Here is a 56,814-nt window from a genome sequence, read left to right on the forward strand (position 1 = left end):
CGCGACACGCGGCTACCGGTTGAGTTGAGGAGGCCAAGCCCAAAGGCTGTCACTGCGCGGCTGTAGGTTTGGCTGTGCAGATGTTGCCGCTGATGGGCGCGGATCGCGCGGTAGAAATCAAGGCTCAAATCAGTGCGCTGATAGAGCGGATCATCGCACACTTCGCTTGGGGGCGGGCTATCCGCAATAATTCGATTCAGAGTTGCACGCGCCAAAGTGTCGTTTGCAAAAAACAAATAGCCATCGCCACCTTGAAAGCTGACCTCTGGCTCAAGCTCAATCCCATTGCGGTGGAAGCGACTGCGCGCCCAGGGGCTCATCGGCCAAGTGAGGCGGTCGGCAAAGGAGGACGGATGCGCGCCGCGCCCCATGCTTTCCCCATGTGTGTTGAAGATCAGCGCCGCGACATCGGTCAGCTTGTTGCGCTTCATCGCTTGAGCAAGGCGCCCTTGAAGGCGCTCAATCGCGAGGCTTGCCGGGATTTGCCCGACGAACCGACCAGCGTCGGAGAATCCAGTCTGGATGCACACCCGGCCACGGGTGCGGGCGTACTCTTGGTAGCTTTCTTCCGCGCACAAGGCCTCAAGGAAGCGTCCGCCGTGTTCCAACGCCTCTTCGGTTTCGAACAGAGGCGAGACATCGACTTTGCCATCGATCCCGAACAGCTTGGCGAGGTAAAGCGCGGCCAAGATAGTCGAAGGTTGCTCGCATTCGGCTACCAGCATCCGGATTGGCGTATCGGCATCTATATGCTGAAGGATCTGTGCCATCGCGAGGAACTGCCGTGTTGCGGTGGAGCTTTCGATGGCGAGGCTGGCAAAATTGGTCTGCTTAGGAGTGACATCGGCCAGCATGCCGCGCAATGTCGCCACCGCGCCCTTGCTCGACAGGTCCAACTGTGGGCTTTCATGCAGGTGCACGCGGATGGCATTGTAAAGCTGCTTCGCGTTCACCCGGAAATGGACATGCGCCATGCCAAGACCATCGGCGCGCATGGCGGATGCCACGGTCAGGAGCGCGGCGGCTTTGGCATTTTCCGTCTCACACTCCGCCTCTTCTTCAAGCTGCGCAATCAGCGCGTTGAGCGTTGTCAGCTTTGCAGGATCATCAGCGGTCAGGCGATTGGCAGCCTCCGACAGGGCCTTTGGTTCTGACAAATCGCCAGCGAAATCCCTGGCGCTTGCCGCCGCATGTTCGCTTGCCACCCTGAGCACTTCGATCAGAGCATGGCCTGAGTCAATCTCGGCCAGTTCGTCAGCATAACGCGCCAAGCGCCCGGCCTTTTCACTCAACCGGAATCGGATCGAGGTATACCACGCGATATCGGTACGCCCGTCCATGTCATAGCCGACCCAGGTGGCGAAACGAAACGGCAACGGGCGAAGAATCTTCCACTGCTTGGGCCAGCAACCGCAGGCGTGCTCGTACACCTCGCGCACAATCGCGCTTCGGGCGGTTTGCGCATGGGCAATGGCGGCCATCGCTTCGCCGTGCTCATAATCCAGCGTGACCTGGGGGCGAGCCGCTCCGCTGAGTTCTTTCGCACAATCGATCTTTGCGCCATTGCTCGCAGCATCGGCGACCGCCTGAGTTTGCTTCGGGGTCATCAGGAAGGTCGGGTGAGCGGTGAAAACGGCATGAAGGCTTGGGGTCTCCCAGCGCTTTTGGAAAGTCTCGAACGACTCATCGTCCTCACTTGTTGCTGTCACAGCATCTTGCGGACCAGTTGGCTGGATAAGCGTGCTGAGCCGTGAAGTCCGCGCATTGAGGCTGGCGCATTCGAGCTCTTCGACCAGCGCTTCGAGCCCGTCCAAGTCTAGCGTCCCGCTCTCAAGCCCTCGTGACAGGTCCAAGCCCAGCTGAAACACCGGGTTGAACAGCGGGGTCTCTCGTGTTCGGACATGGAGTTCTTGCAGGCGCTGAGAGAGATGTTCGATGCTGTTGAGCGGAAGGGTCATGCGTGTGCCTTGTCCAAGTGAGACTGCGCAAAGGCAGCCGCCGCGCCCAGCAATCCTGGCTGGGGGTGGGTGATGAGCTTGACCGGAAGCGAGGCCATAAGCGAGGCAAACCGGCCCTTGGCACAAAACCGCGTTTCGAAGCCCGAGGCAAGAAGCGTTTCACGAATTCGGTAACCCAGCCCGCCGGCGATCACGACTCCGCTTGCCCCCTGGACAAGGGCGATATCGCCTGCGACCGACCCAAGCGCGAGGCAGAAACGATCAACAGCAGCTGCAGCCAGTGAGTCTTCACCCGAGACGCCTGCTGTCCAAATCTCGACATCGGATTGCTCTACCATCGCACGACCCTCCATCGCGGCAAGCGCTTGGTAGATGTCGACAATCGCAGGGCCGGAGACCACACGCTCGTTGGAGACGCGGGTGTGGCGCTGGCGAAGGCGAGCAAGGATATCGTCTTCAATTTGATCGAGCGGGGCAAAATCGCCGTGTCCGCCTTCCGTCGCTTGGACATGATAGTGGCCAGCCGAAAGGCGATTGAAATAGGCTACGCCGAGCCCAGTTCCCGGGCCAAGCACGCTGATCGTGCCAGTTTCTGGCAGGGGCTCTTCCGGACCTGCAAGATGCAGGAATTGGTCCGCAGGAGCACGCGCCGCGGCATGGGCGACAGCGGCGAAATCGTTGATCACAACCTGCTGTACGACGCCCAGCTTCTCCGAGATCAGCGGAGGGCGGATGATCCACGGATTGTTGGTGAAGCGGATCAAGTCGGGCTGGATCTGCGCGGCGACGGCCATGGCAAGATTGTCTGGAAGCACACCGCCCTGACGCTCGCGAAAGTCCTCCCATGCGGTCTGGAAGCTCGCATGATCACTAGTGTGCAGCGTCGTGGGCTCGCCCAGAGTGATGGTGCCATCGTCCGCAATACTCGCAATCGCAAAGCGTGCGTGAGTGCCGCCCACATCGACCGCGACGATTTGGGCTTCAGTGCTCATAGGCCAGCGGCCACCAGCATGGCGGATGCGCCTTTTTCGGCCTCATCAGCTTGCAATTGCATCATGCGGAACAGCTCGCGGCCAACGCCCCATTCTTGGGGTGGATTGGGGGAAGGGGTTCGAGCGGAGAGATCAGCATCGGTGCTGAGTGTGCCCGTCGCCGCGCACACTGTCACCACGTCGCCGTCTTGAAGGCGGCTCAGCGGTCCGCCGTCGATTGCCTCAGGTGAGCAATGGATCGCGGCAGGCACTTTACCCGAAGCGCCCGACATGCGCCCATCGGTGACAAGAGCCACTTTGAAGCCCCTGTCCTGCAACACGCCTAAAGACGGGGTCAGTCCGTGAAGTTCTGGCATGCCATTAGAACGTGGCCCTTGGAAACGCACCACGACCACAACATCGCGATCGAGCTCGCCCTTTTGGAAGGCCTCTTTCACCGCTTCTTGGGTTTGGAACACGCGGGCAGGTGCGGTTATGGTGTAGCGCTCTTTAGCCACGGCTGAGGATTTGAAACACGCACGGCCAATGTTGCCAGTGAGCAGCTTCATGCCCCCATCCTCTTGGAACGGCGCAGAGGCAGGGCGCAGCATGGTGTCGTCTTGGCTTTCCGTTACACGGCTCCACTGCAGCGCCTCGTCTTCCCACACGGGCTCTGCGCGGTAGGCGTCAAAGCCATCATCCCAGACGGTGAGAATGTCGCCATGCGCAAGGCCAGCGTCGAGCAATTCGCTGATGACATATCCCATGCCGCCCGCCTCGTGGAACTGGTTCACGTCGCCCGACCCATTGGGATAGACGCGGGCGATGAGCGGTACGGCGCTCGAAAGCTCGGCCATATCGCTCCAGTCGAGCACAATGCCAGCTGCGCGCGCCATAGCAGGCAGATGGATCGCGTGATTGGTCGAACCGCCGGTGGCTAAAAGACCAATTACCGCGTTCACAATCGCCTTTTCATCAACCACTTGTGCAAGAGTGCGCTCCGTCGTGCCGGACAGTTCTGCGAGGCGGTGTACTGCTGCACGGTCCAAGGCTTGGCGTAGCTTCGTACCCGGTTGGACAAAAGCGCTGCCCGGAATGTGTAGGCCCATCATCTCCATCATCATCTGATTGGAGTTGGCGGTGCCGAAAAAGGTGCAGGTGCCTGGCGAATGGTACGAGGCAAGCTCGCTTTCGAGCAGCGCATCGCGGCCCACTTCGCCTGACGCATATTTCTGGCGAGTGGCTTGTTTCTGGCTGTTGGAAATCCCGCTTGGCATGGGGCCAGAGGGGACGAAGACGGCTGGTAGGTGCCCAAACCGCAGTGCGCCCATGAGAAGGCCCGGCACAATCTTGTCGCAGATGCCAAGGCAGGCGACGCCGTCATACATCTGGTGGGAGAGAGCAACGCCGGTCGCCATGGCGATATTGTCGCGAGAGAAGAGCGAGAGTTCCATCCCATCTTCGCCCTGTGTCACCCCGTCGCACATCGCTGGGGTTCCGCCTGCAACTTGGCAAGTCGCACCTTTCTCGCGGGCGTAAATCTTCATCCGGTCGGGATAGCGGCCATAGGGTTGGTGCGCGGAAAGCATGTCATTGTAAGCAGTGACGATGCCAATATTGGGCCCGCGATTGTTCTTGAGCGCGTCTTGATCTTCCAAAGCGCCCGCAAAAGCGTGGGCGAGGACCGAACAGGAGACGGCTGAACGCCCAGGGCGGCGATCCGCCTCGCGCTGCATCAGCTCAAGGTAGGCATCGCGGGAGGGTTTTGAGCGCTCGATAATCCGCTGCGTCACCCGCTCGATGACAGGGTTGAGATTACTCATGCCAGCTCACTCCGTCGCGTTCTGTCAGTGCCACTGCGCCAGACGGCCCCCATGACCCTGCCATATAGGTTTGCGGCTTGATGTCGTTTGCTTCCCACCCCGCGCGGATACCATCGATCCAATTCCACTGAGCCTCGACCTCGTCGCGGCGCACGAACAGCGTTTGATCGCCCTTGATAAGGTCAAGCAGCAGCCGCTCATACGCAATGCGCCGCTGCGCTTCGGCAAAGGCATCGGGCATGGTGATTGCAAGCGGCACTTCGCGAAGGCGCACGCCGTCTTCGTCCAGACCTGGCACCTTGGCCATCAGCGACAAGGTGATGTTCTCATCAGGCTGAATTTCGATCAGCAAACGGTTTGGATGAAGCGCCCCGCCGCCTGTGCCCTCAAAGATTGAGTGCGGCACGCTGCGAAATTGCACGAGGATTTCGGTCACCCGTTCGGGAAGGCGTTTGCCGGTGCGCAGATAAAAGGGCACGCCTTTCCAGCGCCAATTGTCGACATGGGCCTTGATCGCGACAAAGGTCTCGGTGTCGGACGCCTCGCCCAGTTCCTCGTCATATCCGGGCACTGCCGCACCGCTGCTAGCCCCTGCGCGGTATTGGCCGGTGACGGTCTCGCCCGCCGTTGCCTCGCGCAGCGCGCGCAGCACTTTGACCTTTTCATCGCGCACGGCGGTTGCATCGAAAGAGGTCGGCGGCTCCATCGCCACCAGCGCCAGCAATTGCAGCATATGGTTCTGCACCATATCCCTCAAAGCGCCTGCATCGTTGTAAAAGCCAACCCGGCCCTCAAGCCCGACGGTTTCTGCCACAGTGATCTGCACATGCTCAATCACATTGGAGTTCCAGATCGGCTCAAACAGAATGTTGGCAAAGCGTAAGGCGAGGAGGTTTTGCACCGTCTCTTTGCCCAGATAATGGTCGATGCGGAAAATGCGTTCTTCAGGGAAAGCGGCTGCCACTGCGTCATTGATTTCGGCAGAGGACGCGAGATCCGTACCCAGCGGCTTTTCAAGGCACATGCGCACGTTCTCACCGGTCAGACCTGCCTTTTCCAGCCCCGCAATCGTAGGACCAAAGAGGCTTGGCGCGGTGGAGAGGAAAATCGCCAATCCGTCCGATGGGCCGGCATCCGCAATCTTGGCAGCAAGCGCGTCAAACCCGTCCAGAGTGCTCGCATCAAGCGGTTGGTAGCTCAAACGGTTCAGAAACCCCGCCATGCTCCCACGCCGCTCAGCTGGCAAAAACTCCTCCAACGCCGCGCGCGCCATATCGCGAAAGCCCGCATCATCCAGATCACTGCGCGCAGTGCCGATAATCTTGAGCTTTTCAGGCAGCAATCCATCTGCATCGAGCGCACAAAGGGACGGCAGCAGTTTGCGCCGAGACAGGTCGCCCGTCGCGCCAAACAAAAGCAATCGATCGGCGGCAAATTCGGATGCAGCCATAGGTTTGTCTCCTCTATGCGCAGATCCCGCGCGCACTTGTCTCAGCCTGTAGCAGGGCAAGTGAGATGTGGACCATAGTTTGCATAGCTATTCAAATGCGTGTGTAGCTAAATTATGCCCATGCGTGGGCCAAGAGGAAGGGCATTCGCGGTGGACGAAGTGCGCAAGAATGCAAGGATCACCAGTTTTGATGTGGCAGAGCGCGCAGGCGTGAGCCAGTCAACGGTGAGCCGCGCCCTATCGGGCTCCGCCGTTATCAGTGAGGCTACCCGGCAAAAGGTCATGACCGCGGCCCAAGAAATGGGTTATTTCGTCGATGAACGCGCTGCACGTTTGCGGCGCGGGCACACCGGCACATTGGCAGTTGTGGTGATCTGCAAGCCCGGCGAGCGGGCGCGCGATGTGAACCCGTTTTCTTACGCATTGCTGGGTGGGATCTGTGCCGCTGCTGCTGAGAAGGGGCTCGAGGTGCTGGTTTCGCTTCAGGCGGAGGAAGAGAAGCTGTTTGGCCATTATGTTGAACGCGGCCAGGCCGAGGGGCTGATTGTCATCGGCACCACGGCGAACCGGGTGGCTTGGGACTACTTTAGAGGCGTTGGCGAGACCGCAGCTGAAACCGGCGCACCGGTGGCATTTTGGGGCTCGCCTCTGGGTGACCTCGACTGGGTGCTCTCCGACAATGAAACGGGCGCCATGGCGGCGGCTGATCATCTGATTGATCAGGGCGCAAAATCGCTCGTATGCATAGGCTCTCTGGGCAGTCCTCAACGGCAATTTGCCGAACGTGCGCAGACATTTCTTGCGCGCGCCAAAGATCGCGGTGTTGCGGCGCAGCTGATTGAGATTGAACCCGCTGGTGCGCGCCGTGAACAGGGCCGGCTGGCGACAAAGGCATTGCTCAAGGATCTTCCAAACTGTGACGGTGTCTTTGCCGTTTGCGACGCGCTTGCTTTCGGCGTGATCGAAGAGCTGCAAGCCTCTGGCAAGACTATCCCAGGCGATGTGCGGCTGGTGGGCTTTGACGGCATCCCGGCAAGCGAGATGACCTATCCTCCGCTCACCACGATAGAGCCTGATTTGGACCTGGCCGGCCGAATGTTGGTCGAAGCGGTGACGGACGTTCTGGAGGATGGGATGGGACGCCCGAAAGTGCAGCGCGTGCCAGTGAAAATGCGGAAGCGGTCGAGCGCTTGAAGCGCGCCGCAATCGCCTCTGCGCGGGCAACTTTCCTACACTAGGGTCCCAGCGCTAGATGTGCAGAGATGTGGACGATCAACGCCCTTACACAGCCTTAAAACCCCGCCATTTTGCCCAAGAGGTTTTTTGCTCTTGGACAGTGTCTCATGTGTCTCAAACTTTTTCTTCGCAAAGCGAGATCAGTCTGAAATTACCCCGAAAAGATCATGCGCATCGGCGTCTTCGATACTCACGTCCACGATGTCGCCCGATTGGAGCGTTTCGGGGACGTTGCGGAGGTATACTGCGCCGTCAATTTCGGGTGCGTCAGCCTGTGACCGCCCGGTTGCGCCGATGTCGCCGTCTTCGTCCGGTTCGCCGACCTCGTCGATGATGACGGGGAGGGTGCGTCCGACCTTGGCTTCGAGCTTGGCGGAGGAGATGCGTTCGGTGACTTCCATCAGCCGGGCGTATCGCTCTTCCTTGAGCTCTTCGGGAACCGGGTCGGGCAGATCATTGGCGCGCGCACCCTCAACGGGTTCGAAGCGGAAGGCGCCCACGCGGTCCAATTGGGCATCTTCAAGCCATCCGAGGAGGTATCGGAAATCTTCTTCGGTCTCACCGGGGAAGCCAACCACGAAAGAGGAGCGGATCGCGATGTCGGGGCAAATGTCGCGCCACTTCTTAAGGCGCTCGAGCACTTTCGCCTCATTCGCCGGGCGGCGCATGCTCTTGAGCACGGACGGTGCGGCGTGCTGAAACGGAATGTCGAGATAGGGCGTCAGAAGCCCCTCGGCCATCAAAGGAATGACGCGATCGACATGCGGATAAGGATAGACATAGTGGAGGCGAACCCAAGGGGCTTTGTCGTCGGAGGTGCGAAGCTGACCAAGCTCGCGTGCCATATCGGTCATGTGCGCGCGAACCTCGCGGGCGTTTGGTCCTTTTGGCCACTGCCGCATCTCGTGCTTGGTGTCCACGCCGTATGCAGACGTATCCTGAGAGATCACCAGCAGCTCTTTGGTCCCTGCCGCAACCAACTTCTCCGCCTCGCGCAGAACGGCATCGATCCGACGGCTGGCCAGCTTCCCGCGAAGGTCCGGGATAATGCAGAAAGAGCAGGAATGATTGCAGCCCTCAGATATCTTCAGATAGCTATAATGGCGCGGTGTCAGCTTGATGTCGGGCTGCGGGATGAGGTCCACATAGGGGCCTTGGGAGGGCGGGGCGTGCTCGTGAACGGCCTCTACCACCTGCTCATACTGATGCGCGCCTGTTACGGCCAGAACCTGTGGATGCGCGGCACGGATCGCGTCGGCTTCCTCGCCCATACAGCCGGTCACAATGACCCGGCCGTTCTCCGAAATCGCCTCACCAATCGCGGCAAGGCTCTCTTCCTTGGCGCTGTCGAGAAAGCCGCAAGTGTTAACCAGCACCACATCCGCGCCCGCATAATCGGGACTCATCGCATAGCCATCGGCACGGAGCCGTGTGAGAATACGCTCGGAATCGACCAGCGCCTTGGGACAGCCAAGCGAGACCATGCCGACCTTCTTGGCGTCGGCCACTCTGGTCGGGTGTGTGGTTGCTTCAGTACTCATGATGCGCGCGCCCCTACACTGGCACGGACGTTTGCGCTAGGTATTGCGAACAAGGACGGGAGGGATCGTTATGAATGACTTTGCATTATGGCCGGTTTTGGCAGGAGCTGCGGCGTTCTTCGTCGTGGGTGCGATTTGGTACGGCGTGATCTTTGGTAAGGCATGGCAAAAGGCAGCCGGAATGTCGGATGAAGATGTGCAGGGTGGCAATATGCCGCTCATCTTCGGGCTTACATTTCTGTTCGAAGTGTTGATCGCTATGGTCCTGTGGCACTTGGTCGCGCGCACCGGTGCTGCCCCGCATGTGGTGATGATGATGTCGGTTGGATTTGCGCTAGGGATTATGGCCCCCGCAATCGGAATCAACTATCTCTATCAGCGCAAAAGTGGTGCGCTCTTTGCGATTGATGCAGGGCATTTCACCGTCGGCATGGTGGCGATGGGAGGGGTATTCCTGCTGTTCCTTTAAAGAGCTTACTTAGCTTTTTTGCCGTTCCCGTTACCGTTGCCATTCTCCGAGGGAACTATTTCGACGAGGACATCGCCGGGTTGGAGGCTCTGGCATTCTTCTTCCCAAAAGCCGATGGCGCGGCCATTGCGATAGATGCGAAGGCCTTTCCCGCCCGAGCTAAGCTCTTGAATCGAAGAGCCGCATTCTGCTTCGTCAACAACGCGTTCGACCAATTGGACCCGGCCAGAGACGGAGGCAAGATCGGCTAGATAGTCGGCGATATGCGCGCCATTGGCGGAGCCTGCGAGAAGGAGTCCGGTAAAGCGCACCGGGTTGATGACATTGGTCGCGCCAGCCTGACGCGCGAGCAGTTCGTTGTCGTCGGCGCGCACCACAACACTGATCGGGACATTGGGCGCCAAATGCCGAACGGTGAGCACGATGAGGATTGAGGTGTCATCGCGCCCTGCCGAGACAAGGACATTCTTGGCCGTCGCAATACGGACAGCTTTCAATATCTCGTCACGCGTTGCATCGGCGGTCAGAACATTCACGCCGAGCTTCTCGGCCTCGCGGAGCCGCTCCTCGCTTGGATCAACGACAACGATTTTCTCGGCATCGGTGCCGCGCTCGATCAGCTCTTCTACGCTCTGCGAACCCGATACGCCGTAACCAAGGACAACCACATGATCGGAGAGCTTTTCCTGAATGCGAGCCATACGCCATTTCTCCCAGCTGTGTTGGATGAAGAAATTGTAGGTCGTGCCTACGAAAATGAACAGGACGAGGAAGCGGATTGGGGTGACGATTACCGCCTCTTTGAAGCGGGCTGCTTCGGATATTGGAGCGATGTCACCAAACCCCGTCGTCGTGATCGAGATCATGGTGAAGTAAACAACATCAAGGAAGCTGATATGCCCGTCGACATTATCGATGAGCCCCTCGCGGTCGAACCAGTGGATCATCACCACGATCATGATGAGCCCCAACGCCGCGCCGAGCCGTATCGAAACGTCGGCCCAGACTGACAAGCCAACCGAACGGCGCAATGGCCTCATGCGCTTTTGAGCTGGGTGACGTCCCCCTTTTGCCATCGCAGTCCTGTCTTACTCCTCGAAGCGTCCGGCGAGATTGTCGATGGTGGGGTAGTGCGTCAAGTCAAGCTGCAGGGGCGTGACTGTGACAAAGCCATCGGCGATCGCCTCGAGGTCCGTGCCATGGTCGAGCGTGTGCTCAATCGGATGCAGGCCAAACCAGAAGTAGCGAAGGCCCCTGGGGTCGGTCCCTTCAACCACGCTGCCACGCGAATAGTCATGGAAGCCTTGGCGAGTGATGCGGATGCCTCGCGCCTCGGCGGGTGGGAAATTCACGTTGAGAAGAGTGCGGTTACCAAAGGGCGCATCGACAAGGGGGGCAATCACCTTGTTCGCCCACTCCAATGCTGCCGTAAATTCCGCGTCCGTACCGCGGGTTTCTGGTGAGATTACTTGGCTCAAAGCAATCGAGCGAATGCCAGCCAATGCTCCCTCCATGGCTGCCGCAGCGGTCCCAGAGTAGGTGATATCATCGCCAAGGTTTGCCCCGCGGTTGACTCCGGATAGGATCAGATCGGGAGGGCTATCGAGCACTTGGCGAAGACCCATGGAAACAGCGTCCGTCGGTGTGCCGGTGACGGCAAAACGCCGTTCGGAGAACTTTTGTAGTCGCACTGGGCGATTCAGCGTTAGCGAGTGACCGGCCCCTGACTGCTCCTCGGAGGGCGCACACACCCAGACATCGTCCGAAAACTGCGCCGCGATCTGTTCTAGAACCTCAAGGCCGGGGGCATGGATACCGTCATCATTGGTGAGCAGGATGCGCATTTAGGCGATTGGCTCCAACTTTGTCACACCACCCATGTAAGGTGCCAAAGCCTCAGGCACCAGAACGCTTCCATCGGCCTGTTGATAGTTCTCGATAATCGCGACCAGCGTACGACCAACAGCGAGGCCAGAACCATTAAGCAAATGGAAGTACTCGCTCTTCTTCGAACCTTCGGGGCGATAGCGCGCGTTCATCCGGCGCGGTTGATAGGTGCCACCGTCAGAGCAAGAACTGATCTCACGGTAAGCCCCTTGCCCGGGGAGCCAGACCTCCAAGTCGTAGGTTTTCATCATCGTCGCGCCCATATCGCCTGCGCATAGAGCCATCACCCGATAGTGGAGGCCCAACTTTTGCAGTAGCCCTTCCGCCACACCGGTGATGCGCTCGTGCTCTTCAGCTGCTGTCTCTGGAAGCGCGGCGACGATCATCTCGACCTTTTCGAACTGGTGTTGGCGAATGAAGCCGCGCGTGTCGCGCCCGGCTGCGCCTGCCTCAGAACGGAAGCAGGGCGTGAGCGCAGTGAGGCGCATAGGAAAGTCGCTTTCCGCAAACAGCTGCTCGCGGAAAGAATTGCCAAGCACCATTTCTGAGGTGGAGATAAGCAACCGATCATCGGTGGTGCGGAACAGGTCTTCGGCAAACTTGGGGAGTTGCCCCGTGCCGTACCCGGCTTCCTCATTGATCAGGAGCGGGGGATTGCACTCGGTAAAACCATGCTCGCGCGTGTTGGTATCGAGCATAAACTGGCCCAGCGCCCGGTGAAGCCGTGCCATATCGCCGCGGAGAAACGTGAAACGCGCCCCGGAAATCTTCGCGCCCGTCTCAAAATCCATACCCAGTGCGGGAGCGATATCAGCATGCTCTTGCGGATCGAAATCGAAGCTCGGCCTCTCGCCCCATTCGCGAAGATACTGATTGTCATCTTCGCTCTCCCCATCGGGGACAGACGGGTCGAGCAGATTGGGAAGGACCAGCAAAGCCTCTTGCAGCTTTGCGCCCAATTCCCGTTCGCTTTCTTCAAGAGCGGGCATCGACTGCTTAAGTTCGGCAACCTCGGCCTTAAGCGCTTCGGCCTTTTCCTTGTCGCCTTGGCCTATGGCCATACCGATGGCCTTGGACGCTTCATTGCGGCGCGATTGTGCTTCTTGCAGCTTGGTTGTCAGCGCGCGGCGCTCTTCATCGAGCGTGAGGATGCTGTGCGCAACAGGTTCCACCCCGCGCCGTGCGAGGACTGCGTCAAACCCTTCCGGGTCGTCTCTGATCAAGCGGATATCGTGCATGGAGGTGAGCCTATGCCCGCTTCAAGCAGGTATGAAAAGAGCAGATCGGCCTGTGCGACCCGCTCTCTCGCAAGTGCTTAGCTTGCTGCGAGCAGAACGCTGGCAGAAGCCCCCGAAAGTGCGCCCTGATTGGCATCGAGAGACTCTGGGCGTGCGACGCTGGGGTAAGCTTCACTCAGTAGACCAAGCGCGGTCTCAATTGATCCTGCCAGCGTGGTATCTTCGGCACGCACTGCATCTGCTGAGCGTTCAAACGCGCTTTGCGCGGCTTTGTAGAACCCATATCCATCAAGGTAGGGACCGTAATTGGTGCTCTCACTTGCTTGCGCATACATGGCGACGGCGCGCTCGATCTGGTCCGCAACGACGCCGCCAGCGATTTTGCCCGCGCTCGCATCGCTTGTGGGGGCTTTCTCTTCGGCAGCCCGGAGAGCCGCGAAAATAGCATCAGCTTGGCCCGCGATCTCATTTGCGTCAGCACCGTTCAAGGCCGCATCAGAAGCTTGACTGAAGAGGGACTTAAAGTCTTCAACACCGCGTTCGGCGAATACCGGTTCCATTTCCAGCAGCACTTCGGATACCGGGTGAGCGAACATCTCTGCGCCCGCGTCTGTCTTGCCAGCAGCGTAGGCATCGCGCGCTGCGATCACATGAGCTTCGGCAACAGCAAGAGCCGCGCCATAGACGACCGGATCATTGGCAGCAGCTGCGATTTCAACGCCGCCTTCACCGCCTTCGCCGCCTTCTCCCTCGCCGGTTTCACCCGCCGTACCGACAATCGCGCTCTCGCCGGCTTCTTCGCCTTCGACAGCTTCACCGGTGCAGCCAGCCAGAGTGAGTCCAGCCAAAGCTGTCGCCACGCCAAGCTGACCCCAAGTTTTCAGTTCGACTTTCATGCGGGAGTGCTCCAGATTGATTGCGATTTGCGTCAAGCCATAAGCGACGCGTGCCTTTTTGCAAACGATTATCAAGAGGCTTTCATGATCCTCAGCATTGCTGCCATTCCTGAAGCCGAAAAACTCGATGAAGTCCGCGCTGGCTTAGCCAAGCTGAGTTGGCAGGATGGGCGCGCTACTGCTGGAGCAGTCGCGAGCCGGGTGAAGGTCAATGAACAAGCGGTAATGTCCAACCCGGCAGGGCGCACGATTAGCAAACTCCTGCTGCCGCTTGTCATCGACAACCCGATTGTGAAGGCAGCGGCGCGACCTCGGCGCAATTCCGGTCTGCTTGTAAGCAAGACCCAAGACGGCGGCCATTACGGCGCGCATGTCGACAATTCTCTGATGGGGAAGGGCGATGCGCAGATACGTACCGATATCTCCTTCACTCTCTTCCTGAGCGATCCGTCTGACTATGAAGGCGGCGAGCTGGTGGTGCAAACCGCTGGCATGACGCAGACGATCAAGGGGCAGCCGGGCAATCTTGTACTTTATTCCTCAACCAGCATTCACGAGGTAAAGCCGGTGACGAGTGGCACAAGGATCGTGGCTGTCGGCTGGATCGAAAGTCATATCCGCAACGATGCACAGCGCGAACTCTTGTTTGACATGCAAAACACGCGCAGCTCGCTAGGGCAAAAACTTCCTGTGGATGCGCCAGAATTGCTGATGATCGACAAATCGATCGCCAATCTTATGCGGATGTGGGCCGGGTCTTAGAGGGCTGGGGTTTAGCTGCCTTGCTGGATTTTGGCGTGGTCTTGCGTTTCGCTTGAAGCGAAAAGCCGATGATGAGCGCAACACCAACGGCACTTGGTAAAGCCCAAACGAGCGGGTTGAAAACGTGCTCTGGGATGTAGCGGATCAGCCCGACCGACATAAAGGCAGTGTAGGCGGAGATTCCCATACCAATCAGCGCGCGGAAATGCTCGCCGACGTAGGACTGGGGCGTGGGCGCCTCTTTGCGCCAGATATAGAGCTGCTGTATGATCATGGCTGCCAGACCCAATAGCGCAACCGCCATCATCAACAACTCACCAATCCCAAAGCCATAATAGAAGCAATAGGCCGCCGAAATGAGCACGGCTGCAATCAGGAGTTGATAGCGCGGTGCTCTCAGAGCTTCTCGCTTACGCGAATGCTTGACCACCGCAAGTCCATAGTCGGCGAAACCAATGGTCAGCAGGCCCAGATAGAGCATCATCCAACCGAACAGCCCATCGAACAATACCCGGTCGGTGACGGAAGGAATCCGCTCTTCGGGGCCGTAGAGCGAGAACATTGCCATGGCGATGGCTAGGGCACCCGCTGCCATAAAGCCATAACAGCAGATGCGGCCCCAGCGCCTGTGGTTCTTTGCGCCCTTCTTGGTGAGAATCGGCACCCAAAAGGCGATAAGCCCAGTTGTTCCGGCGATCACATGCAAGACAACAATGATCTCAAAAAGATGCATGACTCGTATGTGTACCGAAAATTGGTCGGTTGGAAAACCGCTTCAACTTTGCGGCTCTAGGGATTCAGGCAGCAACTTCGGTGAACGCCTTGCGATGGCTTTCCGATTGCGGCTGGGTCATCAAGCTAGCCGCGATCAGCACCGGCACATGAGCCAGCAGCCCGAGGAAGCCCTCGTGGAGATCAAAGGGGCGCAGGTCATTGCCCAGGTAGCCAGAGAGGAAGAAGAACGCGGCTGTTGCCGATCCCGCTGCAAAACCCGCGATCACTCCTGCTGTTGTCGCTCGGCTCCAATACATGGCCGCCACAATGGGCGGGGCGAGCTGGCAGATGATGCCATAGGCGGTGAGGAGCAGGACCACGAGCGACACGCCTTCTGCGACCGCAAAGGCATAGGCGAGCGCGCCGACCGCGATCACCAGTGCTTGTATCAACCGCCGCCGCGCTACATCAGACATTTCCGTGAACGGCTTGATCCCGTCTTCGACTGTCACCGAGGCGGCAGCGTGCATCAGAGAGTCGCCGGTTGACATCGAGGCTGACAATGCGCCCGCGCAGAAAAGCCCTACCACGATCGCAGGAAGCTCTGCGTTGAGGATCATGAACGGTAGGATGAAGTCCGAAGAAGGCGGAGTCTCAGGGTAGAGAACGCCCGCAAATCCTATCAGGAAGACCGGGATCAGGAACAGTTGGAAGGTCGGAAAAAGCACAACCGTGCGCCGCAGCGTGTCATCAGAGCGCGCCGTGAAGGCCTTCATGAAGAGGTGAGGCCACATCATCAGACCAACGGCTGAGACGATGATGGCGCTCGAATAGCCACCCCATGACCATGGCGCGCCAGAAGCAGTCAAGCCAGGCATTGTCAGCAACTCCGGCCGCTCCGCCATGATCTGTGTGAACATGTCGCCTACCCCGCCATAGAGCGAGATTGGTAGATAGAGTCCCAGGGTCCACGCAATTGTGAGCATGAAGATGCCCTGAAACGTATTGGTCCAGCCAACCGCTGCTACGCCCGAGAACAGGACATAGATCAGAACAATACCGTAAGCGACCAGCGACCCTGCCCAGAGTGGGACGTTCCCTTCCGTTACTGCCTCGATCACAATGCCCGCGCCGCGCATTTGCAGGGTGATGTAGGGAATGAAGGCCAACACTGTCAGCACTGCGATCATCAGTGAAAGCCCACGCGAAGGGAACCGCCCGCAGATCAGCTGTGCTTGCGTCACATAGCCAAACTTTCGGCCAAGCGCGGCCGCCTTTGGGCCGAGGAAGAAATAGGGCGCGATTCCCAGAACACCATAGCTCAGAATGTAGAAAGCCGCCGCCCCGCGGCTGTAGGCCCACCCCGGTCCGCCAAGAAAGGCAAAGGCTGAGAAGATCGAGGCACCCAGAACGAAATACATGACCAAGAGGCCAAAGTCGCGGTCTCCGGCGACATAGCCAGCAACGCTCTTCGAGGCGCGCCGTCCCGACAGCAAGCCTATCGCCAATGTGACCGCGAGATAGGCCGCAATAACGAGCGCAATGATCTGCCAGCGTTCCATTAGGGCGGATCCTCAGGGTCGCTTTTCGCTCGCATAGAGCGCGGCAAGCAGCACTAGCGCAAAGGAGATGAGCACAGCGAGGACAAAGAGATTGAAGGGCAACCCCAACATCAGAGGTTCAACATGATTGAACAGCATCGCCCCTGGCCAGGTGGTTCCAAGAAGGAACAGCACCAAATAGGCTGTGATCATCGTTCTTACGGCGCTTTTGCTCAAGTTGCGTCTCTCCCAAACCCGAGATCAATCTGTGTAGCCAAAGCTCTGAGACCATCAAGCTGATTGTGCGAACAGGAACAGTAACGCGTATTTGATGCAGGGCTGAGACCGCGACGCGCCTTGCATCAATTTCTCTGGCGATCCTTTAATTCGATAGGTCCATAGCTTTTTTGAGAAGAGAAGTCTTCGAATCCGACCTTCGAAGTTTTGGCCGAGTTCATTGATGTGTTTGTCGATCTTGCTTCGTGCCGACGGTTGAGCCAAAGTTACAACTAAGCAGTCAGCGTGGCTATTCGTTATTGCGGACCGTACATTTGGAGAGAGCGCTATGTTTTTGCACGATATTGGGATCATTCCGGGTCGCAATGACAGCGGTGAAGCAGGCAGAGGGCGCTCACAGCTGACAAATCTCAGCCGTAGAGGATTCGTCACAGGCTCGGGCCTGTTCGTGTTGGGGGTTACGCTTGCCGGCTGCTCAACCTATGTTGAACCAGAGGTCGATGCCGATGCCTTCGATCTGCCCGAAGCCGGGCCCAGTCCGCTGACTGAAGTGAAGGGCGGCGATGCCACGCCGACGCTCTGGATTGAGCTTGAGAAAGAAGGCAAGGTCAAGATCACCTGTCACCGCTCTGAGATGGGGCAGCAGGTGTGGACCTCGATGGCGCAAATCGTTGCCGACGAACTCGACGCCAATTGGGACGATGTCGCAATCGTGCAGGCCGAAGGTCACGAGCGTTACGGCGACCAGAACACCGACGGTTCACGCTCCGTACGCTACAATTTCCACCGCTTGCGGGTTGCTGGTGCGGCGATGAAGTACATGCTGATTGAGGCAGCCGCGCTTTATTGGAAGCTTGAACCCTCGCAATGCTCGGCATCCGAAGGCCTGGTTAGTAACGACCAGAATTCGGACACGCTCTCATATGGCAATCTCGCTGAGCTTGCCGGAAAGCTACAGATCCCGGCTGAGGGCGATATCACGCTTAAAGAGCCGGATGAGTGGACCCTCATCAACAAAGAAATCCCGTCGCTCACCATCCCCAAGCTGGTGAAGGGCGAGGGCACTTTCGGGATCGATGTCGATCGCCCGGGCATGGTCTACGCCGTTGTCGCTCGGCCGCCGCAGGTGTTTGGCCGTACCGGCAGCGTCGATGACAGCGCGGCGCTTGAAGTGCCCGGCGTGCTTCAGACTGTGCGACTTCCGGACGCGACACCTCCCGCCGTATTCAACGCTCTCGGGGGCGTTGCTGTTGTTGCCGAAGACACCTGGGCCGCTATCCAAGGGCGCAATGCGCTCGATATCACTTGGCGCGATGGGCCAAATGCGAGTTACAATTCTGAAAGCTATGGCGAAGAGCTCAAGGCGACGGCGCGCAGGTCCGGTGCGGTGCGCCGGTCGCGCGGTGATGTGTCGTCAGCGCTTGGCTCAGCAACGACACGGATTGAGGCTGAATACTACGCGCCGCACCTCGCGCACTCACCGATGGAGCCGCCTGCTGCCACTGCTGAGTGGGACGGGGATACGCTCACTTGTTGGGCGTGTGTCCAAGACCCGCAGGCCACGCGCAACACTTTGGCCGACGTGCTCGGTGTGGACAAAGAGAACATCACCGTCAACGCGACTTGGCTGGGCGGCGCGTTTGGGCGCAAATCCAAACCTGATTTTGTAATCGAAGCCGCTCTGATTGCGCGCGAAGTGGGCAAACCGGTCAAGGTCACTTGGACGCGCGAGGATGAGATCCGTCACGGTTTCTATCACTCGGTGAGCGCGCAATATATGGAGGCCGGGCTCGACGAAGACGGCAATTGCTCGGCCTATCTTCACCGCACTGCCTTTCCGCCGATTGCATCAACATTCGTGCCGGGTCTCGCTACACCAACCGATGGCGAGATGGGCCTGGGCGCGACTGATGTGCCGTTCGCTACGCCCAATCTGCAGGTCGAATCGCGCGATGCCAAAGGGCACTTGCGGATCGGCTGGCTGCGCTCGGTCTCCAACATCTATCACGCCTTTGCGGTTCAAAGCTTTGCGGCCGAAATGGCACATGCAGCTGGGCGAGATCAGAAGGACTATCTGCTCGAGCTTATTGGGCCTGATCGCCAGATCGATCCGGGAAAAGAGGGCGCGATCTATTCGAACTACGATGCTTCGATCGAAGAATACCCGATTGAAACCGCGCGGCTCAAAAACGTGGTGAACCTCGTCGCTGATATGGCTGATTGGGGGCGCAACCTGCCCGAGGGCAGCGGGCTTGGGATTGCGGTTCACCGTTCTTTCCTCTCCTATATCGCCACTGTCATTGAAGTATCAGTCAGCGATGATGGCGCGCTTACGATCCCGGGCATTTGGCTTGCCTGTGATGCCGGCACGGTGATCAATCCGCGGCATGTTCGCGCGCAATTGGAAGGCGGGACAATCTACGGTCTCTCCAACGCGCTCTATGGCGAGATTACCGCTCGCGATGGTGCAGTGGTTCAGGACAACTTCCCAAGCTGGCGCGTGATGCGGATGGAAGAGGCCCCGCGCGCCTTTGAGGTGCAAATCGTGCCGTCAAATGCTCCGCCTGCCGGTGTGGGTGAACCGGGGACGCCGCCTGCGGCGCCAGCGCTCGCCAATGCGATTTTTAATGCAACGGGTCAGCGCATTCGCAATCTGCCGATCATCGGCGCGCAAGGCTCTCGCCTGACGCTCCCACAAGACGACAACGCATAAGGAAGGAGGATCAGGATGGCTGTAACTCTTACAATCAACGGCGAGACCAAGTCGGTTGACGCTGCACCAGGTACTCCTTTGCTGTGGGTCCTGCGCGATCATTTGAAAATGACTGGCACGAAGTTCGGTTGCGGAGTTGCCCAATGCGGCGCTTGCACCGTCCACGTCGATGGTGCGCCCACGCGTTCGTGCATTACGCCGCACGATTCTTTGGATGGCTCTGAAATCAAGACGATCGAAGGCGTCGACGGACGCGCTGCCGACGCAATTCGCGAGGCTTGGGTCGAGAACCAGGTGCCTCAATGCGGCTATTGTCAGGCAGGGCAAATCATGTCGGCATCGGCCCTGCTGGCAGAAAACCCCAGCCCGACCGATGCGGATATCGATAATGCGATGAGCGGAAATCTTTGCCGCTGTGCGACTTATATGAGCATCAGGCGCGCGATTAAGGATGCCGCGACCAAGATCTGAAACCTGCCGCAGGGAGGGGCATACCAAGCGACAGGAAACACTGTGGGTGTGACGACAGGTTTATGCACGCCTCCAAGCATGTGAAGAGCGTAAATTGCGAATGCGTCGGTTCGTCAAGGTAGCCTATGCCATCACTACAACAGTGTAGTTGGCTAGCTGTCTAAAGAATCGATATCTCGCTCATGACGAGCATCCTGTGACCTCCTTCATTGACCCAATTCCATTGGATAGGCTGGAGCTGGTCTTGCTGGCGGTGGGTTGTCTTCCAGCTGCTGCATCACCGTCGAAATCGCGGCTTCCAACTGGGTGTCTCGGCCTTGTTCCAAGGCGATAGGGTCAAGTTCAACCCGGATGTCTGGCACCGTGCCTTCGTTCTCAATGCTCCATCGACCTGAGCGGTCGAAGAACCGGAAGAATGGCACGGTAAGAAAGCCACCATCGATCAAACCTGGATTGGTGCTGATGCCGATCAATCCACCCCAGGTGCGTGTACCGATCAGCGTGCCGATCCCCGCCTCGCGGAAGGCATAAGGCATCCAGTCACCGCCGGATCCTGCGTCCTGATCAATAAGCATGACCTTGGGCCCCCAGATGCCGCCGCCCGGCGTGCTCCAGTCGAGTCCTTCGCGGTCCTTCCAGCCCGAAAGCCATTTGCGGCTTAGAACGTCGATGATGTAGTTTGCTGCCTGACCACCACCGTTGGAGCGCTCATCCAGAATCAACGCCTGCTTGTCAGTTTGCGCAAAATACATGCGATTGAAGAAGGTATAACCTGCGCCTGCCGTGTTAGGCATGTAGACGTAAGCGACCTTACCATCGCTGGCTTGTTCAACACGTTTCCGGTTGGCTTCGATCCAATCCCACAGGCGAAGGCCATTCTCGCTTCCAACTGGTTCAATCACCGACGTGCGGCGGGTTCCGTTTGGCGTACTCGCTACGGTAAGCGATACTTGTGTGCTCGCCGCACCTGAAAGCACAGCATAGATATTGTCTGCCTCGGTCAGTTCCTGCCCGTTCACGGCGATAATGTAGTCGCCTTCGTTGGCGTCCACGCCGGGCGCCGCCAAGGGAGCGGCAAGGAATGGATTCCACTGCTCGCCATCGTAGATCTTGGAAATGCGATAGCGGCCATTCGCAATTGCGATATCCGCGCCGAGAAGGCCAGGCGATGCCGAGGAATTGTCATAAAGCTCCCCACCACCCACACGGTTGTGGCCGACCTGCATTTCGCCGATCATTTCGACCAAAAGCTCGTTCAGATCCTCGCGCCGTCCGACGTGGGCGAGCAAGGGCTCATAACGGACGCGAACAGCTTCCCAATCGAGTCCATGCATATTGGGATCGTAGAAGTATTCTTTCTCCATACGCCAGACATCGTTGAAGATCTGCCGCCATTCCTGCGCAGGGTCGATCCGCATCCGAAGACCCGCAAGACTGACAGGCTTGGCCTCCAGCTTTTCTCCAGCATCGGCGGTTGAGAACGAGCCATCATGGTTGACCAAGAGCAGCTCGTCACCGCTTGCATTGGTTGAGACTTCGGTGAAGCCATCGCCTAGGGATGTGGCCTCGCGCTCTTTAAAGTCAAAACGCATCAGGCGCGCCATAGCTTCTCCCGCACCCGGTCCGGTTGCTGCGCCAGGTTGAGGATTATCGATGTAATAGAGGGCGCCGTCCTTGCCGCTCGCAAGGCTGGTGTAGCTGGCCTCTGTAACGGGCAAAGACACGGTGCGTGCAATCAATCCGTTTGGATCGACATTGACCGTGCCTTCAGAATTGCCGTTATCCTTGTCTTCGGTGTTATCGCTTTTCTCCTCATTGCCATCTTCATTGGCGAGCACAGGTGCAAGTGGCGATTCTCCATCCGCTTCCAGCACCACAGCGTAGAGCCCGGAACGGAACGGCCTATCCTGTGTGGTCATATCCAGCCCCGCATAGATAGCACCTGCATTGGTGGACGCAGCAAAGTAGAGCAGCTTGCCGTCCTTGCTGAACATCGGGAACCCGATTTCGGCATAGTCCCCGGTGACCGGATAGCTCTGTCGCGTCGACAGATCATAAAGATGCAGGCTAGCCACGGTGTTTGCGCCGCGCGTGGTGTAAGCGAGCCAGCGCCCCCTAGGCGATAGCACCGCTTCAAAGTCATCATTGCGTCGGTCGCTGTCGGTGATCTCCCAAGATTGGCCGCTCTCGATGTCGAGAGCGTGGAGTTTCAGCTTGTTGCTTGCATAGATAAGATGCTTGCCATCACCGCCCCAATCCACGAGCTGATAGAACTTATCTCCGAGAGCAATTGCGCGTTCGTCTTCGATTCCGCTCTGGTGCTCGATTATGAGCGATTGAGTGGTTCCGTTGTCAGTGATGTAGGCGAGTTTCGTGCCATCATTTGACCAGACGGCCGTGTAGTCGCGCACGGACGCGCTGTTGGAGATATTGCGAGTTGAGCCTTTGTCGGTTGGGACGGTGAAAACCTCGCCTCGCGCTGTGACTGCAACGCGTTTGCCCGATGGCGACAGTTGCGTGCTGGTCACTTGGTCTTCAACCGATTTCCAACTGGGCTGGCGCTGCGGAAGATCGGCGCGCAAATCGATAGGGAGGGTGTTCACAGCGCCGCTACTCAGGCTGAGCTGTTTGATTTCGCCACCGGCCTCATAGACGATCGTGTCGCCGTGGGCATCAAAGGCGCGAATATCCCATTGCGCCTCGTTTGATATTTTGGTGATCGATCCATCAGTGGGTGTGAACCGGAAGATATTGAGCACTTTGTCGTCGCGGTCGGAGAGGAAGTAAAGCTGCCCGCCAACCCACACTGGATTGAACTCCGTTGTGCGGTCCCCAGGAATGGTCTGTGCCGTTCCTCCCTCAAAATCGATCAGTTGAAGCGAGGGTGTCGCCCCGCCTCGATAACCGCGCCAGCCCGCCGTACCGCCGACCAAGCCATTGTAGCCCATCCAGCCAGGGACCGAGGCAAAGATACGGCCGCTCTCATCATAGGTGCCGTTGGCGATACGAGCTTCGGAAACCTTTTGCGGCAGACCGCCATCGAGTGAGACATGGTATAAATGCGCTGATCGACCATTGCCCCGTTCGCGAGGCGAAGTGATAGCAACCGCACCGCCACCCGGTGCCCAGTCAACCGCCGTGTCAGTAACCGGGTGCCATGTCAGTCGCTTCGCTTCGCCGCCGTTTGCTGAAACAACAAAGACATCGTCATTGCCATCATAGTTCGCAGTGAAGGCGACCATGGACCCGTCAGGAGAGAAGATGGGGTCGCGTTCATTTGCTGCATGCGAGGTGAGCCGTTTTGCATTACTGCCATCACGCTCCGCCACCCAGATGTCGCCCGCATAAGCAAAAGCAATCGCATTGTCGCTGACAGCGGGATCGCGAAGCAATTTGGTCTGGGCATGAGCAGCGGTCGTGAGCGCGCTTCCGAGAAGAAGGGCGGTGGCTAGGTGGCGCAATTTCATGAATCTCTCCTACGGCGTGGGGCGAGGTTGCCAAATCTTGTAATTAAATACCAGCCTTCTGAAAGATCGCGAGCTCGCCACCTTACTCAGATTTGTCCTGCCTCTCTCCAATTGCTCGTCCCATCAGAATCTCGATTCGGGATCGTGGCGAAGGAACCTCGCAGGACTTGGAAAGCCAATTGAGTTACCGGAAGCCGGCTTCACATCGATAATAGCCACTCAGTCGAGAGGCTAAGGAGATTCGGAGTATTTATGGATGCGACAAGCGCGAGAGCGCAGTCCCAGAAACGGCTGGAAGTAGCATCAAGCCAGATCCAATTTGTCTCGACGAAAGATGTCACAGACTATCTTAGTCATCTTAACGCGATGGTGGGCGCGGCAAGGATTGAACTTGCGACCCCACCCGTGTGAAGGGTGTGCTCTACCACTGAGCTACGCGCCCGCCCGTGCCGCGTGAGAAGGCTTAGTGACCTCTCAGGGCAGCGGTGCGGCTCTACTTTGGTGCCCGGATTTGTGCAAGCGACTGATCTCGGCACTGGCCCTTACTTCGAGAGCCAGGCACCCATGATCTGCGCAACGCTCATGCTTTCACGCGTATTCACCGGGCGCGGATTGGAAGGGCATTCAAGGCAATAGGCTTGCACCCCCTCAGTCCCGCTCAGCATTTTTGCATCGCTTACCATTTGGCCCAGCAACACTTCGCGCTGTCGCGCGGCCATGGCGAAGAGATCGCCCCCACGCGCCATCGGAGCAGGAGCCACGGCATTGGTAACGAGTTGGCGGATGAGTGAATCGTAATTGCCCGGCGCACTGCCGAGGAACATTGCGCTCCAATCGTCTTCTTCAAGGCTGGCTTCGGCAGCAACCCATTGCATTGCATCCTCAAGCCCGCCGAATTGGTCTATGAGCCCCAGTTGACGTGCTGTGCCGCCATCCCAGACGCGGCCTTGTGCGATCTGGTCCACCTTGTCGGTGGTCATGCCGCGCGCTTCACCAACAATGGTTAGGAAGTCAGTGTAGGTATCTTCAACCCCAGCTTGAAGGATAGCATCAAGCTCTGGGGAGAAGCCGTCGACGAGATCGGGTTGGCCGGAGAGGGGCGTGGTGCGGAAGCCTCCGGTGCTTACCCCAAGCTCTTCAGCCGTCCCTTCGAAGGTAGGGATTACGGCAAAGACACCGATAGAGCCGGTGATCGTTTCGGGCTGCGCAAAGATACGGTCCGCTTTGGTTGCCACCCAATAGCCACCGCTTGCGGCGACATTGGCGAAGGAAACCGCGACGGGCACGTCTTTGTCGGCGCGGTACCGCTCAACAGCCTGACGAATATCTTCGGAAGCGATGGCTGAACCGCCGGGAGAATCGACCCTGACCACAAGGCCCTTGATGTCGTCATCGCTCAGAGCCTTGTCGAGCAGCCCGACAATGCGCGCGCCGCCCGCTGTGCCAGGGCCAGCGTCGCCATCAACGATGGTGCCCGCAACGGTGACGACGGCGATCTTGTTGCTCGATGAACCCGTACCTGGTCCGACATCAGCAAGGTAAGGGGCGAAGTCGCTCTTGGCATAAGTTCCTGGCTTTTCGTCAAATGCATCTTCTCCCGCAATCTCCGCGACATGCTTGCCGAACTCGACCTTGGTGCCGATTGTATCGACGAGCCCCGCTTCGAGCGCTGCCTCCGCGAGATCGCCGGAGGAGGCTTCGACCCAAGCAACGGGATCGCTAGTGATGCGGTCAAGCTCAAGAGAAGGGCGCGCCTTGCTCACATTGGCCTGCCATTCTTCCCATAAGGCGCCGTAGAGCGCTGCCAGATTCTCGCGACTGGCTTCTGAAGGGCCGTCGAGCAGGTAAGGCTCAACAGCCGATTTGAATGTGCCCACGCGGTAAACGCGGACGTTGACTTTGAGCTTTTCGAGAAGGTCGGCGTAATAGAGGCGTGCGCCACCCGGTCCCGCGATTGTGGCACCGCCCATCGGGTCCACCCAAACCTCGCTCGCGTGGGAAGCAAGGTGCATGTGGTCATCGCCGTAGCCAAGAGCATATGTCAGCACCGGCTTCTCGGCCTTGCGTACACGGTCCATTGCATCGGCGATTGATTGCATGTGAACCTGGCCGCCACCGATAAAGGTGCTCATATCCATCACGACTGCTTTCACGCGATCATCGCTCGCCGCGGCGTCGAGTGCGCGAACCAAATCCCGTGCGCGCAACTCAACGGGCGGAGCAGCGCCACTGACCAATGTCTGGAAAGGGTCAACCTTGCTTTTCTCTTCTACCACGAAGCCGGTCATATCGATGTAGAGCGCGCCTTCACGCACCTGACCGGGGTTTGGCGTTGCGGAGAGGATGCTGAAGAGCGCTACGAAAAACAGCAACATGAAAACAAGGACAAGGCCGTCCTTTATGCCGACGATGACTTTCCACGCTTTACCCAAGAAGCTCATTCTTATTCCTTGTCCATTTTTGGCATGCCGAGTCCTTGGCGGATCTAACGCGTCCGCGACCCCCGCAGTTCCCCTGGAACATAATGACGCAAACGTAAACTTCTAGAGCAAGTGTCCCAGCGAGGTGTTGAGTGTTCGATGCAGCTCGTCGAACTGCATTCTGTGAGCGATTGCGCAATTCGCACTGGACGGTTGGTTTAATCCAACTTAGGGGCATTGGCCATGCATGAACTGCTGTTGGAAATTGAACAGTTTTGCCGCCGTCACGATATATCGGAGACGCGATTTGGCGAATTGGCGTTGAACGACAAGCCTTTTGTCGCGCAGCTAAGATCGGGGCGCGATTTGCGTAGTAGCACCGGCGCTCGGTTGAGGAATTTTATGGCTGAGTACGAGCGCGGGCAACCCGTTAGTGCCGCGATCTCTGATCGCTTCCCTGCCGGACGGCTCGCCTACCCTCACCGCGATTTAACCGGGATTAGCCAGCTTGAGCGGCACGAGATCCTCTACCTATTGGCATCAGCCGAAGAGTGGGTGGAGCTTAACAGGGGACGATCCAAACGCGTTGAACTGCTGAACGGGCTCACCATAATCAACGCCTTCTTTGAGAACTCGACGCGGACGCTTCTAAGCTTTGAGATTGCCGGTAAGCGGTTGGGAGCAGATGTTGTGAATATGCACGCGGCGCAATCGAGCGTGAAGAAAGGTGAGACGCTGATCGACACCGCAATCACTCTCAACGCGATGCGTGCGGATGCGATTGTGATCCGGCACGGGTCTAGCGGAGCGACGCAACTGATAGCCGACAAGGTCGATTGTCCAGTGTTAAACGCGGGCGATGGTCAGCACGAACATCCGACCCAGGCGTTGCTTGATGCGCTTGCGCTGCGGGAGGCTCTGGCAGCTCGAGGTGAGGGTGGTGAGGATTTCACCGGTCGCTCCATCCTGATCTGTGGGGACATTCTGCATAGCCGGGTGGCGCGGTCCAACATCCTGTGCCTTCAGGCGATGGGTGCCAAGGTGCGATTGTGTTCTCCCCCCGCGTTAATGCCACAAGGGGTGGAAATCATGGGGGCTGAGCCTTTTCATGATTTCGACGCCGCGCTTTCAGGAAGCGACGTGGTGATGATGCTTCGTTTGCAGTCGGAGCGCATGTCGGGGCAGTTCATTCCTTCGGCGCGGGAGTACCATCACCTTTATGGTCTTACGAAAGCGCGCCTTGAACGCGCTGCGCCTAACGCGCTTGTTATGCATCCGGGGCCGATGAATCGCGGCGTAGAGATCGACAGTGAAGTGGCAGATATGCTCGACCGCTCGATTATTACCAGTCAGGTTGAGATGGGGGTCGCAATCCGCATGGCGTGCCTTGATGTGCTCACGAGAGCGGGGCGCGGCGTTGAGGGGTGGGCAGCATGAAGCAAGTCCGTCCCCTGACAATCACCGGCGGCAAGATCGTTGCTCCGCACGGCATAGTCGATGGCGCTGTGCGTTGCGTCGACGGGCTGATCGCAGCCGTCGGCGGCGATGTGAACGCATCCGAAGGCGATCAGGTAATCTCTGCCAAAGGCAAGCTCATCGCGCCGGGCATTGTCGATTTTGGCGTTTTTGCCATCGACAAGCCAGCCTTTCATTTTGGCGGGATTACGCGTGCCGCACTGATGCCGGACCAATCCCCGCCACTCGATTATCCAAGTCGTGTCAATTACATCGCCAAAAGCGGCAAGCCGGACTTATGGGTTCACCCATTGGCGGCTGCAACGCGCGGACTTGAAGGGAGCGAGCTTGCCGAAATCGCTCTGATGCGTGATGCCGGGGCACGAGGCGTTGCCACCGGCCGCAACTGGATCGGTGACAGCGGTGTGATGCTTCGGTTGCTCCAATACGCTGCAATGCTCGATTTGGTGGTGGTCACCCATGCAGAGGATGCGGGGCTTACTGGAGAGGCGGCAGCGACGGCTGGAGAATTTGCAACGCGCCTCGGCCTTCCAAGCGCTCCGGCGGAGGCCGAGACGTTGGCTCTGGTGCGCGACATCGCTTTGGCTGAACTGAGCGGGGCGCGAGTCCATTTCCGCCAAGTCACGACGGCGGCTGGCCTTGATCTTGTGCGCGCCGCGAAAGCGCAAGGTATTCAAGTCACTTGTGGGATTACGCCAGCGCATTTCATGTTGTCAGACCTTGCGACAGCTGATTTCCGTACGTTTACCCGACTCTCCCCGCCTTTACGCAGCGAGGCTGACCGGCAGGCAGCCCTGGTTGCAATTGGCGACGGGACGGTTGATGTCATCTCCAGTGGCCATGACCCACGCGGCCCAGAGGACAAGCGCCTGCCCTTTGCCGATGCAGAGCCCGGCATGGCGGGAGCTGAAACCCTGCTTGCCATGGTCATGGGCCTAGTCCGCGATGAGGTGATCGATATGCCTCGCGCGTTCGAATTGCTCGCTGCCAAGCCGGCAGAGCTTCTTGGTATACCGACAGGGACCCTGAAAGTAGGTCACGAAGCCGATATCGCGGTTGTCGATCCAGAGGCCCCTTGGGTAGTGGATCGCCGCAAGATGGCCGCAACTGCCGACAATACACCGTTCGATATGCATGGGGTTCAAGGCCGCGTCCGCGCTCTTGTCAAAGGCGGTGTTGCTGTCACCAGTTAGCGGTGACTACGTCAGGCACAAAAATGCCCTCGGTAAGCGCGATGGCTTGCCGAGGGCAGTCTCACTGAAGCTTTCAAAAGGCGCTTAAGCGGAGGAAGTTTTACCGTGTGCGCGCGGCGACGCGGACATCGCGCTTCACTGCGCCAGCTGGTGGGCTGGATTTCGCATAGGCAAAGCAACCGCCGCCCGATGCTTTCACTGTGCCACAAAGCGAACGCGCTGAACGTGAGCCAAAGCCAGCGGCAGCAACGCGGAAGAAGGTGCGACCGTTTACTTCAGCCTCGGTAATGACAACGTCGTGACCCTTGAGGCTAGGATAGCGGCGCTGGAACTCACCCCACTTTTGTTCAGCCACCTGGCGGCTGTTAAATGCGCCGAGCTGAACGTGGTGAGTGTCTGCGACTGCCCTCGAAGGAGCGCTGCCAGCGTTACGAGTTGGTGCACTTGCACGCTTGGGCGCAGGGCGAGCAGCTACGCTTGGTGCTGGAACGGATACGGGAACGTTTTGAACGACGGCGTTCGAAACGAAGCGCGGAGCCGGAGGTTGTGCAGGCGCTGGCGCTGCAACCGGGCTTGGAGTGGTTGCAGGAACAACCACCTGAGCCAGCGTAGTTGACCGTGCGAGAACAGCGGGTGCTGCGCTTACTGACGCATCTTCAGGCTGGCTATTCGCAAAGGACATGGATTCGCTTTCGCGCGGCTGGGCCGGGCTTGCGCTCGGAGCTTTTTCAACATCCAGCTCTGCAAGTTGTGCTGCCTCAGCCGCCAATGCTGGCTGCGTTGGGAAGTTGGCGAGTGCCAGGTGTTGCGGTTGACCACCATCGCGAACAGGCTTCAGACCGAGCAGGTTTGAAACACGAAGCATGTAATCTTCAGGACGCGCGCTCGCTGCCCAATCGGACAGGCGAGCGTCAAGTTGATCCACTGGAACGTCTTCAGCCGCCATCACACGGGCAGCACGCCAATTGCCGGCAAGCGCATATGCATAAGCAAGGTTCTGACGTGCCTTAGGTGAGGCATTACCTTCGCGAATTGTGTCGATGAGAATTTCGACACCGCGGTCGGCTTCGCCAGCGAGCGCAAGGGCAAGGCCAAGGTCGGCGCGTGACACGCTGCTTTGCCGTGCCTGCAGTGCCTGAACTGCAGCGCGGTTGTCACCGATAGCAACTTTGGTCAGCGCGAAGGTAAGAGCCGTGCGCCCGCGAATATCGCCCAATTCCATTGCTTCACCAAAGGCGGTGGCAGCGGATTCGAAACGGCCCGCTTCAAGATAGGCGGTGCCCAGGGTCGCACGATATTCGGGATCGCGAGGGGAGGCGAGCACGGCTGCCTCTGCATAGGTGATCGCTTTGTCAACCTTGCCCTTTTCCAGAGCGCCTTGCGCTTTGGTGAAGGACACCTGTGCAGGTGGAGCAGACGAAGTACAGCTCGCAAGCGCGAGGCTGGCGACGGCTGCGCTCAGTACAAGGCGGGCTTTTTGATTACTGCGAGCCATTTTCGTTTCCCCTGATTTAATCATCATCTTGATCTTTTTATTTCCACGAAGGGTTAAGATTCAGTTTCGTTTCATGCGCTGAGTAAGAACCTCGAGGTCTTCAATATCCTCAAAAACCGCATCAATCGCCTCGGTCACCAGAGCCTGTGCGCTCATGCCATGCATAGTCGCAGCAAGGCGTAGTTTTAGGTGACGATCCGCATCGAGCCGCAGCGTGAAGGCCGCACGGCGTGCGGCCTTTTCCGATTTCTGTCGAACGGGCTTGGCTTTCTTGGGCGCTTTTTTTCTTGCCTTGGTAGCAACGGGGCTGTCGCCCTCATTTGCCGTTTCACGGGCATCGCCCATGTCGTTCCAACCCAAGTCTTCGAGTTTCTCCGAATCAATCGGAGTGACTCCGGGAATTGGGGCAAGTTGTGGGCGCATGGCAGGCTTCGCTCCACCCTTCCGGGCAAGCAAGGTCGGTCCAAGCGTTGCAAAGCTGGCTTCCGGCATCGCGCTGGGCACCCTTTTAGTGTGCTACTCGGCGGCCAAAGCCGCCTGCTGGGCGCTGAACACCATTGGCTTGCATCTGGGAGCCGGTCCCGGGTGATGCGAAAATGGTGCGGCGGAAATTCTTCTCAAGCCTGTCGGAGATATACTTCCAAAGGGCGGTGATTTCAGCAGCGCTGCGGCCGTCAGGCTCGACCTCCATGACGGTGCGGCCATCGATCATAGAGGCAGCAAAATCAGTGCGGTGGTGAAGCGTGATCGGAGCAACAGTGCCATGCTGCGACAGCGCTACAGCGGCTTCCGAAGTGATCTTCGCCTTGGGCGTTGCGGCGTTCACAACAAACACAAGTGGCTTACCCGCGCGCTCGCACAGATCAACGGTTGCACCAACGGCGCGCAAATCATGCGGGCTTGGGCGGGTTGGGACGACAATCAGCTCAGCCACAGAAATGACTGACTGGATTGCCATGGTGATGGCTGGCGGCGTATCGATTACGGCCAGCTTGAACCCCTGTTGACGCAAAACAGCCAGGTCATTGGCCAGACGCGAAACCGTTGTTTGAGCGAAAGCAGGATACTCTGCCTCGCGTTCGTTCCACCAATCGGCGAGCGACCCTTGCGGATCGATATCGATGAGCACAACTGGGCCAGCGCCAGCGCGCTGCGCCTGTACAGCCAGATGCCCGGACAAGGTTGTTTTACCTGATCCGCCTTTCTGTGATGCCAATGCTAATACACGCAAAACCGGTCCCCCTAGAATGTGACCTGAGAAAACGCTGCTCAATCGCAGCTCCTTGGTTACGGGGATCGCAGACTACCCCTAATTTTGGGTTAACAGGCATCAACCAATCAACGCTGAGCGGCGAATACTCGGGCTTTGCCAAGGCAAGTTTTCGAGAAGCGGCTTGGCCACCAAAACACCGCAAACGAATTGCCCGGCAAGTTCGGTCAACGAATTGCTAACCATTGCAACGCTAGAAAAACCGGGAGGGATCGATTGGTAGTCTGACTACTCTTTCGGTGCGCAGACAAAAGGAGCCCGGACGCTATGGCACAAGGCATTGACTTTAAACCAAGCTTTCTTCGCATGATCGCTGGCATGGGTGCTGCTGTTGCAGCCTCAGCGGCTACACCGCTTGCAGCTGACGTAAAGCAGGGTGTCGACGCATGGAGCACGGGTAATTACACTGCAGCAGTTGCGGAATGGCAGCTACCGGCCAGCAATGGCGATGCAGATGCCTTGTTCAATCTGGCACAGGCCTATCGATTGGGCCGCGGTGTCCCAGCCGATATTAACCGAGCGCGCGAACTCTACTCAGAAGCAGCGCAAAAAGGGCATGTAAAAGCCGCCGACAATTATGGTCTGCTCCTGTTCCAACAGGGTGAGCAAACCAATGCCATGCCGCTTATCAAGGATGCCGCAGAGCGGGGCGACCCGCGCGCGCAATATGTATTGGGCCTTTCACATTTTAACGCCGACTATGCAGAAAAAGACTGGGTGCGCGCCTATGCTCTTTTGACATTGGCAAACAGCGCAGGCCTGCCGCAAGCAGCAACTGCACTTCAGCAGATGGACAAATATGTGCCGGTTGGTCAACGCCAGTCTGCCCAGTCGCTCGCGCGCGAGTTGGAAAGCAAAGCCGCACAGCGTCGAAGCGCTGAGCTCGCGGCGCTTGACCTTGGCACGCCTGCTGAAAGTGCGTCTGAATCGACAACCTCTTTCTCTAAGCAACCACGGCCTGTTTTTGTTGGACGAGCGCCCCGCGCCGAACCCGCATTGGCAACGCCGGAGGCTACTCCAGCCGTATTGAACAACCCGGCACCAGTTCCTGTGCGTGTTGCTCAACCTGTTCGTTCCGCTGCGGCTCCCACAGCAACGCAAACCGGCGATTGGCGAGTGCAATTGGGAGCGTTCGGAGTTGCGAGCAATGCTGACCGCCTGTGGTCCCGCCTAGCCGCCAACCCGGCGCTATCAGGCACCAGCAAAGCGCTTGTTCCCGGCGGCAATGTGGTCCGCCTTCAAGCCGTCGGCTTCTACAGTCGCGCCGAAGCTCAGCGCGCTTGCGACAGTTTGAAGAGCCAGGGGCAGGGGTGCCTGGTCAAACAACCATAGTTTCGTAAGCGGTTCTTCCCCTCTTCCCCTGAACGACGGCGGTGCTAAACATCGTCGCACTCGGGATCAGGGGAAACTGCATGACCACTTCCAATAATGCGGTTCAAGCCGAAGATGGCTTGAACGCTGAAGCTGTTGCCACTGATGGCCCAAGCGATGACGCGAGGCCTGTCGCCACAAGTGATCGGATCGAAACGCTCGACTTCATTCGTGGGATCGCCGTTATGGGAATTCTCTTGGCGAATATCGTCGCCTTTGGTCAGCCCTTTAGCGCGTACATGTATCCCTCGGCTTGGCTGGGCGAGAGCGGCGATCCCGATGGATGGCTTTGGATTGTCCAATTTGTCCTGATCGACGGCAAGATGCGCGCGCTTTTCACCGTCTTGTTTGGCGCTGGGCTCTACCTCTTTATGGAGCGCGCTTGGGCCCGAGGGCAGACGCGGTGGTTACAAGCGTGGCGTTTGGTCGTCCTGCTGGCCTTTGGGTTGTTACATTTCTTTCTGCTTTGGCAGGGGGATATTCTTGCTCTCTACGGAATGTGCGGGCTGCTGGTGGTGCCCATGCTGCGCCTTAGCGTGAAGCGGCAGATGGGTATTGGCGTCACCGGCTATGTGTTTGGGGCGGTACTGTTTCTCGCGGCGATGGCACCACTGAGTTTTGTCGCAGATTCGATGGACGATTCCGAGCCGGGGATCGCGGAATTTCGAGAGGGCCTTGAGCAAGGCAAGGCACAAACCCTCAAAGACGATGCTGAGGTCACAAAGCTCAAGCAAGCGGGCAGCTATGCCGACCTCGTCGTTCACCGGGTTGAAGAGAAGACCTTCCAGCCAGTCATAAACGCGTCGTTCTTTTTTCTCGAAACTGTGCCTCTGATGCTGATCGGTGCAGCGCTCTATCGGCTAGGCTTTTTTAGCGGCGGTGTTGCGCCGAATGATCTCAGGAAATGGGGCTGGATAGCGGTGATCGGCGGGGGGCTTGCATCGCTTGCGATCGCTTTGTGGACCCAAGCGGGTGGCTTTACGTATTATGGTACGCTGGCAGCTTTTATGGGTTGGTCGCCTTTGCCTCGACTTGCCATGGGGCTTGGCATGGCGGCGTTATTGGTCGCTTATTCACCCGCCTGGACAGGCTGGTTAGCATCCCGCGTGCGAGCAGCAGGGCGTACAGCATTCACCAATTATCTCGGCACTTCGATAGTGATGCTGTTTGTGATGCACGGATGGGCTCTGGGACTGTTTGGTGAGCTCAATCGCCCGCAGCTATACTTGGTCACGCTGCTGACTTGCGGCCTGATGCTTGCTTGGTCCAAGCCGTGGCTCGATCGCTATCGCTATGGCCCGCTCGAGTGGTTGTGGCGCTGCCTGACCTATCGGCAAAGTTTCGCGAACAGGCGCTGAGAGGCATGGGCCCGTACTCGGCTCTGGATAGATGCGGCTGCTCTTGTGAAAATTTGCTTGCTATTGCGATTAATTCGCATATCTAAGTGTTGCAAACGCCTCGCAGGAGAGATTCGGAAGCTTATGTACACTTGCATTTGCAATGCCATTCGCGAAACAGACTTACGTGCAGCTGCGCTGGAGTCCGATGGATGCGCTGAGGCGGTTTATGCGACGCTCGGTAAAAAGCCGAATTGCGGGCAATGTCTTGAGAAGGCTCAGAAAACTATCGAAGAAGAGCGCGCTCTGGTCGCGTCTCTCGATCCAAGACGCAAACTTTGCGAGGAAGTCGCATTATAACCCTCTGATACGCAATTGCGAACAGGTCGCAAGCATCTGATTTACAACGAAAAAATTTGCTGGACCCCTTGCCGATGCATGGGGTGTTCCTCTATATATGCGCAATAAGGGCCAGGTATTGATCTGGCTCAAACGCAAAACCCCTACACCTATAGAGGACTTTTACCCATGAAGGGCGATCCCAAAGTCATCGAGTTTCTGAACAAGGCGCTCACCAATGAGCTGACGGCAATCAACCAGTACTGGCTGCACTACCGTGTGCTGGATGATTGGGGTGTTGCGAAACTTGCCGAATATGAGCGCAAGGAATCCATCGAAGAGATGGAGCACGCCGACAAGCTGGCTGAGCGTGTGCTGTTCCTAAACGGCCTTCCTAACTTCCAGGCGATCCACAATCTTCGTGTGGGTGAGACCGTGTTGGAAATTCTCAAGGCCGATATGGCTCTCGAAGAAGATGCTATTCCGCTCCTTCGTGACGCAGTCGAATATTGCGAAAGCGTGCGCGACTATGTCAGCCGCGATCTGTTCGCGATGATCCTCGACAATGAAGAAGAACACGTGGACTTCCTTGAGACCCAGTTCGACATGATCGAGCGCATGGGCCTCGAGAACTACGTCCAGCTCAACAGCAAGGCGGCTGGCGACGAGTAATCGCTCGGAATGGTTCCAGAGTGAGCTGAGGGCGGGGGCGGAGATGCTTTCCGCCCTTTTGCTGTTCTCACCTAAGGATAAAGATCGTTCTTGGGACCATCCGCGGCGAGCAGTGTCTCGCGCAAGAAATAGACAAGGCCTGTGATCAACAGTGCAACGGTCGCCACCCAGAGAACGGCCACAATCGTGCCGATCCTCGTTTCAATATAGGCGGACACGAACAAAAGCGCGATGACCAAGCTGATCACGACAGCAGCAGCCGTCGAAAACTTGATCGCAACTCGCACAAGCCGGCGACGCTTGCGCAGCCATTCAATCTCGCTGGCGTGGGCGACGTCGCACGAAATGTTGTCGCTTTCTGCTAAGCGCTCGATCCGACCCGCAACCCAGATAATGCGCGCCATCATGACATTCATAATGCTGCCAATGCCAACCAATAGGAAAGCCGGCGCAAGGCTGAGTTCGACCGCGCGCAGCACGCGGGGAGTATCGGCTGTCCGTTCAAGGAGTTCGCTGGCGACACCGCTTGAAAGAAGGTCGAAGATCACGACTTGCGGTTCCCCCCAGAGTAATTGCCGCCGCCACCACGGTTGGCGTTGTAGGGGTTTTTCGGGCTCTTCAATGTGACGCGCACGGGCACCGCTTCAAAGCCTAGCTTTGCTCTGATCCCGTTGATCAAATAGCGCTCATAACTCTTAGGCAGGTCATCCAAGCGCGATCCGAACACGACGAAGCGGGGGGGGCGGGTACCGGCTTGCGTGATGTAGCGCAGCTTAATCCGGCGGCCTCCGGGGGCGGGCGGTGGGTTTGCTGCCAACGCATCGTCAAACCAGCGGTTGAGAGCGGCCGTCGGCACGCGCTTTGACCAGCTTTCGCGAAGTGTGAACGCCGCGCCCAACATTGTGTCTAGTCCCTTGCCAGTCTTGGCGCTGACCGAGAACACTGGCAATCCGCGCACCTGCGCCAAACCATCGTGCAAGGCCGCTTTGATCCCGTTGAAGAGCGAGGAGGCGTCTTCTGCAATGTCCCACTTGTTGATCGCGACCATCAGGGCACGACCTTCTTCCAGCGCAAGCGCGGCGATTTTGAGATCCTGGTGCTCAAGCCCCTGTGTCGCATCGAGGAGCAGCACGACCACTTCGGCAAAATCGACCGCTCGCCGCGCGTCAGCGACGGACAGCTTTTCCAGTTTCTCGGTCACATTACGCTTCTTGCGCATTCCGGCGGTGTCGATCAGTCGGATTTCGCGAGTGGTGCCCGAGCGTTTGTCCTCCCACTCCCAATCAATCGCAATCGAATCTCTGGTGATACCGGCCTCAGGACCGGTCAAAAGGCGGTCTTCGCCAAGTAGGCGGTTGATGAGCGTCGATTTGCCCGCATTGGGTCGGCCAACAATCGCAAGCTTCAATGGACCAAGCGGCGCGTCTTCCTCGTCCTCTTCCATCGGCGCATTGGCCGCCGCTTCCGCTGCGTCTGCCTTCTCGCCAATGATTGGCCACAACCCACCAAAAAGGTCTGCGATCCCTTCGCCATGCTCAGCTGACACCGCGACAGGTTCGCCAAAGCCGAGAGAATAGCTTTCCAGAACGCCGCTTTCTCCGGCAGAACCTTCCGCCTTGTTGGCGACCAATACGATCGGCACGTCGTGTTCACGAAGATAGCGGGCGATCTCATTGTCGAGTGGAGTGAGTCCTGCCCGCGCATCGACCACGAACAAGGCGGCATCCGCGCCTTCTAGGCTTGCCTCGGTCTGTTTGCGCATCCGTCCGGGAAGAGTGAGATCATCCTCGTCCTCCCACCCGGCGGTGTCGACGATGGTGAACTGGAGGCCAGCGATCTCGGCATCACCCATGCGGCGGTCGCGCGTGACGCCGGGCTGATCATCGACCAATGCGAGCTTCTTACCCACGAGCCGATTGAACAGCGTGGACTTTCCCACATTGGGGCGACCGATAATGATGACGGTGGGTTTGTCGGGCGTATTCATGAGCGTTGCGTGCCTGCTTTCGAGCGCCAAGTGGCCGCTTGAGCGCGACTTGGCAAGGTTTTCGGGCAAGTGAACGCGCAATTCTGGAGAGAGCCTAAACAGGCTATTAACCCTGATTCGAAGCCGCATATCAAGATTACCGGGCCATTAGGGTTAATCATGACCTATCGTCTCAAATCTTTTTTTGCAGCTGCGCTGGCTATTGTTGCGACTACGGCAGTGCTGGTTCCCAGCCCTGCGATCGCGCAAAACTCCGGCTATCTTCAATGCGTTCCCTATGCGCGCGAGCTTTCGGGCATTCAAATCTATGGCGATGCGCGCACCTGGTGGCATCAGGCCGATGGCAAATATGGCCGTGGGCAACGCCCACAAAAGGGCGCGGTCATGGTGTTCAAGCCACATCGCAATATGCGCCTGGGTCATGTCGCTTATGTCAGTGAAGTGATCGATTCGCGCACGGTGCGGCTGACGCACGCCAATTGGTCGCGGATCAATGGAAGGCGTGGGCAGATTGAACGCAATGTGCCTGCTGTCGATGTCTCTCCCAACAATGACTGGAGCGAAGTGCGCGTTTGGTACCACTCCATCCAGGCACCGGGCGGCACACATTGGCCGCTCCACGGCTTTGTCTACGCTGATTCTACCTCTCGGCCGCAGCAGCCGATACCTCGCGTGCGTGGACCCGTGCGGGTTGAGCCATCAAAGGAGTTTGTGAACGCCTTTGCCGAGTTCAGCCGTTAGGGTAAAAAGGCTTAGCCTTTCTTTGCGACGGGCGGCTCATCGCCAAGATCTTCAAACCAGGCTTCGACCGGGCCATTGAGCTTGATCGTGAGCGGTTGACCTTTGCGATCGACCGTCTTGCCCGCTTGCACTCGCACCCAGCCTTCCGAAATCGAATACTCTTCGATATCGGTGCGGACACGCTCCTTAAACTTGATGCCAACTCCGCGTTGAAGTGCGTCTGCATTGAAAGCAGGACTGCGAGGATTGACCGAGAGGTGATCGGGTGGAACGTCGCCAGATTCTGGTGCGGTGTTTGTTTCTTCGCTCATGGTCACGCGCCTTTAGTCGGCTCTCGCACACGAAACAAGCATGCTTACGCTTGCCCTTTTCAGCGCGGGGCATTAGAGGGCCCGTCTGACGCGCGCGGGGAACCTTTTACGGTTTGCCGCGCGGCTTCGTCTGGGCATGCGGGCGTGGCGAAATTGGTAGACGCGCCAGATTTAGGTTCTGGTATCGCAAGATGTGGGGGTTCGAGTCCCTTCGCCCGCACCAATATTCGCCCTGCTGCAGAGTCTAGACGAACCACGAAATTCTTGCTCGCAAAGGCTAAAAGTAACAATCTCATGGCTATCAAGCAGACCACAAATGAAGGCCTCAAACGCGCCTATCTGATCACTATCACGGCCGCAGAAATTGCTGGCAAGATTGAAGCTGAGATCAAGAAGATCGCGCCACAGGTCAAAATGCCGGGTTTCCGTCCAGGCAAGGTTCCAGCCAATCTCGTGAAGAAGATGCACGGCGAGCAAATCCACGGCCAGACCGTGAACGATATGATTCGCGATGCGGTAGACGGGATGATCCGCGACGAAGAGCTGCGCCCTGCGATGCAGCCTTCGATTGCCCTTGGTGACGGCTATGAAGAAGGCAAAGACGCCGAAATCACGGTTGAGCTTGAAGTGCTCCCAGTGGTTGAAGCGCCTGGCACTGACGATCTTAAGCTTGAAAAGCTGACCGTTCCTGTAAGCGATGAAGCGCTTGAAGAGGCGATTGCCAACATCGCCGGCTCGAACAAGAGCTACAAAGACGCAGCCAAAACCAAGAAGGCCGCTGACGGCAACCAGCTGATCATCGACTTCGTAGGCAAGCTGGATGGCGAAGAGTTCGAAGGCGGCAAAGCCGAAGATGCAGCGCTTGTCATCGGTTCAGGCGCTTTCATCCCTGGTTTCGAAGAGCAGCTTGTTGGCGCGAAGACAGGTGACGAGAAAACCATCAACGTCACTTTCCCCGAGGATTACCAGGCCGAGAACCTCGCCGGAAAAGAAGCAACTTTCGACATTACTGTGAAAGCGGTGAAGGTCGAAACTGAGACCAAGATCGACGACGAGTTCGCCAAGAACCTCGGTCTCGACAGCCTCGAGAAGCTGCAAGAGATCATGAAAGGTCAGCTTGAGCAGCAGACCGCTGGCCTCACCCGCACGCAGATGAAGCGTCAGCTTCTCGATCAACTTGCTGCTGGTCACGATTTCGAAGTTCCTTCGCAAATGGTCGAAGCGGAATTTGAGCAAATCTGGGCTCAGCTTCAGCAGGAAGCTGCTAAGGAAGAAGACCCTGAAGCTGCGGTCAAAGAGATCGAAGCTGAAAAGGACGACTATAAGTCGATCGCTGAGCGCCGCGTGCGTTTGGGCCTCCTCCTTTCCGAAATCGGTCAGGCGAACGGCGTCGAAGTCACTCAACAAGAAATGCAAATGCTGATTCAGCAAGCAGCGCAGCAATATCGCGAAGAAGACCGCGAGCGCTTTATGCAGTACATTCAACAAGAGCCTATGGCTGCAGCTCAGCTGCGGGCGCCGCTTTACGAAGACAAAGTCGTCGACTTCCTGTTCGACAAGGCTGATGTCACGACACGTGAAGTGACCGTTGAAGAGCTTCAGGAAGCTATTGAAGCAGATGAAGAGGCCGAAGCGGAAAAGGCTAAGGCTGCTCCGAAGAAGAAAGCGGCTGCTAAGAAGGCACCTGCCAAAAAAGCTCCGGCGAAAAAAGCACCTGCTAAGAAGGCTCCGACCAAGAAGGCAGCGGCTAAGGGCGCTGATGAGAAGCCAGAGGCTAAGAAGGTACCTGCGAAGAAAGCTCCTGCTAAAAAACCAGCCGCGAAAAAGGCACCGGCTAAGAAGCCAGCTGCCAAAAAGTAATTTTTTGCAAGCGGCCTAATCAGGCTATTGCATGAAAAATAAAAGGCCCCCGCATCAAGCGATCCATGCGGGGGCTTTTTCGTGTCGGCGATTAGCGGGATTTAGCCTTCTGGAGACCAGCGCTTAAAGCTGGGTGTTGGCAGCTGAGCGCTCCGTGCCCGTTCGTAAGCCGCGCCCACTTTCAATATATCATGGTCTGCCCATTTTGTGCCGAAGAAGCTGATCCCGACAGGCAGTCTCTCTACCTCACCCATAGGAACAGTGAGATGCGGATAGCCGGCGATAGCTGCAGGAGACCCAAAGCCTATCGAGCCATTGAATTGGTCGCCCAGTACAAGGTCACTCATCCACGCAGGCCCGCGTGTGGGGGCAACGAGGAAAGTCACATTGTGCTGTGTCATAAGCGCATTGAGCGTTTCTTCGCCGGCGATCCGGACGGCTGTCTCGCGTGCTTTTTCGTAAGCCTCGCGGTCCGTCGTCAACTCTGCTGCCTGAAAGAGGCCTTGATCAAACCAGCGCATTTCGATGTCCGCATTCGCCTTGTTAAAAGCGATAAGATCAGCAAGGCTTCGCGGTGCGACATCGCTATCCGTTTCGCCCGGTCCGCCACCGATGGCGGGTATGCTCTCGAGATATTTGCCCATCTCTTCGCGCAGTTCGTAGAGGAGCACAGTGAAGCTGTTGCCGAACATGTCGGTGTTCAGATCGTGCTCAATTTCAATGATGACCGCGCCCGCCGCTTTGAGGTCAGCCAAGGCCGTTTCAAAAACCTCTTCAACCGCGTCATTGTCGCCAACCTGCTTGCGCATCACGCCGATCCGCACACCTTGAAGCGAGTAGTCGGAGAGCCCCGCGGTGTAATCGCTGACCCGGACTGCATCCTTGGTTGCATTATCGGCGCTGTCTTCGCCGGCGATGGCAGTCAGCAACAGAGCAGCGTCATAGACCGTCTTGGTCATAGGGCCTGCGGTGTCCTGAGTGCTGGAAATCGGGACCACATGCGTGCGGCTGACGATGCCGACGCTAGGCTTGAACCCAACCACGCCGTTGATAGCAGCGGGGCAAGTGATTGAGCCATTGGTCTCTGTCCCAATCGCACCCCAAGCAAAGCCTGCTGCGACCGCTGCGCCGCTGCCAGAGGAGGAGCCGCAGGAATTGCGGTCTATTGCGTGAGGGTTGCGCGTTAAGCCGCCCACCGCGCTCCACCCGCTGGTTGAGCTATTGCTGCGGATGTTCGCCCATTCCGACAGATTCGCCTTGCCCAGCACAACTCCGCCAGCTTCGCGCATATTGGCAATCAGGGGTGCGTCACGTCGGGTGAAATTGTATTTGAGAGCAAGGCTTCCGGCTGTCGTTGGAAACTCTTCTGTCTCAATATTGTCCTTCACCAACACCGTGCGACCGCGCAAAATGCCCACGTCGGACATCTCGCGCGCCTTAAACCCCGCGGTGTAGGAATAGGTAATGACTGCATTGAGGCCCTGAGGACCATCATTGTGCGCCCTGATGCGCTCAACCTGCTTGCCGACCTCTTTGACAGCGTCATAATCGGTCGAATTTTCCTCCGCACTCAGGGATACAGGTCCAAGCGCCAGCGACATCGCAAATAGCGAAACAAGTGATTTTTTCATGAGGTCGGACCTTACACTTTTGCCCCTTTTGCCCAAGTGCAAAGTTAACGCCCTTGAAGATTGTGCACATCCGCCCGACATAGGCGCTCAAGCCTTTTGGCAACACTTTGGATGAGGACACACTCGATGATCGACCTGCTTGGCAATTCTGGCGAAACCTATGGCTCGCAAGGGCGCTTTGAGCACGATCCCGTGACTGGCGCTTTGGTTCCTACGGTGGTTGAACAATCGAGTCGCGGTGAGCGTGCGTTCGACATCTTCTCGCGCCTGCTGCGTGAGCGGATCGTGTTTGTGACCGGTCAGGTTGAAGACAATATGGCTTCGCTTATTGTCGCACAGCTGTTGTTCCTCGAAAGTGAAAACCCTTCCAAGCCGATCAGCATGTATATCAACTCGCCTGGGGGCGTAGTGACGGCTGGCATGGCGATCCATGACACCATGCAATACATCAAGCCACGTGTGTCGACCGTATGCATCGGTCAGGCCGCCTCTATGGGTAGCTTCCTCCTGGCAGCAGGTGAGCCCGGCATGCGTGTGGCACTTCCGAATGCGCGGATCATGGTTCACCAACCTTCTGGCGGCGCACGCGGAATGGCTTCCGATATCGAGATCCAGGCCCGCGAGATCTTGCGCATTCGCACCCGTCTCAACGACCTTTATGTGAAGTACACCGGCCAAAGCCTCGACGAGATCGAAGAGGCAATGGACCGTGATACCTTCCTCGAAGCGCAAGAAGCCAAGGACTTTGGGCTTGTTGACAAAGTTTTTGAAACCCGTCCTGAGGCGGGTGATGAAGCTGGCGAAGGTTCTGATGAAAAGGGCTCAGGCGGCGCGCCTGAGTAAGCGGTAACCTTCGTTTGACACCGTGGCCCATTGCAGGACGCGGGCGCGCAAGGTTTAATCGCATGTGCACTATTTGACCGTAATTATCGGCATTGCGGATCAAAAATGCTGTGCCATGTGTTGATTCATGTGGACAGCGAGATACACTCGGCGAATCTGGTGGTTGGTCTTGAGGCCGCCCAATCCAGATTTGAGGATTATTAGGAATGACCAAATTGAGCGGAACTGACAGCAAAAGTACTCTCTATTGCAGCTTCTGTGGGAAGTCGCAGCATGAGGTGCGCAAGCTTATCGCTGGCCCCACCGTATTCATCTGCGATGAGTGCGTTGAACTGTGCAACGACATCATCCGCGAAGAGACCAAAGCGGGCATCGCTGGCAAGAAAGAGGGCGAGGTTCCAACCCCGTCTGAAATCTTTGCAACGCTCAACGATTATGTGATCGGTCAGGCTTCGGCCAAGCGCAATCTCTCGGTTGCGGTTCACAACCACTACAAGCGTCTCAAGCATTCGGGCAAAGCGGGCGAAGTTGAGCTGGCGAAGTCCAACATCCTGCTCGTTGGCCCAACCGGCACGGGTAAGACACTACTCGCACAAACGCTTGCGCGCACCTTTGATGTGCCGTTCACTATGGCGGATGCAACCACACTGACCGAAGCGGGTTATGTAGGTGAGGACGTTGAGAACATCATTCTCAAGCTGCTCCAGGCCTCTGACTATAACGTCGAGAAAGCTCAGCACGGCATTGTTTACATTGATGAGATCGACAAGATCACCCGCAAGGCGGAAAACCCCTCAATCACCCGCGATGTATCGGGTGAGGGCGTACAACAGGCCTTGCTGAAGCTGATGGAAGGCACAACCGCGTCCGTGCCTCCACAAGGTGGTCGTAAGCACCCACAGCAGGAATTCTTGCAAGTGGATACAACCAACATTCTCTTCATCTGCGGTGGCGCCTTTGCTGGTCTGGACAAGATCATCGCGGACCGTTTGCAGAAGCGTTCCATCGGGTTTGGCGCGCATGTTGCTGATCCTGAAAAACGCCGCATTGGCGAACTCCTTGAAAAGAGTGAGCCGGAGGATCTGCTCAAGTTTGGTCTCATCCCAGAATTCGTCGGCCGTTTGCCGGTCATCGCAACTCTGCACGATCTTGATGTCGATGCGCTGGTGACGATCCTCAAAGAGCCGAAAAACGCTCTGGTGAAGCAGTATAAGAAGCTCTTCGAGCTTGAAGATGTCGAGCTCTCTTTCACCGAGGAAGCGCTCAAAGCCATCGCCGAACGCGCAATCAAGCGCAAGACGGGCGCTCGCGGACTTCGCTCAATCGTTGAGGGTATTCTGCTCGATACGATGTTTGACCTTCCCGATATGGAAGGTGTGACGGAGATCGTGATCGACGAAGATGTGGTAGAGGGCAAGAAGAACCCGATCCGCGTCCACGGCAGCGAAGAGGCGAAAGAAGAGGCGGCCTAGGAAAGTCGTCCAGGTGGCTGAGCAAGAGCTCTTCACAGCCGCATTTTTCGCATTTCTGAGCCTTTGTGTGACCGCTTTGTTGGCCATGCGCCGCTTCCGTTCGCTACAGTCGCGCCTTTCAAAGACGCTCTGTTGGTCCGTTCCAGCGATTGGCTTGCTGATTATACCATTGGTAGTGCTCGAGGCTCTCTACGGCGAAAGCAGTGGCTTCAGAGCAATGCTCTACGGCCTAGCAGCGGCTGTATTGTGGGCGGCTTGCCGTGTTCTTCCCCCTTGCTCAGCTCTTGATGGGGTTTCTAGCTGGGATTGCCGATACAGAAGATACCCAACGCTAGAGCGCGGGATGCAAACACCATGATGTGTGCTCTTACAAAAACCCCGCCCGGCTCGGGAACGATGAGCCAGGCGGGGCGGATGCAAACGCCTCTTCAATTAGGGAGGGGGACGGAAAGAGGCGCTTGCGGGTGCTTGGGTATGTACGGTGCCGGCCGATTAGGCAGGCAGGAACACCCCATCAGTCACGTGGATGATGCCGTTTGAGGTCTGCACATTGGCGGTAGTCACGGCTGTTGCACGGCCCTTGGCATCGGTGATGATGATGTTTTCGCCTGAAAGGCGCGCAGTGAGCTTTTGGCCAGCAAGCGTCTCGATTGTCGCTTCGCCGCCGTGACGGTTAATCAGGTGAACAAGGTCGTCCGAAGTAACGGAGCCTGAAACTGCGTGATAGACGAGTACATTGGTGAGAGTGCCCTTGTTTTCAGGCTTCAACAGAGTGCTGACTGTACCGTCCGGAAGCTTCGCAAATGCGGTGTCGGTCGGTGCGAAAATGGTGAAGGGGCCCGGGTTCGACAAAGTTCCGGCGAGGTCCGCTGCGGTAACAGCCGCAACGAGGGTGTTGTGCACGCCGGTGCTTTGCGCGGTCTGAACAATGTTTGGTGCTTCAGCGGCACGCTGCTTATGCGCGGCAACGGGAGCGGTCCCCATGGCTACAAAGCCGGTAGTTGCGGCGGCACCTGCGAGAAGAACGGTACGGAAGGTCTTAGGGATCATTGACATCGGAATTCTCCAGTTTGTGCAAGCCCTCCCAGTCTTGCATTGAAAATTACGCAAGGCTTTCCCCCGCGGATGCATGTGCCGAAAAATTTTTGTGAAAATTGCGCAAACCCGCAGAAATCAGGGGTTTCGGCAGTCGTTTTTGCGCAATCAGACTTGGTTGAACGCGCCTTCGGCCACAACTGGGCCGGCATCAACGCCCTCGGGTTTGCCGCCGATAGGCTCACGCGTCAGGACAAGTCCGACCCCGTCACCCATATTGGCTGTGATCTCCTGAGCTAATTCTTGGCTAAGAACCTCTCCAGGCACTACAACTCCCAGGCTCTGCAGCGCGCTGCCATCTGCGGGGACCAACCAGAGTTCATGATCGTGGACACCATCAGCGATGAGCCCGATTGCCCCCACCAAAAGCCGTTCACTTTCAGGGATATAGGTGACATCAAGGCGAAGGCCGGTATCGCCGATGGGCACTTGCGCAATAAGTGGGTTGGCCGCAGCGAGCACAGTGCCATTGGTCGAAGGAACAACAGATCTCGGTTCACCGCCAGGGCTGAACACCATTACGGCTAGCATTAAGGCGGCTGCTGCCGAGGTAATCCCGGCGGTCCATTGCCAGCGGCGCAACCGCGAGGCCAGATCAACCACATTGGATGCAATGTCACCATCGTCATTCGCCGCCAGATTGGGCTGTGACCCATTGATTTGAGCCTCAATGCGCGCCCAAACCGCATCGCTGGGTTCGGCGGGCGCAACCTCATCAGTCCAAGGCGCAAACCAGTTATTCCACCACGCTTTGCGCGCGGCATATTCAGGATCGCTCGCAGCCTTCCCACGTGAAGCGAGCAGCTCTTCACCTTCAAGCAGGCCCAGTGCGTGCTCGGCAGCTTTCATCGCGTCGTCACGCTCTCTATCGTCGAAGGGGGTGTCTTCAGTGCTCATGCCGCTTCACTCGCCTCCAAACAGGCGCGCAGCTTTTGCAGGCCGCGGCGGATCCAACTCTTCATCGTGCCGAGCGGTACGTCAGCGCGCTCGGCCAGTTCGGCATAAGTGAAGCCATCGAAGAATGCGCTACGGATATGATTCTGCGTGCGCTCATCAAGCCCTTGAATACAAGCATGAATTTGCGCGTTCTGCTCGACGTCAACCATCAAGACATCAGCAAGCGGGGAGCTATCAGGCAAGGGCAGAGCCTCTTCTACCGGCACCGCTCCGCCGCGCACTTTGCCAGTGCGGAGACGATCAATCGCTCGGTTGCGCGCAAAGGTGGCCAGCCACGAAATCGGGCTCGCTCTCTCCGGATCGTACCGGTCGGCCTTTTGCCAAAGATTGATGTAAACGTCTTGCAATGCGTCTTCTGCTTCTTTCCTGTCACCTAATATACGCAGACAAACCCCAAAAAGCTTCACGCGTGTTGCCTGATATATTTCCTCCAGGGCCGCGCTGTCGCCATCCGCCAAACGCGCCATTGCTGCTCGTAAGCGTTCGCGTGCGATATCCGCCGCAGGGTCAGTTCTGCCATCAGCCATCAGCGCACTCGCTCCACTACCGGTGCCGAGAATGCGCAGCAAACCGATGTGTCTGGCCAGACTTTCTTATGTTGCACGATATGAATGTCCCTCACTGCTCGTCCCTTGAACATTGCGGCTGGTCAAGGTCAATCCTTGCACCAAATGCAATTGGGACGAGTGAAGTTGGAATTGGTTCCTAATCGTACACACATCCGTCGAGGCCTTCGCGCTTTACGACAGCGATGCTTTGTTCAATTCGGTTTCCATGCCGGGCGAGCCAGCCACTTGGGTTCTTTACCGCGCGTTTTTTAGGCAAGGGAAGGGCAACCGCCATGCGGCTTGCCTCATCGGGCGAAAGGCGCGCGGCCGAGCGACCGAAATAGCGCTGTGCCCCGGCCTCTGCGCCATAGGTCCCGATCCCGGTTTCGGCGACATTGAGATAGACCTCGATGATCCGTTGCTTGCCCCAGACGGCCTCAATCCAGAAGGTAAACCAGGCTTCGAGAGCTTTGCGAAAATAGCTGCCACCTTGCCACAGAAAGACGTTCTTGGCGGTCTGCTGACTGATGGTTGAGCCGCCCCTGATCCGTCCGCCTTTGGCGTTCTCACGGGCGGCTTTCTCGATGGCTTCGGTGTCAAACCCCCAGTGTTCGCAGTACCTTGCGTCCTCCGAAGCGATAACCGCCGCGACGAGGTTCGGGTCGATATTGTCGAGGCTTTCCCAATCCTTCGTGATTGAGTTCTCGTCCATCACCATGGTCGCGGTGATGGGTACGGGTATCCATTTAAAGGCGATCACCAGAAAAAGGCTCACACCGACGAACCAAAGGATGATCTGTGCCAAAATGCGGAGAGTGAATATGCCAATGCGTTTCATTGTGCATCGCATTTAGAGAGCGGTGCTGGCAGGTGCAAATGCGCTTCTACAGGCTTGCTCTGGCTGGCACGGCGTGCTTGATGGGTGAAAAGCTTTTCGGGGAAGACATAATGAACCTACTTCGCACAACCACCGCCGCGATTGCGCTCGCAATGGCTGCTTCATCTGCGACAGCGATGGCGGATAATCACGCGGTCGATCATAACGCAATCAAGGCCGCAGTTGAGGCCGATTATGACGGTTATCTCGCGCCGCTTTTCGTGCATTTTCATGAGAACCCTGAGCTCTCTTTCCTTGAGAATGAAACCGCAGCGCGCATGGCTCAGGAACTGCGCGATGCCGGCGTTGAGGTGACCGAAGGTGTCGGTGGCACCGGTGTTGTTGGGATGCTGGAAAACGGGGAGGGGCCACTGATCCTGATCCGCGCGGATATGGACGGGCTTCCTGTGCAGGAGAAATCAGGACTCGAATATGCATCCATGGCGACGCAAGTTGGTCAGGACGGTGTCGAATATCCAGTGATGCATGCTTGCGGGCACGATGTGCACATTACCTCGCTTGTGGGCACAGCGCGCAAGCTGGTTGAGATGAAAGACAACTGGTCCGGCACGATCATGTTCATTGTTCAACCAGCTGAAGAACGCGTCGGCGGGGCAAAAGCCATGCTGGCAGACGGCCTTTATGAGCGGTTCGGCACGCCTGACTATGCACTCGCTTTTCACGTCGCTTCGGTGCTGCCGACCGGCAAAGTGTCAGCGGCGGAGGGCATTCAGTATTCAAGTGCGGACAGCGTTGATATCAAAGTGCCCGGCATCGGGGCTCATGGCGCGAGCCCTCATGCGGGTCGCGACCCGGTCTATATCGCCTCACAGATTGTGACCGCACTGCAATCTATTGTCAGCCGCGAAGTGCAGCCGCTCCAGCCAGCCGTCATAACAGTGGGAGCGTTTCACTCGGGTTCCAAGCACAATATCATCTCGGACCTGGCCGAGCTGCAACTCACAGTGCGTGCCAATGATGAGCGTGTTCGCGAGCAGTTGCTGGCAAGCATCGAGCGGATCGCGGTCAATGTCGGCAAAGCGCATGGTCTTCCTGATGATATGCCGGTTGAGGTCAAGGTCAGCGAGGGCACGCCTGTGACATTCAATGATCCAACGCTCGCACGCCGCCTTAACAATGTGATCAAGCGTGATCTGGGCGAGGAGTATTTCATGCCCTTCAAGCAGCAAGGCATGGGCGCCGAGGATTTCTCCTATTTCGTGGCGGAAGACATGGGTGTACCGGGATACTACTTTGCGGTTGGAGGGACCCCTCAGGCGGCCTTTGATGCGGCGGAGAATGGCGGACCTGCTGTGCCGAGCCATCACTCGCCTCTCTTCAAGGTTTCGCCACGTCCGAGTGTTACCTTAGGCACGCGCGCGATGATTGCGGCGGTGTTGGACCTCGCACCAGCGAGCTAGGCACTCCCCATACGCTCGGCCCACACTATGCGTCGCAACGGTCCGGGCGTACTGGTCCCAAAGGGAAAGCATGTGGTCAGCATCAGCAGTCCCCCGTCACCATAACTGTAGCCTTCGTGGGGGTGCGTGAATTCGTCCCAGCGCACCGTTTCAAAATGGGTGATTCGGTAGCGGGCGCTCGTCCCATCGATACGTTCGAGCGTGAGTTGATCCCCTGCGCGAAGGTCCCTTACATATTCAAAATGCGTATCACGGTGAGCGGCAAGCACTGTGAGTCCGCGCGATGGATCATCAACCAAGGCGCTGGGACCAAAGGCCATCGCTTCGCCCGATCCACCTGAAAGCACCACATCGCTTGCACCCAGCCTTGAGACTGAAATACGCGCGATCGGTGCGGTGTCGGCCCAACTCCAGGGTTTGACAGGGGCGCCGGTTTCGACGCTGGCTGTAAAGGCGCGCTCCAGCAGGACTTGCGCAACCTCGGCCTTGACCGGAATGTAGAGCGCTTTCGCAGTTACCGCAGCGCCGCTCAAAACCAGCGCTGCGATCACCATAATAGGAAGGGCGCGATGCATGGCTCCTTTCTTTGTCGCGCGCCCTTCCGGGTGGATGGAAAAGGGGGAGAGAACGACCTGCATCACAGCGCTCCCAGAGATAGAGGCTGACCCTGGACGCGATACGCGAACCGCTCTCTCCTCCACCACAGGCTCAGGCCTGAGCCCGCGATCAACAGCGCAATGCCAAGCGCGAGCGTAAGCCGATAGCCGGTGGAAGTATTGGGCAGCTCCAGCCGCTGACGCTCTTCATGATCGCGGGCCGGAAGATCGCGACTGACTGCGGCAAGTTGCGCGCCGAATAAGCGGTCAAAGTCCCAACCGGCTGGCAAGAGCAAGGGCAGCTCCTCTCGGACAAGTCGTGCTCCATCCGGGCGGCTTGGGGTCTCATCGACAGCGATCAAGCTCGTACGGCTGGTGACCAGGTGGAAGTCCATTCCCAGTTCCTCAATCGAGGCGTCCGCGCGCTCGTATGTGGTCTCGCCCGAATACCGTTCGGCTTCGACCTCCGAGATGCGACGGCGTGCCCACAGCTTGGCGACGACATCGCTTTCGCTTGCCTGTGAGAGATCGATGCTCTGCGACCAGCGCTGACCTTCAATTGTGCCACTCACCGTCAGAGTGCCTTGGAGGTGTTTGGTTCGGCCGAGCAGGACCAGCGGCTCGCCCGCATAAAGGTCAGGCAGATCGCGCGGGGCAAAGTCGATATTGCCGCCAGAGACTCTCGCGATAAGATTGGTCGCCACCGGCTTGCTCAGTCGATCGAGCAGGCGCTGCATCTGCGATTCAGCCTCATCGCGATAGCCCACATGGGTGAAGGTCCCGCGCCCTTCCTCTGCCATGCGGCGCATCAGGAAGGTGTTGGGCGCTGAGCCAATCCCCACCATGAAGACGCGGGCTTTGCCACGGTTTTGGCTGATCTCGCGCATCATCTCGGCCTCATTGGAGAGCGAACCGTCAGTGAGAAAGACGATTTGGCGCAGATGCGTCTCGCTGGTCTTAGCGCTTAAGGCCGCTTGCAAGGCAGGGAGCATTTCGGTGCCGCCTTCCGCCTCGAGACCGTGCGTAAAGCTCTTGCCAATCGCGATGTTTTCATCACTTGCGGGCACGGCGCTCACGAACAGCTCGTCCATAGTGTCGTCAAAGCGGATAATGTTGAAGCGATCCTGCGGACGCAGCGTTTCCAGCGCGTAGAGCAGACTGCGGCGAGCAGCAGGCATGGAGTCGCCCGCCATCGAACCCGAATTGTCGATCACGAAGATCATCTCGCGAGGTGGAGCTTCGGCACTTCTACGCTCCGCGCTAGGCGGCGTGATTGTTGCCATCACGTAATCAAGCGCACCGTGGCTCTGCTTAAACAGACCAAGCTCCGGTGCATCTCCCCCAGCGCTCCAGCGCAGCTCGAAATCGCGGTTTGCTGGCACGGCTCCGTCTTTGAGCGTCACAGTACGCGTGTCACCTTGGCCCTTGATATTGACCGCGTGATAGGGACTGGAGATCGCCTCAGCGGTGAAGCCAGGATCAAGGTTTACAGTGATTGAAACAGGATTAAGGCCTCCACCTGCGCGTGCCGCCATCGCCGGGTCAGCTGTCGGCGCCAGTATGTCGCTCGAGCCTGCAAGCAGGGCTGCGCGAGCAAGCGAACCGCTGGCCCCTTTACCGACAGAAGCGCCACCCGCGACATAGCGCGGCCCCACCACCAGCGGCATTCTTAATGAGTAATCGCCCTTGATCTGCTGGATCGGAGCCTGGAGCTCGATTTGCACCAAGACCGTCTCACCCGGCCCAACATTTGCGATTGAGTTGCGGAACATATTGGGGCGGTGCTGTTCAACAAGGCCCGCTTTCTGGCCGTTTGCTTTTGCTTCTTCGTAGATCTGCTTCGCTTCTTCCTTGGGTTTGATCTTGCCTGAGAAGATGCGGTCACCGACCACCATTTGCAGAGTGTCTACTGCGCCGTTGTCGGGAAGGGGGTAGAGATAGGTCGCCTCCATCCATTCCTCAGATGTGTTGCGGAAGGCCTGCGTTACCGTCACGCGGGCGGTCTGGCCCGAGACATTGGCGACAATATCGGTGCCCAGTCGGACAGCGGGCACGCTTGTGGCGATCCCTTCGCTGCTCGTGCCGCGAAGCATAAGGCCGCCGTCCGATGGGGAAGGAGTGAAATTGGCTCGTTCTGCTCTGGGCAATGTTTGTGATGGTATCGCGGCAGCGCTTGGATTGGCGCCAGCACGGGATCCCAGCGACATTGCTGTGACCGCGAACAAGGCCAGAATCCCCAGAACTCCCAGCACCACAACTGCATCCCGGTTCGGGAATGCGTCCATCTTCATCACAATTCGTCGCATGTAAGCCTCCATTCATCTCAATTCCTTATCTCCATATCGGCAACGTTTTGCGGAGCACCACGGCCAAGAAAGGCCAATTTCCGCCGCTTTGTGCGGGATGAGTGGAGAGGCAGTGATGGGATGTGCGGATCTGTCCGGATCGGTGCGGAAAAGAGGAGGAAACGATGGGATATGCGGGTGTGATTGGAGAATTTGACGACGCTGTAGTCGCGGTGCGGCTGCGCGAAGAGATCGCGCGCCAAAGGATTTCGCGCGCTGGCTTGGCGCAATCCGCCCGGCTCTCAGTCTCGACGCTGGAAAAGGCACTGTCGGGTCGCAGGCGCTTCACCTTGGCCACAATTGTCCGGCTCGAAGAGGCGCTCGGCGCTTCTTTGCGGGGCAGCGCAGTGGCTGAACCCGAGCTTGCAGTCGCAAGTCCTATGCTCGCGCCGGCCGAAATGGGCTCCTACTCGCGCCCGGCCGTTCGTTGGATCGAAGGTGAGTATCTGACCTTGCGCGCCAGCTTTGGCGAGGACGGCGCGGTGTACGCCTATCGCACCGATATTCGCTGGGACGACGCCAAGGGACATCTGATCTTTTCAGAAAGCGATCGGTTGGACGCGACCTTCGAGCAAGGAGGATTTGTCTCCATGCCTCATCTGTCGGGTCACACCTATTTGATGACCTCCGAAGCGGGCCAATATCGCATGATCATGCTCGGTAGAGCCACGCGAGAGCAGCGCATGTTTGGCCTGCTCTCAACGCTTCAGGTGGGCAAGGGCTCGCAATTGGTGCCGGTCTCTTGCCCCGTGGCCTTTGTGCCGCTGGAGGAGGTCGTCGATCCGGTTTTTGGCCTTGTGAGCGAAGGCCACGCACGGCTCGAAGAATACCGGGTCGTACTAAACATGGCGATGGGCGATGACTTTTGCAGGCTGAGGGAGTGATATCCAATGATCGTCGTCATTGAGGGGATTAGCGCTGCTGGAAAGACCACTTATGCGCGCCAGTTTGGCGAAGGTCGATGGGTGCCCGAAATCCCGGTGAAAGGTGACTTGCCAGATGCAAGCGCGAGCCTTGATGAGCACGCGCACTTTTGGGTGGAGCACAACGTGCGTAAGTTTCAGATGGCACTGGAGATCGAGCGCGAGCATGGAATCGCGGTCTGCGATACCGATCCGATGAAGATCCACTATTCATGGTGCATGGCGCGTGCTGGTTTTCCTTGGCCAGACAAGTTTGCAAATGCGCGGGTCTTTGTTCGCGAGGCGATTGCTAGCAGTAGGCTTGGATTTGCGGACCTGTATTTGGTCAAGCGCATCGAACCATCGGTGGCCCGCGCGCAGAAAGAAGGCGACCCGACACGAAGGCGCGAGAATTTCGAACAGCATCTCGCTTTGCAGCCGCATTTGATTCGTTGGTTTGGCGCGATGTCGGAGGTCTTTCCGGGAAGGATCCGATGGGATTTTCCAGAGAAGGAGACGTTGCTAGCGGAGCTCAAAAACAAAGCGCCGGAGGAAAACCCCCGGCGCTTCGATGTTTCTGCGTTTGATGCGCTATTGGAGCGACTGCCGGAATAGAGCTTACGCCATTCCCGGCATCAGCCGATCACCTGCGATCCGCTGCATAGCTTTTTGCAGTTTTTCAAAAGCGCGCACTTCAATCTGGCGGATACGCTCACGGCTGACGTCGTAAACCTGTGAGAGCTCTTCTAAAGTCTGTGGGCTTTCTGTCAGCCGGCGCTCGGTCAGGATGTGCTGCTCACGCTCATTAAGCGAGTCCATCGCCTCAACCAGCATTTCGTGGCGCACATGGGCCTCTTCGGCGTCGGCAACCGTCTCGTCCTGAAGCGGGCCATCGTCAGTTAGCCAATCCTGCCATTCACCCGCACCCTCTTCGCCATTGCGCATGGGGGTGTTGAGCGAGCCATCGCCGCCCATCATCATCCGGCGGTTCATGTTGACGACTTCCTGCTCTGGCACGCCCAGATCGGTCGCGATCTTGGTCACGTCATCCGGGTGCAGATCGGAATCGTCATAGGCTTCGAGTTGTTTCTTCATCCGGCGAAGGTTGAAGAACAGCTTTTTCTGAGCCGCGGTGGTGCCCATTTTGACAAGGCTCCACGAGCGCAGGATATATTCCTGAATGCTCGCTTTGATCCACCACATTGCGTAGGTCGCGAGGCGGAAGCCGCGATCGGCTTCGAATTTCTTGACGCCTTGCATCAGGCCCACATTCCCCTCGGAAATGAGGTCCGAGACGGGCAGGCCATAACCACGATAGCCCATCGCAATTTTCGCGACGAGACGCAGGTGGCTAGACACCAGCTGCGAGGCGGCTTCGGGATCTTCGTGCTCCTCATACCGCTTAGCGAGCATATATTCCTGCTCAGCGGTCAGCACGGGGTATTTTTTGATTTCCGACAGATAGCGATTGAGGCTTTGCTCGCCGCTCAGCGCCGGAACTGCTGCTTTAGTGCTCACGTTTTTTCCAACCTTTCTTGCGTCGACCTCTATTGCCGGACCCCTAATGGGCATCCGGAGTTACGGGCCACTTGGTTACATATATGCGAAAAATGCGCCCTTTGCAGCGCAATTCATCGATTAGAACGGCTAAGTTCGTCGATTAGTTCCCTCATGTCTGCAGGTAAATCCGCGACAAACCGTATCACTTCTTGGCTAATGGGGTGAATAAACCCCAGCTCGGCAGCATGTAATGCCTGTCGAGCGAAATTCAGCTCAGAAAGCAGCGGTTTCAGGGACTTCGGCGTCTTTCCGTAGAGTTGATCTCCTAATAGCGAATGACCGATTGATGCACAGTGAACGCGCACCTGGTGGGTACGGCCGGTTTCGAGGCGACACTCGATCAGTGAACTCGAATCCAACCGTTCGAGTATCTTGTAATGGGTAATGGCGTGTTTCCCGCGTGAGGAATTCTTTGTGAGCACAGCCATTTTCTTTCGGTTTGCGTCCGAACGGCCCAGTTTCTCGTCAATTGTGCCTTTTGCGGGAGCTGGGTGGCCTCCACAGACAGCCAAATAGCGCCGATGCACCGAGTGTTCAGCAAATTGGGCAGCGAGACCTTCGTGTGCGGTATCGGACTTGGCAACGACGAGCAGCCCTGAGGTGTCTTTATCAATGCGGTGGACGATGCCGGGACGAGCCACGCCCCCGATGCCGGATAGAGAACCGCCGCAGTGATGAAGCAGCGCATTGACCAGAGTACCGTCGGGATTGCCCGCGGCAGGGTGAACCACCATGCCAGCAGGTTTGTTGATGACAATCAGATGCTCATCCTCGAACGTCACATCGAGCGGGATATCCTGCGGTTTTGCTTCTGGTTCGACGGCGGCGGGCACGGTGATGCGAAATGGCGCGCCCTCGGCCACCTTTGCGCTGGCAGACATCGCAGGTTTGCCGTTCAATTCTACCCGGCCCTCAGCGATCAAGGCTTGAACACGCGCCCGCGAAAACTCCGTCGCGTCAGCAAGGGCTTTGTCGAGCCGGGCAGGGGCAGTGATTGTGCCTGTGATCTCCGTTTGAGTGCTCTGAAGAGAAAAGTGCGATCCTTCGACAAGCTCAGGATGAGCGGTTCCGAGGGTATCAAAAAAATGTCCTTCCGCTCGTCCTGAGCTTGTCGAAGGACTGCTCTTACTTTTGGCGTGCTTTGACACGGCATCCCAATCACCACGGACCAGTGCGAGCTTCTTGGCCCGCGACCACCCCTTTACCCGTCGCTCAAACTCAAACGCCTCTTGCCGCGAACCAAACTCACCCGACCAGACCAACTCAACCGGTAACCGTTCGGCAGTAAACTGTGATCCCTCTCCAGCCTTGTGCTGGGCGAGGCGATGTTCCAAGTCATCGGTGTGTCCGGTGTAAAACGCACCCCCGCGGCAATGCAGAATGTAGGTCCAGAACGCCATGACCACCGCTAGAAAGGAAAAACGGTCCTTCGACAAGGTTCCTCCTGAGTCGGCCGAAGGGCTCAGGACGAGCGGGGAAAGGGTGATTGTGATGTGGGAGGGGGTATTGGGCGAACTTCACCGCTCAGCTCGCAAAGCATACCCTCGCGAAGCCTGCGGGATTTTGTTGGGTGAGGGTGCGCAGATCACGCAATTTGCTGAAGCGGCCAATGTGCATCCGACCCCTGAAACTCACTTCGAAATCGATCCGCAAGCGCTGATCGACGCGCATCGTTCGGAGCGTGCTGGGGGCGCGCAAATCCAAGGCTATTTCCATTCGCACCCCAATGGACAGGCTACCCCCTCGGTCATGGATCAGGATATGGCCGCGCGAGACGGCAGGATCTGGGCAATTTTGGGGGAAAATGAGGTGAAATTCTGGCGCGATGCTCCGGAGGGATTTGAACCGCTTTCCTACAGCGTAACGGCGGAATAAGATTGGTCCCATGCACCGAACAAATGGCCGTTTTTTGTACCACTCTAGTGGAACAGTTTCGACCAACGGTGGCCCCGGAGGTTTTTTGGTCTTAGACAGTGTCTCAAGTGTCTCAAACCGGAAAAGGGTTCACCGGCTTCCATGACTTCTCAGACTGATCTCGCCGCGCTTTTATGTTCGCGCCTTTGCCATGATTTGTTGTCGCCTGTGGGCGCTCTATCCAACGGGATAGAGTTGCTGGCCGATGAAACCGATCCAGAGATGCAGAAACGCTGTGTCGAGCTGCTCGAGCAAAGCGCCAAGACCAGCACCGATAAGCTTAAGTTCTTCCGACTGGCCTTTGGCGCAGCGGGCGGATTTGGTGAATATGTGCCGGTCGAAGAAGCACAGGAAGTGATCGGTTCTCTGGCAGCCGATGCCAAACGGGTTGAGCTGAACTGGGCACTTTCAGATGCAAAACTGCCGAAAGCCGCGGTGAAGGTTATGCTCAATCTCGCGCAAATCGCGCTCGATGCGCTGGTTCGGGGCGGCACTCTCGACATCGGGGCAGAGCGCACCGGAGGGAATGTCGAAATCGTCGCACGTGCTACAGCAGAGAAACTCGCTTTTGACGAGACAATTGGACAAACGCTTCAGGGCGAACTTCCGGAATCCGAAATCACAAGCCGGACGGCCGCCGCTCATATGATTGCCTTGCTGGCCAAGGACATGGGCGGTGGATTGCAGTTTGCTCTGACGGATGGTGCGCTGGTGCTCGGCGCGGTTCTCCCCGAGCCAGAGGGCATGATTGGGTGAGCCCTATACCTCCAAAGGATGCGCCATCAGGTGATTGGCGCGATATGGAGG

50 protein-coding genes, 2 tRNA genes and 1 pseudogene (2 of these 53 cut by a window edge) are annotated in these 56,814 nt (G+C 57.7%); 22 read left to right on the plus strand and 31 right to left on the minus strand.

Features of this window, described 5'->3' with window-relative positions; all coding sequences use genetic code 11:
* The 4 genes in view from Q0778_RS13455 to zwf are tightly spaced (each overlapping or abutting the next) and all read right to left on the minus strand, a layout consistent with a single transcriptional unit that may run on beyond the window.
* Positions 1-1,958, minus strand: the 5' portion of a protein-coding gene (locus Q0778_RS13455) for a phosphoenolpyruvate carboxylase (protein WP_298336755.1). 823 nt of this gene lie to the left of the window's left edge; only the first 1,958 of its 2,781 coding nucleotides appear in the window; it begins with the start codon at positions 1,956-1,958; its stop codon lies beyond the left edge, outside the window.
* Positions 1,955-2,950, minus strand: coding sequence for a glucokinase (locus Q0778_RS13460; RefSeq protein WP_298336757.1), 996 nt, complete (start codon positions 2,948-2,950; stop codon positions 1,955-1,957). The genes Q0778_RS13455 and Q0778_RS13460 overlap by 4 nt, the downstream gene beginning before the upstream one ends.
* The gene (edd, locus tag Q0778_RS13465; protein WP_298336759.1) at positions 2,947-4,752 is read right to left on the minus strand and encodes a phosphogluconate dehydratase; all 1,806 of its coding nucleotides are present in this window, start codon (positions 4,750-4,752) and stop codon (positions 2,947-2,949) included. Before edd ends, Q0778_RS13460 begins: the two co-directional genes overlap by 4 nt.
* Positions 4,745-6,202: a glucose-6-phosphate dehydrogenase gene (gene zwf, locus Q0778_RS13470; protein ID WP_298336761.1), complete on the minus strand. Its 1,458-nt coding sequence runs from the start codon at positions 6,200-6,202 to the stop codon at positions 4,745-4,747. The genes edd and zwf overlap by 8 nt, the downstream gene beginning before the upstream one ends.
* Before the next feature lie 114 nt (positions 6,203-6,316).
* Here zwf and Q0778_RS13475 point away from each other — a divergent pair, with 114 nt between their 5' ends.
* Positions 6,317-7,396 carry a LacI family DNA-binding transcriptional regulator gene (locus Q0778_RS13475; protein ID WP_298336763.1) on the plus strand — a complete coding sequence of 360 codons (1,080 nt, stop codon included), beginning with the start codon at positions 6,317-6,319 and terminating at the stop codon, positions 7,394-7,396.
* Between the two features lie 182 nt (positions 7,397-7,578).
* Here the strand turns inward: Q0778_RS13475 and rimO are convergent, their stop codons facing one another.
* The gene (gene rimO, locus Q0778_RS13480) at positions 7,579-8,979 is read right to left on the minus strand and encodes a 30S ribosomal protein S12 methylthiotransferase RimO (protein WP_298336766.1); all 1,401 of its coding nucleotides are present in this window, start codon (positions 8,977-8,979) and stop codon (positions 7,579-7,581) included.
* 70 nt (positions 8,980-9,049) lie between these two features.
* Here rimO and Q0778_RS13485 point away from each other — a divergent pair, with 70 nt between their 5' ends.
* Complete coding sequence (locus tag Q0778_RS13485) at positions 9,050-9,448, plus strand: DUF1761 domain-containing protein (RefSeq protein ID WP_298301413.1); 399 nt, start codon at positions 9,050-9,052, stop codon at positions 9,446-9,448.
* A gap of 5 nt (positions 9,449-9,453) precedes the next feature.
* Here Q0778_RS13485 and Q0778_RS13490 read toward each other — a convergent pair whose 3' ends face one another.
* The 4 genes from Q0778_RS13490 to Q0778_RS13505 form a co-directional block, all read right to left on the minus strand.
* Positions 9,454-10,524, minus strand: coding sequence for a potassium channel family protein (locus Q0778_RS13490; RefSeq protein ID WP_298301415.1), 1,071 nt, complete (start codon positions 10,522-10,524; stop codon positions 9,454-9,456).
* A 12-nt stretch (positions 10,525-10,536) separates the two neighbouring features.
* Positions 10,537-11,292, minus strand: a complete 756-nt coding sequence (surE, locus tag Q0778_RS13495; RefSeq protein WP_298336768.1) for a 5'/3'-nucleotidase SurE — start codon at positions 11,290-11,292, stop codon at positions 10,537-10,539.
* Positions 11,293-12,573 (minus strand): serine--tRNA ligase, encoded by a 1,281-nt coding sequence (gene serS, locus Q0778_RS13500; protein WP_298336770.1) that lies wholly within the window; start codon positions 12,571-12,573, stop codon positions 11,293-11,295.
* Positions 12,574-12,650: 77 nt separating this feature from the next.
* On the minus strand, positions 12,651-13,469 hold the full coding sequence (locus Q0778_RS13505) for a hypothetical protein (protein ID WP_298336772.1): 819 nt from the start codon (positions 13,467-13,469) through the stop codon (positions 12,651-12,653).
* Positions 13,470-13,553: 84 nt separating this feature from the next.
* Between Q0778_RS13505 and Q0778_RS13510 the strand changes: the two genes are divergently transcribed.
* On the plus strand, positions 13,554-14,231 hold the full coding sequence (locus Q0778_RS13510) for a Fe2+-dependent dioxygenase (protein WP_298336774.1): 678 nt from the start codon (positions 13,554-13,556) through the stop codon (positions 14,229-14,231).
* On the opposite strand, the gene Q0778_RS13515 is transcribed toward Q0778_RS13510, so the two are convergent.
* From Q0778_RS13515 to Q0778_RS13525, 3 genes are all read right to left on the minus strand, one after another.
* Positions 14,206-14,964 carry a hypothetical protein gene (locus Q0778_RS13515; RefSeq protein WP_298336776.1) on the minus strand — a complete coding sequence of 253 codons (759 nt, stop codon included), beginning with the start codon at positions 14,962-14,964 and terminating at the stop codon, positions 14,206-14,208. The two genes, Q0778_RS13510 and Q0778_RS13515, sit on opposite strands and share 26 nt — an antisense overlap.
* Before the next feature lie 64 nt (positions 14,965-15,028).
* A complete protein-coding gene (locus Q0778_RS13520; protein WP_298336777.1) occupies positions 15,029-16,507 on the minus strand; it encodes a sodium:solute symporter family protein in 1,479 nt (492 codons plus the stop codon).
* Between the two features lie 12 nt (positions 16,508-16,519).
* Positions 16,520-16,723 (minus strand): hypothetical protein, encoded by a 204-nt coding sequence (locus tag Q0778_RS13525; protein ID WP_298336779.1) that lies wholly within the window; start codon positions 16,721-16,723, stop codon positions 16,520-16,522.
* A gap of 328 nt (positions 16,724-17,051) precedes the next feature.
* Between Q0778_RS13525 and Q0778_RS13530 the strand changes: the two genes are divergently transcribed.
* Positions 17,052-19,436 carry a molybdopterin cofactor-binding domain-containing protein gene (locus Q0778_RS13530; RefSeq protein ID WP_298336781.1) on the plus strand — a complete coding sequence of 795 codons (2,385 nt, stop codon included), beginning with the start codon at positions 17,052-17,054 and terminating at the stop codon, positions 19,434-19,436.
* A 15-nt stretch (positions 19,437-19,451) separates the two neighbouring features.
* Entirely contained in the window at positions 19,452-19,907 is a 456-nt protein-coding gene (locus Q0778_RS13535) for a (2Fe-2S)-binding protein (RefSeq protein ID WP_298301435.1), read from the plus strand.
* A 206-nt stretch (positions 19,908-20,113) separates the two neighbouring features.
* Here Q0778_RS13535 and Q0778_RS13540 read toward each other — a convergent pair whose 3' ends face one another.
* The 3 genes from Q0778_RS13540 to sppA form a co-directional block, all read right to left on the minus strand.
* Positions 20,114-23,374, minus strand: coding sequence for a S41 family peptidase (locus Q0778_RS13540; RefSeq protein WP_298336783.1), 3,261 nt, complete (start codon positions 23,372-23,374; stop codon positions 20,114-20,116).
* Positions 23,375-23,741: 367 nt separating this feature from the next.
* Positions 23,742-23,816 (minus strand) — tRNA-Val (locus Q0778_RS13545).
* 100 nt (positions 23,817-23,916) lie between these two features.
* Complete coding sequence (sppA, locus tag Q0778_RS13550) at positions 23,917-25,815, minus strand: signal peptide peptidase SppA (RefSeq protein WP_298336785.1); 1,899 nt, start codon at positions 25,813-25,815, stop codon at positions 23,917-23,919.
* A gap of 381 nt (positions 25,816-26,196) precedes the next feature.
* On the opposite strand from sppA, the gene Q0778_RS13555 reads away from it, so the two are divergent.
* On the plus strand, positions 26,197-27,231 hold the full coding sequence (locus tag Q0778_RS13555; protein WP_298337685.1) for an aspartate carbamoyltransferase catalytic subunit: 1,035 nt from the start codon (positions 26,197-26,199) through the stop codon (positions 27,229-27,231).
* Positions 27,228-28,463 carry a dihydroorotase gene (locus Q0778_RS13560; RefSeq protein WP_298336787.1) on the plus strand — a complete coding sequence of 412 codons (1,236 nt, stop codon included), beginning with the start codon at positions 27,228-27,230 and terminating at the stop codon, positions 28,461-28,463. Before Q0778_RS13555 ends, Q0778_RS13560 begins: the two co-directional genes overlap by 4 nt.
* A gap of 100 nt (positions 28,464-28,563) precedes the next feature.
* Here the strand turns inward: Q0778_RS13560 and Q0778_RS13565 are convergent, their stop codons facing one another.
* From Q0778_RS13565 to Q0778_RS13575, 3 genes are all read right to left on the minus strand, one after another.
* Positions 28,564-29,958: an SPOR domain-containing protein gene (locus Q0778_RS13565; protein ID WP_298336789.1), complete on the minus strand. Its 1,395-nt coding sequence runs from the start codon at positions 29,956-29,958 to the stop codon at positions 28,564-28,566.
* A gap of 60 nt (positions 29,959-30,018) precedes the next feature.
* Entirely contained in the window at positions 30,019-30,381 is a 363-nt protein-coding gene (locus Q0778_RS13570; protein ID WP_298336791.1) for a hypothetical protein, read from the minus strand.
* An 85-nt stretch (positions 30,382-30,466) separates the two neighbouring features.
* Positions 30,467-31,189 (minus strand): ParA family protein, encoded by a 723-nt coding sequence (locus tag Q0778_RS13575; RefSeq protein ID WP_298303322.1) that lies wholly within the window; start codon positions 31,187-31,189, stop codon positions 30,467-30,469.
* A gap of 306 nt (positions 31,190-31,495) precedes the next feature.
* Here Q0778_RS13575 and Q0778_RS13580 point away from each other — a divergent pair, with 306 nt between their 5' ends.
* From Q0778_RS13580 to bfr, 4 genes are all read left to right on the plus strand, one after another.
* Positions 31,496-32,560 carry an SPOR domain-containing protein gene (locus tag Q0778_RS13580; protein ID WP_298336793.1) on the plus strand — a complete coding sequence of 355 codons (1,065 nt, stop codon included), beginning with the start codon at positions 31,496-31,498 and terminating at the stop codon, positions 32,558-32,560.
* A gap of 80 nt (positions 32,561-32,640) precedes the next feature.
* Complete coding sequence (locus Q0778_RS13585) at positions 32,641-33,957, plus strand: DUF418 domain-containing protein (protein ID WP_298336795.1); 1,317 nt, start codon at positions 32,641-32,643, stop codon at positions 33,955-33,957.
* A 123-nt stretch (positions 33,958-34,080) separates the two neighbouring features.
* Positions 34,081-34,296 carry a ferredoxin gene (locus Q0778_RS13590; protein WP_298336797.1) on the plus strand — a complete coding sequence of 72 codons (216 nt, stop codon included), beginning with the start codon at positions 34,081-34,083 and terminating at the stop codon, positions 34,294-34,296.
* Positions 34,297-34,464: 168 nt separating this feature from the next.
* A complete protein-coding gene (gene bfr / locus Q0778_RS13595; protein ID WP_298301452.1) occupies positions 34,465-34,947 on the plus strand; it encodes a bacterioferritin in 483 nt (160 codons plus the stop codon).
* A 71-nt stretch (positions 34,948-35,018) separates the two neighbouring features.
* Here bfr and Q0778_RS13600 read toward each other — a convergent pair whose 3' ends face one another.
* On the minus strand, positions 35,019-35,495 hold the full coding sequence (locus Q0778_RS13600) for a DUF2721 domain-containing protein (protein WP_298301454.1): 477 nt from the start codon (positions 35,493-35,495) through the stop codon (positions 35,019-35,021).
* Positions 35,492-36,934, minus strand: coding sequence for a ribosome biogenesis GTPase Der (der, locus tag Q0778_RS13605; RefSeq protein ID WP_298336799.1), 1,443 nt, complete (start codon positions 36,932-36,934; stop codon positions 35,492-35,494). The genes Q0778_RS13600 and der overlap by 4 nt, the downstream gene beginning before the upstream one ends.
* Before the next feature lie 159 nt (positions 36,935-37,093).
* Between der and Q0778_RS13610 the strand changes: the two genes are divergently transcribed.
* Positions 37,094-37,675 carry a CHAP domain-containing protein gene (locus tag Q0778_RS13610; protein WP_298301456.1) on the plus strand — a complete coding sequence of 194 codons (582 nt, stop codon included), beginning with the start codon at positions 37,094-37,096 and terminating at the stop codon, positions 37,673-37,675.
* 11 nt (positions 37,676-37,686) lie between these two features.
* Here Q0778_RS13610 and Q0778_RS13615 read toward each other — a convergent pair whose 3' ends face one another.
* Entirely contained in the window at positions 37,687-37,986 is a 300-nt protein-coding gene (locus Q0778_RS13615; protein ID WP_298301458.1) for a DUF3297 family protein, read from the minus strand.
* A 138-nt stretch (positions 37,987-38,124) separates the two neighbouring features.
* Between Q0778_RS13615 and Q0778_RS13620 the strand changes: the two genes are divergently transcribed.
* Together Q0778_RS13620 and tig are read left to right on the plus strand one after the other, a co-directional pair.
* Positions 38,125-38,209: transfer RNA gene (locus Q0778_RS13620), tRNA-Leu, on the plus strand.
* 71 nt (positions 38,210-38,280) lie between these two features.
* Positions 38,281-39,846: a trigger factor gene (gene tig / locus Q0778_RS13625; RefSeq protein ID WP_298336801.1), complete on the plus strand. Its 1,566-nt coding sequence runs from the start codon at positions 38,281-38,283 to the stop codon at positions 39,844-39,846.
* A gap of 101 nt (positions 39,847-39,947) precedes the next feature.
* On the opposite strand, the gene Q0778_RS13630 is transcribed toward tig, so the two are convergent.
* Complete coding sequence (locus tag Q0778_RS13630; RefSeq protein ID WP_298336803.1) at positions 39,948-41,477, minus strand: amidase; 1,530 nt, start codon at positions 41,475-41,477, stop codon at positions 39,948-39,950.
* A gap of 126 nt (positions 41,478-41,603) precedes the next feature.
* Between Q0778_RS13630 and Q0778_RS13635 the strand changes: the two genes are divergently transcribed.
* Together Q0778_RS13635 and clpX are read left to right on the plus strand one after the other, a co-directional pair.
* Entirely contained in the window at positions 41,604-42,320 is a 717-nt protein-coding gene (locus Q0778_RS13635) for an ATP-dependent Clp protease proteolytic subunit (RefSeq protein ID WP_298336805.1), read from the plus strand.
* A 206-nt stretch (positions 42,321-42,526) separates the two neighbouring features.
* Positions 42,527-43,792 (plus strand): ATP-dependent Clp protease ATP-binding subunit ClpX, encoded by a 1,266-nt coding sequence (gene clpX, locus Q0778_RS13640; protein ID WP_298336807.1) that lies wholly within the window; start codon positions 42,527-42,529, stop codon positions 43,790-43,792.
* A 492-nt stretch (positions 43,793-44,284) separates the two neighbouring features.
* On the opposite strand, the gene Q0778_RS13645 is transcribed toward clpX, so the two are convergent.
* The 4 genes from Q0778_RS13645 to mtgA form a co-directional block, all read right to left on the minus strand.
* On the minus strand, positions 44,285-44,848 hold the full coding sequence (locus Q0778_RS13645; RefSeq protein ID WP_298336809.1) for a fasciclin domain-containing protein: 564 nt from the start codon (positions 44,846-44,848) through the stop codon (positions 44,285-44,287).
* Positions 44,849-44,995: 147 nt separating this feature from the next.
* The gene (locus tag Q0778_RS13650) at positions 44,996-45,784 is read right to left on the minus strand and encodes an anti-sigma factor (protein ID WP_298336812.1); all 789 of its coding nucleotides are present in this window, start codon (positions 45,782-45,784) and stop codon (positions 44,996-44,998) included.
* Positions 45,781-46,371, minus strand: coding sequence for a sigma-70 family RNA polymerase sigma factor (locus Q0778_RS13655; RefSeq protein WP_298336814.1), 591 nt, complete (start codon positions 46,369-46,371; stop codon positions 45,781-45,783). The genes Q0778_RS13650 and Q0778_RS13655 overlap by 4 nt, the downstream gene beginning before the upstream one ends.
* A 178-nt stretch (positions 46,372-46,549) precedes the next feature.
* On the minus strand, positions 46,550-47,230 hold the full coding sequence (mtgA, locus tag Q0778_RS13660) for a monofunctional biosynthetic peptidoglycan transglycosylase (RefSeq protein WP_298336816.1): 681 nt from the start codon (positions 47,228-47,230) through the stop codon (positions 46,550-46,552).
* Between the two features lie 110 nt (positions 47,231-47,340).
* On the opposite strand from mtgA, the gene Q0778_RS13665 reads away from it, so the two are divergent.
* Positions 47,341-48,690, plus strand: a complete 1,350-nt coding sequence (locus Q0778_RS13665) for an amidohydrolase (protein WP_298336819.1) — start codon at positions 47,341-47,343, stop codon at positions 48,688-48,690.
* On the opposite strand, the gene Q0778_RS13670 is transcribed toward Q0778_RS13665, so the two are convergent.
* A complete protein-coding gene (locus tag Q0778_RS13670; protein ID WP_298336821.1) occupies positions 48,687-49,265 on the minus strand; it encodes a sortase in 579 nt (192 codons plus the stop codon). The genes Q0778_RS13665 and Q0778_RS13670 overlap by 4 nt on opposite strands.
* Before the next feature lie 62 nt (positions 49,266-49,327).
* Positions 49,328-51,592: a marine proteobacterial sortase target protein gene (locus tag Q0778_RS13675; RefSeq protein ID WP_298336823.1), complete on the minus strand. Its 2,265-nt coding sequence runs from the start codon at positions 51,590-51,592 to the stop codon at positions 49,328-49,330.
* 164 nt (positions 51,593-51,756) lie between these two features.
* Here Q0778_RS13675 and Q0778_RS13680 point away from each other — a divergent pair, with 164 nt between their 5' ends.
* Both Q0778_RS13680 and Q0778_RS13685 read left to right on the plus strand, forming a co-directional pair.
* A complete protein-coding gene (locus Q0778_RS13680; RefSeq protein ID WP_298336825.1) occupies positions 51,757-52,515 on the plus strand; it encodes a helix-turn-helix transcriptional regulator in 759 nt (252 codons plus the stop codon).
* 6 nt (positions 52,516-52,521) lie between these two features.
* Entirely contained in the window at positions 52,522-53,148 is a 627-nt protein-coding gene (locus Q0778_RS13685) for a hypothetical protein (RefSeq protein ID WP_298336827.1), read from the plus strand.
* 3 nt (positions 53,149-53,151) lie between these two features.
* Here the strand turns inward: Q0778_RS13685 and rpoH are convergent, their stop codons facing one another.
* From rpoH to Q0778_RS13700, 3 genes and pseudogenes are all read right to left on the minus strand, one after another.
* Positions 53,152-54,105 (minus strand): RNA polymerase sigma factor RpoH, encoded by a 954-nt coding sequence (rpoH, locus tag Q0778_RS13690; protein WP_298336829.1) that lies wholly within the window; start codon positions 54,103-54,105, stop codon positions 53,152-53,154.
* A 59-nt stretch (positions 54,106-54,164) separates the two neighbouring features.
* A complete protein-coding gene (locus tag Q0778_RS13695) occupies positions 54,165-55,100 on the minus strand; it encodes an RluA family pseudouridine synthase (protein WP_298337688.1) in 936 nt (311 codons plus the stop codon).
* A 183-nt stretch (positions 55,101-55,283) separates the two neighbouring features.
* Positions 55,284-55,493: pseudogene (locus tag Q0778_RS13700) on the minus strand (GIY-YIG nuclease family protein); the annotation flags it as partial.
* Between Q0778_RS13700 and Q0778_RS13705 the strand changes: the two are divergent.
* From Q0778_RS13705 to Q0778_RS13715, 3 genes are all read left to right on the plus strand, one after another.
* A complete protein-coding gene (locus Q0778_RS13705) occupies positions 55,492-55,968 on the plus strand; it encodes a M67 family metallopeptidase (RefSeq protein ID WP_298336831.1) in 477 nt (158 codons plus the stop codon). The pseudogene Q0778_RS13700 and the gene Q0778_RS13705 sit on opposite strands and share 2 nt — an antisense overlap.
* Before the next feature lie 141 nt (positions 55,969-56,109).
* Entirely contained in the window at positions 56,110-56,763 is a 654-nt protein-coding gene (locus Q0778_RS13710) for a histidine phosphotransferase family protein (protein ID WP_298336833.1), read from the plus strand.
* Positions 56,764-56,807: 44 nt separating this feature from the next.
* Positions 56,808-56,814: the beginning of an N-acetylmuramoyl-L-alanine amidase gene (locus Q0778_RS13715; RefSeq protein WP_298337691.1), read on the plus strand. Its footprint extends 704 nt past the window's final position; 7 of the gene's 711 nt are visible here — the first part of the coding sequence; the start codon lies at positions 56,808-56,810; its stop codon lies beyond the right edge, outside the window.

Origin of the sequence: uncultured Erythrobacter sp., from assembly GCF_947502395.1 — a bacterium.
GTDB lineage: Bacteria > Pseudomonadota > Alphaproteobacteria > Sphingomonadales > Sphingomonadaceae > Erythrobacter.

Excerpts from the sequence above, each read along its gene's own strand:
- Q0778_RS13460 (WP_298336757.1), bottom strand. The coding sequence starts at position 2,950 with ATGAGCACTGAAGCCCAAATCGTCGCGGTCGATGTGGGCGGCACTCAC.
- edd (WP_298336759.1), bottom strand. The coding sequence starts at position 4,752 with ATGAGTAATCTCAACCCTGTCATCGAGCGGGTGACGCAGCGGATTATC.
- zwf (WP_298336761.1), bottom strand. The coding sequence starts at position 6,202 with ATGGCTGCATCCGAATTTGCCGCCGATCGATTGCTTTTGTTTGGCGCG.
- Q0778_RS13475 (WP_298336763.1), top strand. The coding sequence starts at position 6,317 with ATGCCCATGCGTGGGCCAAGAGGAAGGGCATTCGCGGTGGACGAAGTG.
- rimO (WP_298336766.1), bottom strand. The coding sequence starts at position 8,979 with ATGAGTACTGAAGCAACCACACACCCGACCAGAGTGGCCGACGCCAAG.
- Q0778_RS13485 (WP_298301413.1), top strand. The coding sequence starts at position 9,050 with ATGAATGACTTTGCATTATGGCCGGTTTTGGCAGGAGCTGCGGCGTTC.
- Q0778_RS13490 (WP_298301415.1), bottom strand. The coding sequence starts at position 10,524 with ATGGCAAAAGGGGGACGTCACCCAGCTCAAAAGCGCATGAGGCCATTG.
- surE (WP_298336768.1), bottom strand. The coding sequence starts at position 11,292 with ATGCGCATCCTGCTCACCAATGATGACGGTATCCATGCCCCCGGCCTT.
- serS (WP_298336770.1), bottom strand. The coding sequence starts at position 12,573 with ATGCACGATATCCGCTTGATCAGAGACGACCCGGAAGGGTTTGACGCA.
- Q0778_RS13505 (WP_298336772.1), bottom strand. The coding sequence starts at position 13,469 with ATGAAAGTCGAACTGAAAACTTGGGGTCAGCTTGGCGTGGCGACAGCT.
- Q0778_RS13510 (WP_298336774.1), top strand. The coding sequence starts at position 13,554 with ATGATCCTCAGCATTGCTGCCATTCCTGAAGCCGAAAAACTCGATGAA.
- Q0778_RS13515 (WP_298336776.1), bottom strand. The coding sequence starts at position 14,964 with ATGCATCTTTTTGAGATCATTGTTGTCTTGCATGTGATCGCCGGAACA.
- Q0778_RS13520 (WP_298336777.1), bottom strand. The coding sequence starts at position 16,507 with ATGGAACGCTGGCAGATCATTGCGCTCGTTATTGCGGCCTATCTCGCG.
- Q0778_RS13530 (WP_298336781.1), top strand. The coding sequence starts at position 17,052 with ATGTTTTTGCACGATATTGGGATCATTCCGGGTCGCAATGACAGCGGT.
- Q0778_RS13535 (WP_298301435.1), top strand. The coding sequence starts at position 19,452 with ATGGCTGTAACTCTTACAATCAACGGCGAGACCAAGTCGGTTGACGCT.
- Q0778_RS13540 (WP_298336783.1), bottom strand. The coding sequence starts at position 23,374 with ATGAAATTGCGCCACCTAGCCACCGCCCTTCTTCTCGGAAGCGCGCTC.
- sppA (WP_298336785.1), bottom strand. The coding sequence starts at position 25,815 with ATGAGCTTCTTGGGTAAAGCGTGGAAAGTCATCGTCGGCATAAAGGAC.
- Q0778_RS13555 (WP_298337685.1), top strand. The coding sequence starts at position 26,197 with ATGGCTGAGTACGAGCGCGGGCAACCCGTTAGTGCCGCGATCTCTGAT.
- Q0778_RS13560 (WP_298336787.1), top strand. The coding sequence starts at position 27,228 with ATGAAGCAAGTCCGTCCCCTGACAATCACCGGCGGCAAGATCGTTGCT.
- Q0778_RS13565 (WP_298336789.1), bottom strand. The coding sequence starts at position 29,958 with ATGGCTCGCAGTAATCAAAAAGCCCGCCTTGTACTGAGCGCAGCCGTC.
- Q0778_RS13570 (WP_298336791.1), bottom strand. The coding sequence starts at position 30,381 with ATGCGCCCACAACTTGCCCCAATTCCCGGAGTCACTCCGATTGATTCG.
- Q0778_RS13580 (WP_298336793.1), top strand. The coding sequence starts at position 31,496 with ATGGCACAAGGCATTGACTTTAAACCAAGCTTTCTTCGCATGATCGCT.
- Q0778_RS13585 (WP_298336795.1), top strand. The coding sequence starts at position 32,641 with ATGACCACTTCCAATAATGCGGTTCAAGCCGAAGATGGCTTGAACGCT.
- Q0778_RS13590 (WP_298336797.1), top strand. The coding sequence starts at position 34,081 with ATGTACACTTGCATTTGCAATGCCATTCGCGAAACAGACTTACGTGCA.
- bfr (WP_298301452.1), top strand. The coding sequence starts at position 34,465 with ATGAAGGGCGATCCCAAAGTCATCGAGTTTCTGAACAAGGCGCTCACC.
- der (WP_298336799.1), bottom strand. The coding sequence starts at position 36,934 with ATGAATACGCCCGACAAACCCACCGTCATCATTATCGGTCGCCCCAAT.
- Q0778_RS13610 (WP_298301456.1), top strand. The coding sequence starts at position 37,094 with ATGACCTATCGTCTCAAATCTTTTTTTGCAGCTGCGCTGGCTATTGTT.
- Q0778_RS13615 (WP_298301458.1), bottom strand. The coding sequence starts at position 37,986 with ATGAGCGAAGAAACAAACACCGCACCAGAATCTGGCGACGTTCCACCC.
- tig (WP_298336801.1), top strand. The coding sequence starts at position 38,281 with ATGGCTATCAAGCAGACCACAAATGAAGGCCTCAAACGCGCCTATCTG.
- Q0778_RS13630 (WP_298336803.1), bottom strand. The coding sequence starts at position 41,477 with ATGAAAAAATCACTTGTTTCGCTATTTGCGATGTCGCTGGCGCTTGGA.
- Q0778_RS13635 (WP_298336805.1), top strand. The coding sequence starts at position 41,604 with ATGATCGACCTGCTTGGCAATTCTGGCGAAACCTATGGCTCGCAAGGG.
- clpX (WP_298336807.1), top strand. The coding sequence starts at position 42,527 with ATGACCAAATTGAGCGGAACTGACAGCAAAAGTACTCTCTATTGCAGC.
- Q0778_RS13645 (WP_298336809.1), bottom strand. The coding sequence starts at position 44,848 with ATGTCAATGATCCCTAAGACCTTCCGTACCGTTCTTCTCGCAGGTGCC.
- Q0778_RS13650 (WP_298336812.1), bottom strand. The coding sequence starts at position 45,784 with ATGAGCACTGAAGACACCCCCTTCGACGATAGAGAGCGTGACGACGCG.
- Q0778_RS13655 (WP_298336814.1), bottom strand. The coding sequence starts at position 46,371 with ATGGCTGATGGCAGAACTGACCCTGCGGCGGATATCGCACGCGAACGC.
- mtgA (WP_298336816.1), bottom strand. The coding sequence starts at position 47,230 with ATGAAACGCATTGGCATATTCACTCTCCGCATTTTGGCACAGATCATC.
- Q0778_RS13665 (WP_298336819.1), top strand. The coding sequence starts at position 47,341 with ATGAACCTACTTCGCACAACCACCGCCGCGATTGCGCTCGCAATGGCT.
- Q0778_RS13670 (WP_298336821.1), bottom strand. The coding sequence starts at position 49,265 with ATGCATCGCGCCCTTCCTATTATGGTGATCGCAGCGCTGGTTTTGAGC.
- Q0778_RS13675 (WP_298336823.1), bottom strand. The coding sequence starts at position 51,592 with ATGCGACGAATTGTGATGAAGATGGACGCATTCCCGAACCGGGATGCA.
- Q0778_RS13680 (WP_298336825.1), top strand. The coding sequence starts at position 51,757 with ATGGGATATGCGGGTGTGATTGGAGAATTTGACGACGCTGTAGTCGCG.
- Q0778_RS13685 (WP_298336827.1), top strand. The coding sequence starts at position 52,522 with ATGATCGTCGTCATTGAGGGGATTAGCGCTGCTGGAAAGACCACTTAT.
- rpoH (WP_298336829.1), bottom strand. The coding sequence starts at position 54,105 with ATGCCCATTAGGGGTCCGGCAATAGAGGTCGACGCAAGAAAGGTTGGA.
- Q0778_RS13705 (WP_298336831.1), top strand. The coding sequence starts at position 55,492 with ATGACCACCGCTAGAAAGGAAAAACGGTCCTTCGACAAGGTTCCTCCT.
- Q0778_RS13710 (WP_298336833.1), top strand. The coding sequence starts at position 56,110 with ATGACTTCTCAGACTGATCTCGCCGCGCTTTTATGTTCGCGCCTTTGC.